The organism is Burkholderia sp. S171, from assembly GCF_009766085.1.
In the GTDB taxonomy this organism is placed as follows: Bacteria; Pseudomonadota; Gammaproteobacteria; order Burkholderiales; family Burkholderiaceae; genus Caballeronia.
Window position 1 is genome coordinate 128,915 of record NZ_LMUF01000043.1, and the last position, 48,848, is coordinate 177,762.

A 48,848-nucleotide genomic window follows, 5' to 3' on the forward strand; every position below is an offset into this window, starting at 1 on the left:
GGTTATGCAAGCGCCGCCGATCTCGACACCGTGATGCGCGACGGCCTCGGGCTGCGGTGGTCGTTCATGGGGCCGTTTGAAACCATCGACTTGAATGCGCCCGGCGGCGTTGCAGATTACGCGGCGCGTTATGGCGCGATGTACCGCTCCTTTGCCAAGGACAGCGTGCCGTTCGACTGGTCGCCTGACAGCATTGCGAGACTCGATGCCGAGCGTCGCGAAGTGTTGCCTCGCGATCAGATCGAAAGCCGTAGCCGCTGGCGTGACCGTCGGCTCATGGCCCTGCTTGCCCATCGTCGCGCGACCTCGAAGTCCGATGACGACAAGAGTTGATAACCGGAGACAGCCATGATTGAAACCCGACTGATCGTCGATGCCAACAATCATCTTGGCGAGGGACCGCTGTGGGATGTGAAGGAGCAGCGCCTTTACTGGATCGACAGCACCGCCGCCGAGATCAGCAGTTGCCGTGCCGACGGCAGCGACATACGGCGTTACTTCGTGCCGCGCCACATTGGTTCCATGGCGTTGCGCGAGCGCGGCGGCGCGGTGGTCGCGCTGGCCAACGGCCTGCATTTCTACGACTTCGAGACGCAGACGGTCAAGCTGATCGCCGACCCGGAAAGCGACGATCCCGAGACGCGTTTCAACGACGGCAAAGTGGACCGGCGAGGGCGGTTTGTCGCGGGCACGATGGCCTATGATTTTGACCGCTACGACGCCGATCGCGGCCAGCGCTCGAGCCGCAGCGGTGCTTTGTATCGGCTGGATACGAATGGCTCGGTGACGCGTCTGGACGGTGGCATCAGTTGTTCGAACGGGCCCTGCTGGAGCCCGGACAACCGCACGTTCTATTTCACTGACACCTACGATAAGCAAATGTATGCATACGACTACGACATCGAGACCGGGGAGGTGGCGAACAGGCGCGTTTTTGCATCGGCGCGGGACATGGCCGGCACGTTCGATGGCGCGACAGTTGATGCTGAAGGCTATGTCTGGTCGGCACTGGTGTTTGGGGGACGGGTCTTGCGATTTGCGCCCGACGGCAAGCTTGATCGCGTGGTGGAGTTTCCGGTGCGCAACCTGACGAGCGTAATGTTCGGCGGCACAAATCTGGACATCTTGTTTGTCACGACCATGGGGCGGCCGATGTGGGGCATCCCGCAGAAGGAGCGCGACAAGGGTGGGTTGTTCGCGATCACCGGGCTGGGCGTTAAGGGCTTGCCCGAGCCCCGATTCGCAGGGTAGGGCGGCGACATGCGCTCATGCCGACACACCATCAGTACGCGGCCCAATGCCCGCGCTCCCATACCCACTGATTTCCCGCCCACCTGTAATGTCCTTTCACCCAGTGGTAACCCGGGGCCGGTTGTGCCGGCACGACTTCAACAAGCGGCTCCGGCCGCGGTGGACGCGCGGGTTCTACCACGCAAGCCGCGAGCATGATGCTAAGGAGTGCAATGCTAAATACGTGTTTCATTTTAGTTTTTCCCTGGTGAAGTAAATACGTGACTGCTTGTCAATCGTTGCGCGGCTAAGTCCGCAGCAACCTGCTGGACATCGGGCTAGCGGTCTTCTGTGTAAAAAGGGTTGCCCTGACGTGAACCGGATCGAGGCCGAACGTTTCTCCGGCCGCAGCCGCAATCAGGCTGTCGAGCCCGAGCGTGGGCCGCAAATCCCGGCCTTGATACAGGGCTGACGGCGCCAAACCCGGCCAGTCCGCCAGAATCCGGCCGCCTTGCACCGCGCCGCCCAGCAGCATCGCGGCGGACGCCGTGCCGTGATCTGTGCCGCCCGTTCCATTCGCCGTTGCCATGCGCCCGAATTCGGTTGCCACCAGGACGGTCGTGTTCGCCCAATGCTCGCCGAGACCATCGCGCATGGAGGCCATCATGGTGTCGAGCGCCTTCAGTTGCGCCCCCAGCCGCTGGTTCTGCGCGCTATGCGTGTCCCATCCACCGGTTTCGATCATCGCAATGCGCGGGCCGTCACTACGGCCGAGGAAACTCGCGGCGAGCTTGCCGAGACTTGCGGGGTCCTGACGCGCACCGGCGTCAGCGGCGAGGCCGCGCGCGTCCATCGCGGAACTCCAGAGCGCATGCAGTTGAGGGTCGCCGGAATAGAGTTGCGAGACGCGCATCAACAGATCGTCGGGCGCCTGCGGCAGCGCGGAGGGTGCGTACGATGTCACCTCGGCGCGGCCGCGCAGCGCCAGCGGCACGGTGGACGCGAGCGCTATGGCGTTTGCTTTGGAGGCGGGCAGCATCGACACCAGCCGGTTGAGCCAGCCATCCTTCATCTGATAGGGCGTAGTGCCGCCGGTTTCGAGCACGTTCTGGCCGTCAAAGTGCGAGCGATCGCGGTACGGCGATGCAACCGCATGCACGAACAGCGCCTGCTGCGCGGCGTACATCTTCGCCGTCTCGACAAGCGAAGGGTGCAGCGCGAACGTGCCGTCAAGCTTGGTTGCGGTCGACGGGTCAATCGCAAGCGCTCCACGCAGGCTTGCATAAGCGGGATCGGCATAGGGAACCACGATGTTGAGACCATCGGCGGCGCCACGCTGGATCACAAAAACAAATCGCCGGTCCGACTCCACCGAAGCGAACGCCATGCGAGACCCGATCAGCATCGCACCGACGCCCGCACCAGCGCACCACAAGAAATTCCGACGCGTGGTCATCGTGTTATCTCCTTTGAAAATCGGGGGAAACCAGCAGCAGCGCGAGCGCGGTCGGTGCGCTCTCTGCTCGTGATAGTTCGGATGCCGTAGCATCGCTTAACGAACCTGCGAGCAACTGGTTGCCGAGCGTGCGCGCGTCCAGCGTATCGCCGACGCGTGATGCAAAACGCTGCGCCAACTCCACCCGGCGCACGAGCGCGTCGGGTGCGGCCCAGGTTGCGGCGATGTCGTCGTAGCCTGCGGGCGACCCCGGCCGCCACACGGGCTGGCCGAGCTGCGTCAGCAAAGGCGCGATCTGCGTGTTACCGAGCGCGTTGAAGCCCAGCCCCCGCAGCGACGACACCGTCCAGTCCCACGGCGTCTTGAACTTCGCGTCGACCGGCGCCCACGCTTCGGGCGAATCGATCAACACCTGGTACACGCTGGGCAGGTCGCCGTCGGTCGCGCTGAACACGCTGGCAAGGCGGTCGACCAGGGCGGGCGGCGGAGTATCGGCGACAAAATGCCGGGCGAGCTTGCCCGCAATGTGCTGCGCAGTCGCGGGCGAGGCAGCCAGATCGTGCAGCACGGCGAGGGCTTGCTGTTGGCCGCGCTGATCGTATTGCCGGTTCATGATCGTGCGTGTCCCCGGCTCGTGCAGTGGCTGACGAAACACGAATTGTCCGGGCACGGCAGCGTCAGCACGTTGGGCACCCGCACCCATGGCACCGCCCATCGCGCCGATGCTCCAGCCCGTCAGCGCACGGGCGAACTCGGTGACATCGTTTTGGTCGTAGCCGCTGCGCACGCCAAGCGTATGCAACTCCATGATCTCGCGAGCCAGGTTTTCGTTGAGGCCGGGCTTGCGGTCGGGATGGCGCATGGCAGCGCGTTCCGCCGCCGGACTATCGGGGCCGACCGAGCGCGCCTGATCGAGGAAAATCTGCATGGCCGGATGACGTTCGACCGCAACCAGCATGTCCTCGAATCGGCCAAGCACATGCGGGCGGATGGCTTCCGCTTCGAACGAGCCGGCGAGCATGGCCACAGGCGGTTTTTCAACTGACACCGCAAAATGGTTCGACCAGAAAACCACCAGCCGCTCGACAAAAGGCGTGGGCGTTTGCAGCGCGCTCACGAACCGCGCGTTGACCGCTGAGCGATAGATATCGCGGAGTTTCTCGTTATAGGACTTGCGCACCGCTTGTTTGTCGTCGGCGCCGGCGTTGCGGATCGCGTTCTGGCGATCGGCGAATTCGGCGGCGAGCGCGGCGCTTGTAGGTTGGTCTCCTAACGCTTGCGGCATTGCCTGATAGCTTGCTTCCGAGAGCTGGTTCTTGAGCCAGCCCTTTGGATCGGACGGCGCTGCTTCGCCCGCGCGAGCACCGAGTCCGAAGCGATTCAACGCGATCGCGGCGGGGGTCACAGATGCACCTGATGTCACGTCAGCCATGGCTGTTCCCACGAATCGAGTTGCTATGTAGCTTTAACGGTGGACTCGCGTAAATCCGTCGGTGCGGCTCAAGTTATTTTTTGGGCGGCGGTCCGACATGCAGCGGGCCGTGGCGCTCCAGTGCATCGACGAGCTTGAGCCGTTCATCGGGCGTCAGCGTACCGGCGAACTCGGCCACCGTTGCTTCGACTCGCGCCCGCACGGCAACGTCGGCTTCGCGTGTCCGAGCGAGCGCTGCGTCAAGCGTGGCGCGATCGAATTGCGGCGCAGCAAGCGCCTGCACGACATCGAGTCGACCCGAGCGCGCGCCTATTATCAGAGGCAAGCTTTGACGTCGTGTCTGCCTTAGCGCATCACGCAACTGGTCCTGGCGCTCCTCGGGTAGTTCAGCGGCGGCGAAGCGCAAGCCGCGTTGCTGTGCGACCACCTCAGCCTTTTGCTTCGCCACCCATCGATACGTCCCGCCCGCTATCACGCCGAGCACGAAGATGTTGAGCACCAGTGACACGATCAGCAGTGTCTTGAGCCGGGTTGTCGGCATGGTCATTGGTCGCTCCAGTCGGCCGTCGCGCTGCTAAATACGGTGCTTTCACCGGTTTGATCGAAGAGGCTCGGCGGGTTCGCCGAGGTGTTATAGAAAGATCCGGTCAACGAAATAGCCAGCACGCCCGCCGCGATTCCCGCCACGCCCACGCCCACGAGACCCGCGCCCGAGAGCCACCAGTTCGGCCGTTTCCACGCAGGTTCCGGACGTGGCGGCGCCATCGGCGCGGACGCCAGGACGCGCCGGACCAGATCCGATTCAGGCGCGGCAACGCTGTGCCTCGACAGCACGAGGTCGAGCGACCGGGCGTCGGCGAGCGCCGCCAGAACGGCGGGATCACGTTGATCAAGCAGCGCCTTGGCTTCTGCGCGTTCGGCGGCGGGCCAGTGTTCCGGCATGGCGCCATAAGCCTCGGTGAGGCGACGAAAACGTTCGGGGGTCATCGGCGTTCCTTTCCAAAGACATGCTCGCCGCGTTCGCCGGCAAGACGGCTGCGCAATGTGCGGCGTGCGCGCGAGAGCAGGCTTTCCAGCGCCTCGACGCTGATACCCATCAAAGCCGCGGCCTCGATGTTCGGCAACTCCTGGTAGTACTGCAATACCAGTGCCTCGCGCTGGCGTGCCGGCAATTCGGCAAGCGCGGCCGCAATGCGTTCACTGCGCGCGGACTCGTCGAGTTGATCTTCCGGCAGCGGCGCCTGGTCGACCGGTTCGGGCGCGTTGTCGTCGGAGATGACATCCTGACGGCGCCGCAAGCGGTCATAACACAGATTGAGCGCGACGCGGTGCAGCCAGGTGTCAAAGCGCGCCTGGCCGCGCTGCCAGCGCGACGCTTGCTTCCAGATTCGTACGAACGCTTCCTGTGCCACGTCGCTCGCCTCGTCACGGTCTCCCAGCATCCGGGTCGCGAGCGCGAGCAGCCGCGGCAGTTTGCGCGCGACCATCTCGCGAACCGCTCCGGGTTCCCTGCCATCGATACGGGCTAACAACTCCGCGTCCGGGTCTTGTTCGTTCAATGTGGTTGATCTCGCAGCACATGTTCAACAGCCTGCGCCGGGTCGGTCTGCGGCCCGGCGCGCCAGCGTGGAAACGCTTAGTACACGACGACTGCCGGCCGATAGTAAGCCGGCCGCGCGGGATAAACGACACACGCAGAAAGCGCTGCGGCCGCAAATGCAATGGCGACTAGAGTTTTAAGCATGAGTGTCTGCCTTTACCTGAGAGGTGACGGAGCGACGGTGAACGTAGGTGGGCGCTGATCAGCGTGCCCAGTGACCTTCGATCCAGCGCCAGTTTGGTCCGCGTTGCACCCAGTGCCCCGGCACCCAATGTGCGCCGACCCGTACCGGCCGCCAGTGGCCCGGCACCCATTCATAGCCGCGGCCGGCCCAGCGCCAGTGGCCGCCGTCCCACACATAACCGGGACGCCCTGCGGGAACGATTTCCGTGCGCATCGGCGGCGGTGCCGACGGGGCGATGATCACCGCTTGCGCGAATGCCGACACGCTGGACAGTGTGGCGAGGGCGGTAACGACGGCCAAAACGGCCTTGACCGCGAACGTGGCCGAAGCCCGTTTTCTTGGTGTTTTCATAACGGATCCTTGGAGTGGACAAGACGCTCAATGCAGGTGCTGTCGAGTGCTTAAACGCGGGCTCCATGGAAATCCGTCGCACGAAACTGAAATTTTTATGCGGGCTGACACATGGCGAAATACCGCGATGTTAGCGCCCTTATAAAAATGGCTAAGCGCGCCGCTTTCCCTTATCCAGTGTCATTCCCTGCTGATCCGACATTTCTCTGATGTCACAAAATTCTGAAATCATCAGACAAATAACTGAAAACTTTTCTAAAGTATTTAGTAGGCGTACCGTAATCTATAGGTAATTCATCGTAACATTGTGAGACATGCACTGCCGCTCAACCGCACGACGATGCAACGCGCGAATAGGCGAAGAAGAGCGTCGATTTAGCGCTACGAGTCAAAGCCGACTAACCACGACTAACCACGATTAACCACGATTAACCACGACTAACAACGATTAAACGGCTTTTTCCGCGGCTCGCGTCACAAAAGTGCCATCGCATGTGAAGGCTGGATGTTGATCGGCCCAATCCGGAGACAAACCAAGGGAGTTCCAGTTTCTATGTCTGACGCAATCAAGTCCGCGGGACAATCTCTAATCAACGGCTCGACCGGCAAGAATACCGATGTCCCCGCGCTTGTCGCGGCTATCGTCAATGCGAAGGTTGCTGGATTAAACGCGGCTAACGCCGGAAAACAGAAGACCAGCACTTCCCAACTGACCGCGATCGGTTCGTTGAAATCGGTCATGTCGCTGCTGCAAAGCTCGCTGGCGTCGCTGTCGGACGGCACCGCGCTTTCTGCTGTCTCCGCCAAGGCAGACGGCAAGGGCCTCACGGCTACCGCAGGCAAGGGCGCCACGACGGGCAGCTATGCGATCCAGGTCATCAACATAGCGACATCACAAAGTATCACCTCGGGCGCGTTCGGCGCCAAGGACGCGCTCGGTACCGGCACGCTGAAACTCTCGGTGGGCGGCTCGAACGTTTCGATCAACATTGATTCATCGAATAACACGTTAAGCGGCATTGCGGCCGCGATCAATTCCGCTTCCGGCAATCTCGGCGTGAGCGCGACAGTGATCACCGGCACGGACGGCGCGCATCTCGTGCTGCACTCGTCCACCACGGGCATGGCAAACGGTATCTCGGTGGAGGTCACGCCGGCTGTCTCGGGAGACAATTCCGGGTTATCGAAGCTCAACGTCAGCTCGTCCACCTCGACTGTCGACCCCTCGGATCCGACGAAAACCGTGGCGCCGTACACGACCATTGGGACCTCGGCCGACTGGAAGCAAACCGCGGCGGGCAGGGACGCGTTGTTGATGGTGGCCGGTACCGAGGTCAGCAGCCCGAGCAACAGCGTGACGTCGGCTATTGCCGGGTTGTCGATCAACCTGACCTCGGAGTCCGTGGGCACGACCCAGACGCTGAGCATCACATCGGACACGGCGACCCAACAGACCTCGATCAAGGCGTTCGTCACCGCTTATAACAACTTCGTCAACATGGCGGCGTCGCTGACTTCATTCGACAAGTCGCAACCCAAGGGCTCGCAAGGCGGCCCGTTGCTCGGTGACTCGATGATGAACACCGTCAGGAACGCGCTTGCAACCGTCATCAGCAAGGGCGTCCCGACGGCCGCGGGCGGGGTCAAGGGAATGGCGAACCTGGGGACAATCGGGATCACGCTGCAAGAGGGCGGCACGTTAAAGATTGACGAAGCTGCGCTGAGCGCCGCGCTGACCAACAAGCCCGCTACGGTCAATGCGTTGTTCAATTCGAAGTCCGGCCTCGGCGCGGAGATGAACAAAACCCTCACGACCTTTCTCAAGAAAGATGGTCTGCTCGATACCAGGACAACGTCGCTCAACAAGGACCTCGACAACATCAAGGCACAGGGCACGAAACTGGATGCATACGCCACGCAACTGACGAACAGCTACAACGCACAGTTCACTGCGCTCAACACGCTGATGGCGCATATGAGCAGCAATGCGAGCTATCTGACTGCGTTGTTCGGCGGCGCTAATAGTGCGGGCGCACTGGCCGGAAACAAGGGCTGACGAGGAGCGCGCCGCGCAACGAGTGGCGTTAAACGCACCGGGGCATCCTCTCAGGACGCCCCGGTTTTTGTAGACCGAATAAAACGCGTGCGCTCGTTTCCTTGCGCTGCTTATTTGCGCTGCTTACTTGCGCTGCTTACTTCAAATCCCAGCGCATCTGCTCGACGATCCCAATGCCCCGCGACGTCCGCACGCATTCGCTGACATAGTCGATAAACGGCAAGGGCTCGAAGCCAATTTCTTCGCGCAGGCGGCGGTTATCGAATTGGTAGTCGGAGTTCGCGAACCCGGCATAGATGCCTAGCGCGTGTTCAATCAGCCGCGCCGCGCCCGAGTTTTGACGCCCGGCCACATCACGCGCGATCCTGCGAAAATCCCGCGGTGCGCAGATGGAATAGCGTTTCCCCGATATGCCCGTGGCCTCATCCATCGCACCGATAATCTGGCCAATGGTCGGCGCCTCCGATCCAGCCGATACGTGGTAGATGTCGAACGCCAGCTTCGGCTTGACGGCGAGCAAGGCGAGCGCGCGGGCGCAATCGTCGACTGAGACTACATCGAGCCGGGTCATCGCTCGCGCGCTGAAGCGCCGCGCGCCATGCACGACGCGAAATACCCAGAAGATGCTCGGCGACGGCAACGTGCCCAGCACCGTATGTCCGACGACAATCGATGGCCGCACCACGACCACGGGCAATGAAGGGTAGTAGAGCCGCAGGAGCCGCTCGACATCGCGTTTGCTCTGCGTATAGGGCACGAGGTGGTTCGTTTCGCTCCCGCTCCCGCTCTCGCTTTTGCTCCCGTTCTCGCTCTCGCTCTCGTTATATCCGAACGCGGACTCAGGCACGACCGGACTGCATTGCGTACCGCAGGCCATGGCCGTGCTGACATGCAGGAAACGCCGAAGTACTTGGCTGTCGGCAAAGTGCGGATGCAACCCGCCAGCCAGGAACACTCACCCAGACTCGTCGAGATCATGCTGGGGCCATCTCGATACAACCGCGCCGCCTGCGACGAACGGTATTGTCGCAGTCCGAATGATCCCGAACGCTTCGCTGTCAGAGCTTTCAGGTGTTGGCCATTGCGATTTTCTGTCGACTTGTACCCAGCTTGGACTAGCGAAGGCTCCGATCTGCAAAACGCGCGTTCCGCAAGACGATACCCATGCCGTGCGCGGGCGATCAAGGCGGCTGAACTTTTCTTCGATCGCCAGCTAAGGGCGACCCGTTGATCGGGCTTCTTGCGGCCACGCGCTAGTTGGCGTGCAGTGGTGAACGAGATCAGTCATCGTGACCGTTTTGCCTGTCCGCAAAGTAGCGGGCGGGTGGCTTACCCAAGGCCTTCTTGAACATGGTGATGAACGCGGTGACCGACTCGTAGCCGAGATCTTCCGCCACCTGTTGAACCTGCGCACCGGCAGACAGGCGTTGCAACGCAATGACAATATGCAACTGCTGCCGCCAGCGGCCGAACGTCATGCCGGTCTCGTTCTTAACCAGCCTTGCCAGGGTACGTTCGCTCATGGCGACCCTTTGGCCCCACTCGGCAAGGGTGCTCCGATCCGCCGGGTCATTCGTCAGCGCGTCGGCAATCTGCCGGAGTCGCGCATGATTGGATATCGGCAAATGGAGGTTCTCTACGGGCATCTGTGCGAGTTCGTCCAGCAAGACTGTTGCGAGGCGTCCTGTTGGGCCATCGACGGCGTAGAGGGGCGGCAAATTTGCCAGGTGCTCGATCAATTCGCGCACGAGCGGCGTAATGGCCAGCGTGCAACATTGGTCCGGCAGGCTCGCGGCGTCTGTTTCCACAAACAGGAAACAGACGCGCCCATTCGCTGTGACACGATTGCTATGCAGCACGCCACTGGGAATCCATACCGCGCACTGAGGCGGCACCATCCATAGTCCATCAGGCACGACACACGTTACGCCGCCATGCAGTGCAAGCACGAGTTGGCCTTTGCTGTGCCGATGCATGGGCGCTTCCACACCGTTCTCGCGGGCATCGAGACGCATGGCAACAGCGATCCGATGCACCGTATCCGGATCGAACTTCAGTGACTCTTCCAGCGAGCGCGCAGGGGACGACTTGGGTGAAGCCATGAGAGAAATGCCCTTGGAAAAGGCAAAATGACGTTTGACCGGATTTAGCGATATTTTGTCATTATCGCGGAATTCGTGTCGATGACGAATGCGTACTCTTGTGGCTTGTCGTCTATCGTCGAGAAGGGCCTTCATGCAACGTCAATCAACCGTCGCCAGCGGTGCTTCACGACCGGTGTGGCTTGTCGCCGGCATCCTGCTGTTCGCGACCAACCTGCGTGCGCCGATCACGGGCGTCGCACCGCTGCTGGACATGATCCAGAGCAGCTTGAGTCTGGGCACGACCGCCGCCGGGATGCTGATCACATTACCCTTGCTGGCGTTCGCTGTCGTATCGCCTTTTGCTGCGCTTTTAGCGAGGGAATATGGCCTGGAGCGTTCGTTGTTCATCGCGTTGGTGCTGATCGGGGCGGGTATTGTCGTGCGCTCGACGGGACCCGTCTGGAGTCTTTACCTTGGGACCTGGATCATTGGCAGTGGCATCGCGATTGGCAACGTGCTGCTGCCCAGCTTGCTCAAGCGGGATTTTCCAGAGAAGGTCGCCACGCTGACTGCCGTTTATGCGTTGACGATGGGTTGCGTGGCGGCAATCAGTTCGGCTGTGGCAATACCTCTTGCGCGTTTTTCCGGCTTGGGGTGGCGGTTTGGCATTGCGATGTTTATCATCCTGCCGCTTGTCAGTGCCGTCATATGGTTGCCGCAACTCGGCAGTCGTACGGCGCCGGCTCAAGGGACGGCCACCCCGCCGCATGGTGGGCGCGTGTGGCGTTCCGCCCTCGCTTGGCAAGTGACGCTGTTTCTCGGGCTCAACTCTTTTGTCTACTACGTCACGGTGAGCTGGCTTCCGACGATCCTGCACGATGCCGGTTACTCGCCGGAACATGCCGGGTCGCTGCATGGCGCGTTGCAACTTGCCACAGCCGTTCCCGCACTGGTGCTCATGCCCGTGATGCGTCACTTGAAAGACCAGCGTCTGGCCGCTTTTAGTTCTTCGATCATCACCATGATTGGCTTGCTTGGGCTGTTGCTTGCGCCTGAGTGGGCAACGATCTGGACCGTGCTGATAGGCGTTGGAACGGGCGCCGCGATTATCCTGGGACTGGCATTTGTCAGTTTGCGGGCAAGCAGTGCGCATGAAGCGGCTGCGTTGTCGGGAATGGCTCAATGCGTCGGTTATCTGCTGGCTGCCGTGGGCCCTACGCTCGTGGGCTGGTTGCACAGCGATTTGGGTGGCTGGGGTGTTCCCTTAACCCTTTGCGCAGCGCTGTGCTTCGTAATGGCATTGTTCGGTTTGCTCGCGGGGCGGGCGATTCATATCGTGGGAGGGGTGGCGGGGCGCAGGCTTGCTTAGGACGTGGATTAGTCAGGCAACGGGCTAACCGTTGTCGTAATCAGCGGTTTTATCTCTGTGCGGAAACGCTCGCGGCTTGCTTCTTACACCCGCGAGCAACATCCAACCCAGATCGTTAAATGTTGTCAGATCGGGGCTGGCTTTATTTCCTTTCGAAGCGAATGCGGAGACACTAGCCTTACCCTTCTGAGGGTGTGTCCCGCGACGGAGGTGATCCTCGTCGTGCTTAAGTCCCATCCCGCCCGGTTGGGACTTTTTTTTAACGTGCCGATTAGTCCAGACACGCTAGCCATTAGCGCGCAAAAAGCGCGTCCAATCGACTAGCGGCTTATAAGAGACTGGCTACGGCGGAACAGATCACGCGCGATGGAACAGAACAGAGCCGTGGTCTGCCCTTCATCCTGAAGGCGGCGGCTCATGATGATCGGTGACGTGGGACCCGGGTCGGGCAAGTGCCGATAAACCACCCCATGCACCCTTAAGCCATCGACGCTCTCCGGTACAAGCGATACGCCCACTCGCGCAGCGACAAGTCCAAGCGCTGTCTGCAATTCCCGCACTTCGTGTACGGCGGCAGGTTCGAGCGCATGATCACGCAGCGCCGATAGCTGCTGGTCCGCATAACTCGGGCGCGGCGAACTCGGATACACAATCAGCGTCTCGCGAGCCATATCCTTCAGCGTCAACTCGACCGAAGCGTCCGCTAACGGATGATCTTCCGGCAGCGCGGCAATCATCCGTTCCTCCACCAGGACTTCGCGCGTCAGTTGCACGTCGTCGAAACGCAGTCGTCCAAAGCCGACATCGATTCGTCCGCCCTTTAAGGCGCCGAGTTGTTCCAGCGTAAACATCTCGATCAACGACAATTCGATCTGCGGAGCCGCCTCGCGAAATGCACGAATGACCTGCGGCAATGCGCCGTAAAGAGTCGACGGCACGAAGCCGATCACAATGCGTTCCGCCAGTTGCGCGAGCCTGCGTGTGAGCGGCACGAGCTCGTCGCTTTCATCAATCAGGCGCTTCGCCTGCGCGTAGAAAACGCGGCCCGCTTCGGTCAGGCGCAAAGGGCGCGAGCCGTGTTCGAATAGCGGCAACCCGACACTTTCTTCAATCTGCTGGATCTGCCGGCTAAGCGGCGGCTGCGTCATGTGCAAACGACCAGCCGCGCGCGTGATGTTCATTTCTTCGGCTACCGCAATGAAATAGCGGAGTTGTCGCAGCTCCATGCAGGCCTCAAACGGTTAAAGATCCAGCGGGGTTTGCCGATACGTCCGAATTTCTCCGAAGGACGGGCACAGAAGATTGCCATGGAAGATATCCGGCACCCGCATTACACAGGCACCGGCCGTGATTGTGGCACGAGGAATGAACGAACCGGCAAACCGGATGCTCGCCGGCGTGGAGGCGGTTCTTTAGAGAAGTGGATTCGAAGATCAACGCGCCCGGCCATCTGCTAGCCAAGGGTGCTAATCAACGCCGCGATCAGCGGTCCTTGGCGGCTTGCTCGACTGCACCGCTTAACGATGGGTCAGGGGTCTTATCGACGACGGTTGTCCTGAGAATCCAGTTATAAATCGCACCTGCAATCATTAATGCCGAGGTGCCGAAAAAGACTTCCCGCATGCCGAAATGTCCCCCGACGAAACCGCCGGCAAGCGGTCCGACAACCTGCCCTGTATATTGGGCAGACGTCGAATAACCCAGCATATTTCCCGCAACGGACGCCGGTACGTTGTGCCGGATCACGCTGGCCACGCAAGGCAGCAGTCCGCCAAGCGCCAGGCCCATCAGGAATCGCAGAACCACCAATTGCCAGCCTTGCGTGACAAACGCTTGCGGGATCAGCAGGATGCCCGCCACCGCAAGGCAGCCGATGATGACATTCCAATGCCCAACGCGATCGGCAAGCTTACCGAGGTAAGAGGACGAGAGAATACTGCCCAACGCTGCCGCCGACATCACCAGTCCCGCGACAAAGGTGACCTGATGGATATCGACTACTTGCGCCACGTAGACCGTGATGATCGGCTCGATCGACATGTTTGCCAGCATCAGGAGCATGCCGGTCACCAGCATGGCGACAGTCGGCCGCTTGTCAGCGATCTCAGCCCAACTGCCGCGCTGCTTTCCCTTCTTGTTCAAGCCCGGGTGACGCTCGTTCTTGACGAAGAATACGGTTGCCAGGAACGTAATAAAAATAAGGGCGCCCGAGGCGATAAAGGTGGACCGTATTCCGATCAGCGGCGGCAGTGATCCACCCAGAATCGGCCCGACCAGATTACCGGCCATGATGCCGGAGGACAAAACGCCGAGGGCCCAGCCGCATCGGTCTTTGGGTGTCTGGGTGGCGACCAGCACGGTGGAACCCGATGCAAAGCCACCCAGCAAGCCGACGAGAAGCCTGAGGCCAACGAGTTGCCAGACGTTATGCGCCATCCCCATCAAGGACATGATGATGGCCATGCCGAGACTGGCGCGGATCAGCATCGGCTTGCGGCCGTAGAGGTCGGCAAGTTTTCCCCACAGCGGCGCAGTCAGTGCGGCGGTGAAAAACGTCGCACCGTAAGCGACGCCGGACCACTGGACTATCGCGGCGTGATCCTTGACGCCTAATTGTTCCACGTAAAGCGGCAAGAACGGCAACATGAGCGTCATGGCCACAATGGTCGTAAACGAACCAAATACGCAGACGATGAGATTGCGCCGCCAATGGGTGAATTCCTCTGCTTTCGGAGGATCGTCGTAACGTGCGCCTGCCGTTTGTTTGTCCATCATTCTGTCCGGGTCAGCGTGGGCGGTTGAGTGTTGTCGGGCGGCTTCGTGACGGCCGGAGCAACCGCCTGGGCGCAAAGTGAGGAAGCGAGCGGGTTTCAACCTGGATCCTACGGCGTGAGCGGTGGCGCAACCAGTCCGCTGCCTATACCGGTATCGCGACTACCCGGCACGTTTTCATCGTTGCTGTCCTTATGAAACGACTCGACCACTAAAGATCAGCCACTATCCGCCGATAAATAGGGGAAGTTTGCGTTTTTCTTTTTCTGCCAACCGCCGCTTAGCAAGCATGCTAACGGACGGCGGGCATGCTGTACCACTCAGGCAGATGCTTTGACGATTGCTCGAAAGCCCGACTGCCCATCCCCGAATGTGCACCGCAATTCGCACGTGAACGCATTTTCCATTGCAGCGTGAGTCCTCGAAAAGTCGACGATAGGACGACAGAGGCTCGCGCAAGCACGTCTGCACGGCACCCGCTTAAGGAATTTGAAAGACAGCAAGTTGAAAGAATGTCATATAGCCGCATGATCCGCTAAAGCAGATATCGCGTGTTTTAACGTGTTTTAAATTCCCATCTACAAGGTCATTTTGATGAGCCAGTTCAAAGTTGTGACCCGCCTGTCGGCCGCCTTTGGTGCATTACTCGTTCTTCTTGGCGTGGTGTCTATTGTCGGCTTGTTCGGCATGTCAAGAATCGACGAGGCACTGACTAGCATTGTCGACCGCAGCACGGAAGAGATGACGCTTGCCCAGACGATGCGCTCTTCGTTAGACCAACGTTCCATCGCGCTGCGCGACATGATGCTGGTCGATAACGAAAGCGACATCAAATCCATCGTTGAAAAAATAAAGCACGAAGAAGGGATCTATGCGGATGCATCGCGAGCATTGAACGACATCTTCGTGTCGAGCGGGGCAATCACGGATACGGAGCAAACACTTCTTGCAAAGCTGAAAGACGATGAAGCCACCACGCGCCCGCTCATGGCCAATGTCGTTCAGCTCATTGTCTCAAACGATAAAGCCTCGGCTGGCAAGGCTTTGATGCAAGACGTCGTTCCGAAACAAACTCAATGGCGTGGCACGCTTCGATCACTGATCGAGCTTGAGAAAACGACGATGCACGACAAGGCAAACAAGGCTGAGAGCAGCTATGCACAGCTTAGAGTGGCGATGATCGGTGCCGCGTTTGCCGCGCTGATTGTTGGTGTGATCGGCGCATTGCTGATCACGCGCAGCATCCTGAAGCAACTTGGTGCGGAGCCCAGCGAAGCGCAGCGCGTAGCCGGCGAGATCGCCGATGGAAACCTCACCGTGCGAGTTGTGACCGCCAGCGGGGCAAGCGGGAGTTTGATGGCGTCGCTCGAAGCAATGCGCGCACAGCTGAGCAGTATTGTCGGGGGGATTAAAACATCGGCTGATTCGATTGCGGTTGCCGCCAATGAAATGGCGCAGGGTAACGTCGACCTGTCGCAGCGCACGGAGGAACAAGCGGCTTCGCTTGAACAGACCGCGGCGAGCATGGAACAGCTGACGTCCACGGTGAAGCAGAATACAGACAATGCGAAACAGGCCAACATGCTTGCCCAGACGGCGTCAGACGCAGCTACTGCAGGCGGCCATGTGGTTGAGCGGGTGGTGACGAAGATGCGCGATATATCCGCTAGCGCCTCGAAAGTGGGCGAGATCATTACGTTGATCGAGGGTATCGCGTTTCAAACCAATATCCTTGCGCTGAACGCGGCCGTCGAGGCTGCGCGCGCAGGCGAGCAGGGACGCGGTTTCGCTGTTGTGGCAGGAGAAGTGCGTACGCTGGCCCAACGCTGCGCGAGCGCAGCCAAGCAAGTGAAGGATCAGATTGGCGAGTCGCTCGATCACGTTGACACGGGTTCGGGCCTGGTAGCCGAAGCCGGCAAGAGCATGAATGAATTGTTGAGCTCGGTTAAACAGGTGACCGACATCATGGGCGAAATCTCGGCCGCATCGTCAGAGCAAAGCACGGGCATTGAGCAAGTCAGCATCGCGGTGGGCCAGATGGACGAAGTGACGCAACAAAACGCGGCATTGGTCGAACAAGCGACGGCGGCAGCGCAAGCCATGGCCGATCAAGCCAAAAGTTTGCGCGAAGCAGTGGGTGTTTTCAGGGTAGCGGTGGCAAGCAACTGAGGCTGGCCGTAACCCATGGACGCTGACGGGCGTGTGTCTGCGTGCCCCACGGTTGGTATTTTCGGGCACGCGGGAACGTTGACTTCACGGAGTAATCATTGCGCGTATGGCTTAGTCTTTTTACGATCGGCGCCTGCGACCGGGTTGATGCCGGACGCTGTTGAATTGGGAGTAGATGCTGCGCGTGGCAAAGCTTTGGGATCTTGCGACACATCGGTAGCGGGCATCGGCAGCGGCCTGTCGGGATGCGCCCGGTTATACAACGCGGTGCCTAACTGTCCTGCTGCAATTCCCTCATCGTAATCATCAGGGCTCTGGGCGTGCGCGAAAGTGACTAAAGAAAATGCAGCGCAGGTCATAGTCAGTAAACGTTTCATTCCCATCTCCCTTGTCGCTGGATTCCCAAGACGGTCACGAAGCGATCCCGCGTCATCGGCGTTTTGATTGGAGATTCGATACTAGCAACGTGCACCGACCGCTAAATCGTGCTCGTTAGGCTTGTCCGGCGAGACCTGAGAACGGAAACTTAATTTATAGTCGCTCCTCTTTACAAATCCCCCGCACCCCTTAAAACCTGCGTGTCACTTGCCTTCCGCATGTTGCGCCGCTATTTTCGCACAAGGTAATTTCACCTGAGCCGCTTGTACCTAAAAGAGAGCACCATGCCTGCTGCCTGGAATGCGGTCGCGCTATTTGCAACCAGAACAGCTTCCATGAACTAATGAGCCACTGACTCGGTGCGCCACGTGAGCGATACAAGCAACGCGGCCATTCCAGCGACAAGGAGCGCGAGATATGCCCATACATAGGAGCCCGGCGTCAGATCGACCAGCAATCCAACCATGGCCGGCGCAATAGCGGCCGCGACCTGGCCACCAAAGTTAATGATGCCGGCAGCCGATCCGACCGACGCGTCGGGCATGTGCTTGAGCGGAATCGCGAAGACAGTTCCGTAAATGACGGTGTAACCCACTAGACACAGCGTCCACAGAACGAGTAACACAGGCAACGAATTGGCGAACGCCATCAATGCAAAAAAGACCACGACCGCGCATGCACCACACGTCATGAAGAGCCGCTCGCGTCCGTGGCCGACCTTGTCCAGCATCCAGCCGACGATGTTAAGACAGACGAACGCGACCAGGTAGGGTCCGGCGGACGCGAGGCCAGCGTGCAGGATATCAATGTGACGTGTCTTGACCAGGAACGACGGCATCCACGAGATCAACGCTACATAGACGACGTTGCTGAAGAAGAAGATCAACATCGTCTTTCGAAGCATCGGCGAGCGGAACGCCGCGTGGAACGCATGCTTGCCGACACGTTTCCGGCGACGTGGCGCATGTTTGATTGCCAACCAGAGCACGATGGCAACCACGATTCCCACCAGACCAAACACGTGATACGCGTAACGCCAGCCATGGGTATGAACCAAGGCGGCGATTGCGCTCGATCCGACTGCGCTGCCAAGGAACGAAGCGCCGATAACGAGCGATTTCGCACGCGCCCGTTCGCCGCGCGGGAATGCTTCGGCGACCGTGACTGTGCTGGCTGGCACGAACCCGCCTTCTCCGATGCCGAACAAAACGCGGATCACGATGAGCGAGGCGAACGTCGTGGCAAAACCCGTGAGTCCGGTGAAGACCGACCAGCACGCAACAGAAAAAACAAGAACCGCTCTTGATCCGAAGCGGTCGCTAAGCTGGCCCGCGACCAGTTGCATGAGCGAATAGCTCACGTAGAACGCACTCAACAACAAACCCGCAGAGCGGGCATCGAGATTGAAGTCCTTCGAAATAGGGACGATCGAGATGCTCATTGCCATGCGATCGGCATTGGCCAGTATCCACGAAACTAGCAGCATGACGAGCACGAACGCTTTTCTCTTGCTGGAGTAATTCGCAATTTTTGCCGCGTCAGCAGCAGTCGCTGACAAAGGGGGCATCGCGTTTTGTTCTATTGGGTGGTTCATGGGTCTCGTCTCGCGCGGGAGAATAATTGCTCTGATTTAAAAAACCTGATTGATCGTCGATCTACGCTAAGCGTCGCCGGATAACATGCCCGGCATGCATGTTCATCGATATTCCGTTTTCGCAAGCAAGCTGGCCATTGACGAACACAGCGTTGATCCCCGCGCTCACTTGCGTCGGGCGCTCGAAAGACGCGCGGTCTTCAATGCGGCTTTCGTCGAACACGACGAGGTCAGCGTAATGCCCTTTTGCAATCACTCCGCGTCGCTCCAGGCCGAAGCGGCGCGCGCTGAGTCCGGTCATCTTGCAGATCGCCGTCTCAAGGGAAAACAGGCGCCGGGTGCGCACGTAATGACCAAGCACGCGCGGAAACGTGCCCCATAGGCGCGGGTGCGGACTCTGGTCGTGCGCGAGGCCATCGGAACCGACCATCGCCATCGGATGCGAGAGAATGCGCTCGACATCTTCCTCGCTCATCGCGAAGTACACCGCGCCTGCGGGAGACAGAGCGTCTGCTAAAGATTCGGGATCAGTGCCGCGAGCTTTCGCAAGCTTGAACAGTGATTGTCCGGCCGCGGTTGGGTCCGCTTTCGACCACGTTACGAGCACCTCATCGGACTGACGCACGCGCGATGCTAACAACATGGTCGACGATGCGTTGTACGGGTAACAGTCAAAGCAAACGGGCTGATGCTGGGACGCTTCCTCGAGCATGGCAAGCGTTTGGGCCGAGCGGCCGTGGTTGTTACGACCCACGAGCTTGTGATGCGAGAGCACGGTGTCGACGTTCAATGCACGCCCTATATGCAATGCTTCGCGCATGGCGTCGTCGATCGCATCACCTTCGTCACGTAGGTGCATTGTCACGATGCCGCCTGCATGAGTCAGTGGAGTACCCACGGCGATGACCTCGGCGGCCGTTGCGTATCGGGCGGGCGGATAATAGAGACCGGTCGACATGCCGATCGCGCCTGCCATGAGCGCATCCCGCAGATCTTTCGACATGCGGGCGGCTTCGTCGTCTGTTGCTTCGCGATCAAGGCGGCTCATCTGGCGAACCCGCAACGTGGAATGCCCGACCAGACACGCAGCATTGAGCGCTGGCCGAGCGCGTTCCAATTCATCGAGGTAGTCGCTGAAACGTTCAAAACGCCATGCGTCGTCGCCTAAGAGATCCAAGGGCGGCGGCGGTTTTTGAGTGAGGAGCGGGGCGAGACTGATACCGCAATTGCCCGTGATAACCGTCGTAACACCTTGCGACAGCTTCGGATGCGGACCGTCGGCTACATCGAGCAACAAGCGGTCATCGTGGGTGTGCACATCGATAAAACCAGGCGCAACGATGCGTCCAGTCGCGTCGTAACGTCTCTTAGCCGTGAGCCCGCTAAGGTCGCCGAGCTGGACGATCTGACCGGCATGAATGCCGACGTCACATCGCTTCCGGGCGTCTCCGGTCCCATCAATAACGCTACCGCCTTCTATGACGAGGTCAAACATTCAAGTATCCAGAAAGTCGTTTTGGTGAGGCATCTTGCGAGCAATCATCGATTCGCCAATTTTGGTTGGCAAACCACTTTTCCTCCGGTTAGCATGAGAAAACCTCATGCATAGCCCTGAGTGTCACCAACAAGGCGCGAAAAACTCGCACCATTCTTGCGTTTTCTTCATGGATAATCATGTTTCACGCACCCTCAACGCAGTCGCTGCTTTGCTTCGAGGCAAGCGCGCGGCTGCGGTCTTTCACTGCCGCGGCGAAAGAACTCCATCTGACCCAAGGCGCGGTAAGCCGGCAGATCCAGACACTGGAGGAGCGTTTGGGCGTACCCCTGTTTGCAGGACGCCGCGACGCGATGGCGCTCACTGACGCGGGGCGCGAGTACCTCGCTGAGATTGCGCCGCTGCTACAGCGGCTCGAACGAGCCACAGTGAACGTAATGGCGCTCAAGGGACGCGGCGGTTCGTTGTCGCTGTCTGTGGGGTCATCGGTGGGAAATTACTGGCTCATTCCGCGACTGCCTGAATTCACGCGCGAGCATGGCGAAATCACGCTGAATTTGAGGACGCGCGTGGGAGCGGTCGATTTCGCAGTGACGCCTGTGGATGCATCGCTGGAATTCGGCGATGGCCAGCGACAAGGGCTGCATAACGACTTCGTGGTGCCCTTGCAGTTGTCGCCGTACGCGGCACCTTCGTGGATCGCGATGCACGGTGAAAAGGTCGATGCCCGGACGCCCAAGTCAGCACTGATCCAGCATCTGACGCTTCCGCAAGCGTGGGAAGGATGGTTCGAGCGTGAAGGTATAGCGGGCGACCCAGGCGGGGATGGCCCGAGGTATGAAGTCATGTCGATGGCGCTGAACGCCGCAGTCGCCGGGATGGGCGTCGCGCTTCTTCCGTCATACATGGCTAACGACATGGTCTCGGCGGGCAAACTAAGATGCATGTCGGACCAGATGTGGCGCTATCCCAAAGGTTACTACCTCGTGTATCCGGAGGCTTCTGCACAAATGAAGTCGTTGCAGATTTTTCGACGGTGGCTGCTCGGACAGCACGAAAAGGCCTGACCGACGCGGTTCCGCTTGAGTCACAGTCGAGTGATCAACCGAAACAGCGCGCTTAGCCACCGGCGCGGATTCTCGCAGGCATCTTCCCGCTGCGAGCATTGCCTGCTAGTTCGCAATAGACGAGTGCTTAGTAATACTGGCTATCGGAGTTCTATGGACCGCATGAGACACGTCACCAAGGAATGGTCTCGTTTTCCCAACGCGTGAACGTACCCGTTGGACCGTCCGCATCCAGCAGCGCCACTCGCACGACCTCGCGCGAACCATCCTCCAGAGACTCCGTGCCCGCATAGCCGTTGAGATTCGTTTTTGTGAACGCTGGCGAAACCAGGTTCACCTTGATGCCCGTCGATTCCAACTCGATCATCATGGCCAGGGTTATGGCATTGAGAGCCGTCTTGGACGCTGGATAGACCGGGCCGAAGATCGATCGGTACGGAAACGCCGGATCCGCGTTCAGTGCCAGTGAGCCGACACCGCTGGACACATTGACAATGCGTGCGTCCGAAGACTGGCGTAGGAGCGGGAGCATCGCCTGATAGACGGCAATCACACCAAATACGTTGGTGTCCCACACCGCGCGCATTTCGTCCAGAGACACGGTGCTTGGGCGTGTCGTCTTCGCGTATTCTTCGACGGACTGACCCGGCTGTTTTCTTGTATTCGATATTGCTGCGTTCTGAACCAGCAGGTCGAGGCGGCCAAACTCCTTTTGGATATTGTCAGCCGCAGCGTCGATCGAACCCTGATCTGTTACGTCGAGTTGAAGAGGGCGTGCGAGCGATCCTAATTCTTTGGCGGCGGCCTCGCCGCGCTCCAGGTTTCGAGAGCCCAGCAATACCGTCACGCCGCTTGCTACGAGTTCCTTTGCGACTTGAAATCCAACTCCCTGGTTTGCCCCAGTGACTAGCGCAATGCGTTTCTCGTGCATATCAATCTCCTGGCAAAAATGTAATGCAGCGTTTGGAACGATCTTCGAATGATCGTTGCTTACTTAGGATGCCTCAGCTGCCCATGCCTCGGCATCAGCGCCTGCCGGAATGCGCATGGGCGATGACGGGTCCGTCGCCGCACGCCATACAGCTTCCGCGACCTCTTGTGCGTGGGTGATGGGCGTGGACGTATCCTGCAGATGCGCGAGGACCGTCTTGACGAGATCCGCATAGGCCTCGTGATCGAAGCCGTGCATGTGCGCCCGTGCGTTATCGCCGAACCGGGTATCGGGCGCACGGCCTGGCAGCACTAGGCGAACGCGCACGCCGAACGGCTCGACTTCAAGCGCCACGGATTCGGTGTACGCGTTCACGGCAGCCTTGCTTGCGCGATACGCGGCGATCAGCGGCAGCGCCCTCAACGTCACGCTCGACGTGACGTTCACCACGACGCCTGCTTTGCGCTGCCGGAACTGGGGCAATACCGCCTGCGTCAATGCAATCGTGCCAAAGGTGTTGGTTTCAAAAATCTCGCGCACCGTCGAAAGCGGGGTGATCTCGGCCGGTGATGCCGCGCCAAAGCCCGCGTTGTTGACGAGCACATCGATAGGGCCAGCGGCCTCAAGGGCCTGGCTGATGCTGTGTAGATCGGTTACGTCGAGCGCTAACACGCGCAGACGCTCCGAGTGCGGCAGCACGTCGGCACGCGGAGTGCGCATGGTGGCAACGACCTGCCAGTCGCGAGCCAGAAAATAGCGAGCGATCTCGAGGCCGAATCCGGAGGAACAGCCGGTGATCAATACGGTTTTCATGGGAACTCCTGTTTGGGGTGGTTTGCAGATGCCCCAAAGATAGACCGCTTGAACCGTACTAGCTACAATCTAAAATCCGAAATTCATTTGCAGGAGTCCGGCAATGATTGATCCCTTAGCCGAAGTCGTGATGTTGCTGCAGCCTAGCGCCCGGTTTTCCAAACTGGTTTTCGGCGCGGGCTCGTGGCGCGTCAGCCGCTCAGATGCCGGTCAGCCGTTCTATTGCGCCGTCCTCGAGGGCGGATGCCGGCTTGCAATCGACGCACGAGAACCCATCGAGCTCGTCTCAGGTGATTTCGTGCTGATTCCGGCGGCCTACGGCGTCGCGATGTCGAGCCTCGTGCCACCTTCAACAGACGTCGAGACGCAAGCGCCTGTTGCGCTAGGCAACAATGAATTCAGGATCGGAGAACCGGACACTCCGATCGATGCGCGAATGATGGTCGGGCACTGCAGCTTTGGTTCTCCTGATGCGGCGCTGCTGGTGTCATTGCTGCCGCAACTCGTGCACGTTCGCGGCCAACAGCGGCTGGCTACGCTCGTCCAGCTGGTGCGCGACGAATCACGCGAACAGCGGCCTGCCCGCGAGGTCGTGCTGTCACGCTTGCTGGAAGTGCTGCTGATCGAGGCGCTTCGGTCCACCGCCGAAACGGACACGTCGCCGGGTCTGATGCGCGGGCTTGCCGACAGTCGGCTCGCAGCCGCGATCCGCAGGATGCACGAACGTCCGACGCACACATGGACGGTTGCCGAACTCGCGAAAGAGGCCGCGCTGTCGCGCTCGACTTTCTTCGAGCGCTTTAACCGCGCGGTAGGCGTTGCGCCGATGGAGTATTTGCTCAGCTGGCGCATGGCGCTTGCCAAGGACCTGCTGCGTCGCAATGGAGCGCGTATCGCCGAGATTGCCCAGCGTGTCGGCTATAGCTCAGCCAGCACGTTCAGCGTCGCTTTTACACGGCACGTTGGGCGGCCGCCCTCGCAATATGCACGTGAGGAAGAAGTGGCCGCCAGCAACGTTTAGGAGATTCAGGTGCCCCCTCGATAAAACTGAAAGCTATCGCGGAATGCATCGTTAAATTTCGGCATTCAGTTAGGTAAGCTGATGGAAGATTGCGGCGTCATTCGTCATTCGTCACGACTACGATCACGATCACGACGCGGATTCCGGGCAGGGCAGCCCGGCAGTTGAGGCGCGACCGGCGTCACCGCGAGTGCGACTTGAACGCCTCACCGCCGATACCCGCGTGGTCGACCGCGGCGATGCGGTTGCGGCCATTGTCTTTCGCCTGATACAACTGGGCATCGACGAGATTGATGAACGCCGTTGCATCCATTCGTTCGGTTGGCACGATCGTGCCAACCCCAAAGCTTGCTGTCACGCATTGGTTATGCGGTGAGCGGACATGCGCAATGGCTTCTTCCGATATCAGCGTGCGGCAGCGTTCGGCGATTCGGACGGCGTTTTCAGCAGGCGTGTTGGCGAGGACCAGAATGAACTCCTCGCCGCCGAAACGCGCAAGAAAGCTGCCCGGCCCTGCGGCTTCGCCCAGCACGCGGGCGACGCGTTTCAGGCACGTGTCGCCTTGCAGATGGCCATAGTAGTCGTTGTAAGACTTGAAGAAATCTATATCGACCATGATCAACGAAAGTGGCGTGCCCGCAGCTTTCGCTGCGGCCCATTCGCGTGCCATCACGCCGTCGAACATGCGGCGGTTACCGGCGTCGGTGAGGCTATCGTGGAATGACAGTCTTTCTAGTTCCTTTTGCAACTCCGCGAGCCTTTCTTCAGTGCGTTTGCGTTCACTGATATCGAACATGAATCCGACCAGTGAGTCGACTTCGCCGTCGGCGTTGCGCACCACGTGCACGACATCGCGCAGCCACACGTAATTGCCATCGCGTGTGAGCGCGCGATAATCGGCTTCGTGGTCGGTGCCGGCCTTGGACTGCGCGACGCAGAAGTCGACAACCGATGCGCGGTCATCCGGATGCATACGCTCGGCCCAGTCGTTGACATCCTTCCAGCTCGACGGCGGCCAGCCTAGCAGCGCTTCGATCTGCGGGCCGATGTACGCAAATTGCATCGTCGCCCAGTCGATTTTCCAGGGGATCGCTTTGGTGGATTCGAGCAATGTCCGGTAAACGGCACTGTCGTCGTCGCCGAAAATTCGGGCGGGCGCGGCGGGGGTTTCGACGTGTGGCAGGAAGGCGGCCTTCGGGTTGCCTGGGGCGCTGTCCGGATTGTCTTGGCTAGTCATAGGGCGGCGGTTTCTATTTTTTGCTTCACGGTTGCGGGAATTGCCTGACGCTTTCGTCAGCAGCGTACACGTGTTTGTTGACAAGGTAAGCCTGCGTCGTCTCAGCGCGACTTGAAGAATGTACACCCTCTATTATATTGAGCACACGCCTGAGAAAGCGCTTGGCGTCGCATTCTATCGCGCCGTTTTTAACCGGTTTGTCGAGTGCGCCATACCCGTCGCCAGCCCGCCACAATTCACGGTGCACCTGACGGGCGTATTGAACATCGCGTCGAGATGCCTCTAATCACTGCAATAGGTCGAGATGGAATAGACACCGCCCCCGGACGGAGGGCGGTGTCTATTCCAACGCGTACTTACCACTCCTCTCAGGCGCTCGTGTCTCGTCAGAACGAACGCTATGCGCGTGACAGCTAAGGAGTGCGCTTACAGCGGTGCTAGTACGCAAGGCTAACAGTTGCGGATAACTATCTCGGTCACCCAAGCATGAATCAACCCCAGCGCGGTCGGAACCGCGCTGGGGTTGTGGTCATTCAAGCACTGTTGTTACTGGTTGTTGATATTGTTCGGCGCCTTAGGCAATGCTTTGCTCGAAGTCAGCATCACGTTGCCGATCTGCCGGTAGTTCAAGAGGTTAGTGTTGGGCGACTGCACTCCGTAACCCGCAAATGTCATGCTCAGGTGCGTTGCGTCTATCTGCGTCGCAGTCGGAGCATACAGGCGCTGTGCAAACCATGTCTGCGTCGGGATGATTGGCGCATTCGCGGGAACTGTGACCGTCGCCTTCGAACCGCCCTGGTTGGTCGTCGTGATCGAATTTATCGAAGCGATCGGGCTATTGATGTCGTTGTAGACCGTCCACGTCTTCAGGTCGTTCGATTCCGCATAGCCAATGTAATGAAACGCGTCCGAGTCGCCGTCAAGGCAGTTGCCACCCGAGAAGTACAGACCCCAACGGCTGCCGTCGCCGTTGATGTCGATCAGCGTGCCACGAGGGCTAATCCAGCGAGTCCCGTTGTAGTCGACCGTGGTCGGATCGTTCAGGCCAGCAACTACGCCTGCATCCGTGAAGTTGACGCCGTCGGTCGTGGTGGCGAGCCGCACGTTGGATATGTCGTGGTTTGTGTTGCCGCTGAAGGGCGCTCGCGTGCATTGGCTCGCAACCGGCATGGCCGTCGAGCCCGTGTTGTCGCCGTTCAGGATCTTCTGAACATACATCACAGTGGTTGGCTTGGTCGGATCGGTGTTGGGCACCACCGCCATGATGCCGTCCGGGTTCAGCAGGCCCGTGGTCTGTTGAACTTTGAACGGCGTGGCCGTGCCGGGGGTATTGGTAGTCGCGGTGGCAATCGACGCGATGTCCGCGGCGCCGACAGTCGAGGCGTTGGTGTTCCAGATCGGGAACTTGTTGCTGGCGAATGGCAGGGAAATCACGTTCAGCGGCGCCACGTCGACCTTTGCCGGATCGCGGTTGAGCGTGTAAAGCATCTGGCCCGTCGCGGCTGCCGTGCCCGGCAACTGCAGGATCGAAGCGTGTCCCCAGCCGTTATCCGCCGTGGTCGCGCTGTTGGTGCCGGTCACCGCTGAAGGACAGAGCGTAGGGTTTAGCTCAAGCACGTTCTGCATGAAAAACCAGGTCTTGCCGTTGTCGTCCGATTCTGCCGCCACCACGGATTCGTCGAGATCCTTCGGACGCCAGTCGAACAGCCCGATGATCGGCGCTGTGGTGCCGGTGGTGTTCGTGTTCGGTACGGTGGTGAGATTGCTGCTATAGACCAACGGGAAGTAGAACGGCGCCATGTTGACCATTGGATCGGTCGGCGGAATGACGAACTTCGAGCCCGTGGCGTAGCTCTTGTGGACTGCCGGTGCGACCGAGAAATCGCAGAAGCCGGCGGCAGGGTCCGGCACGGTGCCCGTCGTGACGAATGGGTTGGCGACGTTCTGCGTGTTCTTCGGATCGAGCGCGAGATCCGCGAGGGTGAACGGCGTTGCGCCCGCACCCTTGCCAATTGAGGTGCCGACATTGATCTGTGCAGCTGTGGGCTGTACGCCGCTGTCGAGTGACCACTTCACGCTTGCGGCGACAACTGGCGCTGACGCTCCGCCGGGCGCGGATGCGCCGCCTGGAGCGGAAGCGCCCCCGGGCGCCGATGCACCCGCGGGCGCCGATGCGCCGTTCGGGCTTGAATTATTGTTGCTATTGCCGCCGCCGCAGGCTGCGAGCAGCGCGCTCGCGAGCGTAAGCGTGGACAACGTAACTAGTGAAAGTACCTTCATGTTTCCCCCGGTCTCCTGGATTGACAAACGAATTGACCAAATACGAGTCGATACTTGCGAGTCCTCGTGGCGAGGACTCGCGGACATCTGGAACGCTTGGGACCCTGTCGGCGCAGGGATCGGTGAGGCCTCGACCGCGACGAGCAGTGGAGGGCCGTCATGCAGACCCCGATGCTCGGCCGACCCCACAGAAAAGTGACCGGATTGTGCAGAGGGTGCGTGTCATCAAGAAGTGCTGTTTCTTACGTTCATAAATTTTGAGGACCGGAGCTGGCTTAAGCATTCCTTAAGCTAACTTGGCATAGCCTGTTGGGGCCGAGATCTGCCGCGCGAAGGGTCTCCTGTGCCCGTCTGATCCGCTCCTTCGTCACTCGCATGGCTAGGTCGTTGGCGTAACTACAACGAATAATTAATTCGCAATCCAAACTGTATATTTTTCATTTACTTACGTCCTGCCGGCTATCGGTCGTCACCAAGATGCTAGTTGTTCTGCCCCACTCAATGCCAATTCAAATAAACGCCGAGTCGTACAAGCGAAAGCGATCCATCCATCGGGCCTTTTGCCGGGCCGGTGGTGAGATGGGAATTTAGAAATGCCTTTCGACGTCGCCGAGGAACTACGAAGCGTAGGATTGCGGGCGACCGTGCCGAGAATGAAAGTGCTGTCGTTTTTCCGCGATGAACAGCAAAGGCATTTCACTGCCGACGATGTGTGCCGGCATGTCGCCGACGAGAAGCTCCACATCAGCTTCGGGAGCATCTATCGTGTGCTCCAGCAGTTTGTTGATGCAAAGATACTGCGCAGCGGCACGTTGCACTCGACCAAGATCGTGTACGAGTTGAACAACGGCCCGGACCATGACCACGCCATTTGCATGAGCTGCGGGAAGATTGAGGAATTTCACGATTCCGTATTCGACGCGAGGCAAAAGGAAATCGGCGAAAGCGTGGGCTTTTCAATCGTGGGACGGCAATTGGTGCTGCACGGGTATTGCCACAATTGCCGCACGATGGCGCCGAAGTCCACGGATGAATCGGACAAGGGGTAGAGCATTCAACGCCCAGGCTCCCGGCCTTCAAGGCTTCGTGGCAACCGGCGTGTGTTTTCAACCAGATGCGTCTGGTTAATGGCTCGATTGTCCGGTAGTCCGTAGGGAAATTCCGCATGAAATTTCGAAGCAAAACTACTCGTGCGACGGAACGTTATGCATTCGTAATGCAACGCTTAAGTTCGTAAGATGGGCATCACCACCGGTTAATGTGCTGTCTCTAAGATGCGCCTTGTCAACTTCCATTCAGACGGAAATCTAAAACAAGGACGCGTCAAAAATGCAACGGGTACGTTCACGGTTTCGCCAGAAACCACTCGCGCATATCGTTCTCGCATCGCTCTGCGCAACGGCTGCCCAAGTTTCTCATGCGCAGGCTTCAGGCGATCTTGGTGCGGTGCAAAGCACCGCGACGTCCAACTCGTCCGGCGGCGGTTCTGCGCCAGGCAACCCGCAGTCGGCGCCGGCACAGGCGCCCACGCAAGGCTCGCTGACAGCGGACGAACCGCAATCGATCATCAGCCGGCACTATATCCAGAACAGCACCGCACCCACGGCTAACTACAGCGATATCGTCCAGATCGCACCGAGCGTGAACAGCGTCAACCCGAACGGCGCGGGCTTGATGGAATCACAGAGCTTGTCGATTCGCGGTTTCCAGGACGGTCAGTTCAACGTGACATTCGACGGCATTCCGTTCGGCGATTCCAACGACTTCACGCACCATTCCACATCGTTTTTTACGTCGCAGAATATTGGCGGCATCAACGTCGACCGCGGCCCGGGTGACGCATCGCAGATCGGCTTCGCGACCTTCGGCGGCACGATTGCCGTCCAGTCACGCGAGCCGTCCATGACCCCGTTGGTGTCTCTCCTGGGATCATACGGCAGCTTCGACACGTGGCTCACAGGCGCGGAATTCAATACCGGCGACATGCAGCAGTGGGGCGACGCACGCGCCATGGTTGGCTACAGCCATACCAGCAGCGACGGTTATCTCACCAACGCCTCGCAACGCCGCGACAACATCTTTTTCAAGCTGGAGAAGCCGATCGGCGACGACACCCTCGTCACCGTGTACGCGAACTACAACCGCATCCACCAGAACGTACCGCTAGGTGCGACCGCGGCGCAGATTCATCAGTTCGGTCCGAATTTCGGACTGAGCAGCGATCCGACCAGTCAGTCCTATTCGGGCTACAACTTCGACCGGATCAACACGGACATGGAATACATCGATGTCCAGACCCGTATTGCCGAGTGGAAGATCGAGAACAAGCTCTATACCTACGGGTATTACCACGACGGGTTCAACGGAATGGACCCGAATGGCGAGACCCCGAACGGCACCAGCTTCGGCGCGAATGACGTGCCGGGCCAGCAGATGGCCAACAACTACCGCGCGTTCGGCGACATCGCAACAGCGGAGCGCAAGGTCGGTCCGGGTACGCTGCAATTTGGCGGGTGGCTTACGCATCAGTCGAACTTCCGGGACAACATGAACGTGGATGATTCACTGAATTTTGCGCTCCAGACGCTTAATTTCACGATGAACGACACCTTGCTCACGTTCGAACCCTACGTACAGTACGCGTGGGAGTTGCCCCTCGGATTGACGCTGACGCCGGGCCTCAAGTATGTGTCGTTCAATCGAAATATTGACGCGCCCGTGGACCAGGGCAGCGGCGTGCCGGTGAACTACAGCCACACCTGGACGAAGGTGCTTCCATCGGTAACGTTGCACGAGCAGATCAACTCGAACTGGAGCGCTTATGCGCAGTTCGCGCAGGGCTTTCTCGCGCCGAACCTGAACATTTTCTATGTCACGAATCCGTCGGGATCGAGCCAGCCCAGCCCGGAGCAGACCAATAACTATCAGATCGGCACGACTTATAAAAGCAAGCGGCTGACCGTATCCGCCGACCTGTATTACATCGACTTCCTCAATGCCATCACGAGCCAGACGGTGGGCGGTAACACCACGTTCTCGAACGCAGGCGGCGCGGTGTACAAGGGCTTTGAATCGGAAGCGACGTTCTACGCCGGACTTGGCTTCAGCCTGTACGGCAACCTGACGTTCAACTCAGCCAAGCAAAAAAGCACCGGCGACTGGATGCCGAATGCACCGCAAAGCACCGCGGCATTGGGCCTGCTTTACGAGCGCGGGCCGCTGAACGGATCGCTGATTACCAAGTTCGTGGGTCACCAGTTTGGTTCCACAGGCGACCAGCAACCTGTCGGCGGTTTCACGGTGACGAACTTCGCTACCTCCTACACGATCAAGAATCTGGCGCCGTGGCTGCACAACACGCGCATTGGCCTTGAAGTAGACAACATCTTTAACCGTACCAGCATCAACGCGCTTGCCGGGTTCACCGCTGCCGACAATACACCGCTGTACTGGACGATTCCGGGCCGCGCGATTATCGGCACCGTGTCGACTGACTTTTAAAAGGAGTTTGCCTGCATGACTTTCAACACGCTGCTGAACCTGGCCAACCATTCCGGAGGCGTTCTCTATGTCATCGCGGCGATGCTGTTTGTCGCGTTGACGATCATCATCGAACGCTCCTGGTTCCTGCACCGCGTCTCGGGCTGTGGGCACGCCGCGCTCCAGCAAATCGACCGTCTCGAGCAACTCGACACATCGACGCTTACCACGCTCGCCGATAAATATCGGGGCCTGCCGATCGGACGGCTCTTCTCGATGGCCGCACGCCTTCACGGCAAGCGGACGCGAGAAGAACTCGATGCGAGTTTCGAGGAAGTGATCATGCGTGAAGCGCCGCGTATCGACCGCTTACTGTGGGTGCTCGACACCATCGTCACGCTCGCGCCGCTACTTGGCCTGTTCGGCACGATCGTGGGAATGTTCAATGCATTCCAGGTGCTGTCGGACCCCGGCAACGCACCCACGCAAGTAACGGGCGGTGTGGCTGAAGCGTTGATCGCCACTGCGTCGGGGCTGTTTGTCGCGATGATCGGCCTCGTGTTTTTCAACGGACTGCACAACCGTGTGCGTGCAGTCGTGCATCAGCTTGAAACGTTGAAGGCGGCACTCGTCAACCGGCTGACGAGCGGATCGCACGAGCAAGCGAAGGAGCCGAGAGAGGGCGCCGCGCCGCGCGCGGTGATTGGGAAACTTGCCTCGCAAGGGGCCTGACAATGAACTACTTCGAAGCGAAAAAAGCCCGGATCGAGATCATCCCGATGATCGACATCATGTTCTTCCTGCTGGTGTTCTTCATCATGATTACGCTGCACATGATTCCGAACGCCGGCCTGAAGACCCAGTTGCCGTCGAGTGCGAGCGCCCTCGCTTTGCCGCCGCCCAAGGTGATGGTCACGTTGGCCACCGACGGCAGCCTGTCGGTCGACGGCCATGCGCTGAAGCCGGCCCAGTTGACCGCGATGTTGTCGGCGCGGCCGGATGCGTCGCATACGGTAGTGACGATCGCCGGATCGAAGGCGGCACAGATCCAGGACCTCGTCGCCGTGATGGATGCGTGCCGTGCAGCGGGTGTCTCGCAGATCGCGCTTGCTGCGCAACCCGCGGCGAAGTGATATGGCAACTCCTTCTGCCGCCGGCTTCGCGCCGGAACGACGACGTTTCTATCCGGCGGCAGCGCTCGCGTTGCTCGCCGAAGCGCTACTGCTGGGCGGCGGGTATCTGATGCTCGCGCACAAGCCGGCGCCACCGGTCGTGCCGCCTGTGACCATGCTGTCGATCGCGCCTGCGCCAGAACCTGCGTCCGTGCCCGCGCCTGCGCCGTTGCCGGTTCCCAAGCCTCAGCCCGTGGCCCGTCCGGTTACTCAGGTGCATCAAGTGACGCATGTTGCCCGGGCGCGTCCGGTGCCAGCGGCCCCGCCACCCACGCCGACCCCGATACCGGAGTCCGCAACGCCGTCTGCAACGCCCACGGACACGCGGCCAGCACCTGCGCTACCACCGCCTCCTGCGATGCCCGCAGCGGCACCTGCTGCGCCCAACCCGAGCTTCGAGAACGCCATGCGGGCGGCGATCCAGGCCGCGCTTCGCTATCCGGAGTCGGCACGCATGGCCGGCATGGCTGGCCGCACGCGAGTTGGCTTCCGGTATCTCGACGGCAGCGTATCGGACGTAACGCTCATCACATCGAGCGGGAGTGGATTGCTGGATCGCGCGGCCCTCGCGGCCGTGAGGGATGCGGCCTATCCGAAACCCGAACCCGCCCAGACGGGCAAATCCCTGGATGAACAGCTCTGGGTAACCTTCAATCTAAACGCCAACGAATGAAACAAATACTCTCCGTTATTGCAGCTTCGCTGAGCTTGTCCACGGCTGCGGCGACCGCGGCCACGCCCGCGCCGTCGCTGCCGCCTGACGCGCCCGTGCACCACGTCCTGCTGATCAGTGTCGATGGTCTGCACAGTGGTGATCTCGCGCATTTCGTGGATGCCCATCCGGACAGCACGCTTGCGAGTCTTCTGAAGCAGGGCGTCGATTACACCAACGCCCATACCGTTGCTCCCGCCGATTCGTTTCCTGGTTTGATGGCCTTGGTAACCGGCGGCACGCCGGCCGTGACCGGCGTCTATTACGACGATTCGTACGACCGGGCGCTGGCCGCGCCGGGCAGCGATTGCAGCCGGCTCGGCACACGCGTTCGCTACGACGAATCACTCGATCTGGCCGCTGCCGACGGGCATGACATTATCGATCCTGCCAAGCTGCCTCGCGACCCGTTGCACGGTTGCGTGCCGGTTTATCCCCACAGTTACCTGCGCGTCAACACGATCTTCGAAGCGGTGCATGCGGCCGGCGGTTATACCGCCTGGACTGACAAACATCCGACCTACGAACTGGTCCAGGGTCCTTCGGGGCGCGGTGTCGACGACCTGTTCCTCCCGGAGATTGGTGCGAACTACGAAGGCCTCAGCAACGTGGCAGCGAAGGAGATCACCGGTTCGCTTCCGCGGACCGAGGACTACGACGACATGAAGGGGCGGGTGATCGTCAATGAGATCGACGGCCTGACGCACGACGGAAAAAAACGTTCAGCTATACCTAACGTTTTTGGCCTGAACCTGCAGGCGGTCAATGTCGCGCAAAAAATTTATGGGTATAAGAACGCGGATGGCGATCTGACAGCAGGGCTGGATCGCGCGATCGGACATACCGACCAGTTGATCGGGCGCTTCGTGAGCGAGCTTGAACGGCAAGGCTTGCGTGACGATACCTTGATCATCGTGACGGCCAAGCACGGCAATGGCCCCATCGATACCAGCCTGCTCAACAAGATCGACGAGGGCCGGCTCCAAAGCGTGATCGACAAGGCCGCACCGGGTGCGCTCGCCCAGTTGACCCCGGATTACGGCGCGTTGATCTGGCTGAATGACACCTCGGCCACCCCTGCGGTGAGTGCTGCCTTGCGAGCGAATGCGAACGCGCTCGGTATCGCCGATGTCGTGAGCGGTGAGCGTCTGGCGCTGCGGTTTCCCTCGCCATCGCGAGACAACCGTACACCGGATATTGTTGTCGTGTCGCGCGAGGGTGTCATATTTACGCCACCTGGCGATGGCAAACTAGCCGAACATGGGGGATTCCATGACGACGACACGCGTGTTGCCCTGCTGGTGTCTAATCCTCATCTCGCCGCTCAAGGCCAGCAAGTGACCTATCCGGTGTCGACCACGCAGGTCGCGCCGACCATCCTCGCCGCGCTTGGCTTACCGGTGAATGCACTTCAGGCGGTGGCGCAAGAAGGCACGCCGGTGCTGCCGGACGGGCGCTGGAATCCGCTTCGGCAAGTGGCGCAGGCTCAACCTGGAACACAAACGCTTGGCAAGTGAACAGGGCATCGTCCGCTCGATCGGACGCAAGTACCGCATTCTGGTTGTCGAAGATGACCCGAGTGCGGCGCTGGAAGTCAGGGCAGCGCTCGAAGACTATGGTTTTGACGTCGAATGCGTGTCGTCCGGGCATGAAGGCTTGTTGCGCGCGATCGACGGCGAGTTCGACGTGGTCGTGCTCGACCGCATGCTGCCTGACATAGACGGCCTGTCGATTCTTTCGACGCTGCGCAATATCGGCAAGCGGACCCCGGTGCTGATCCTGAGCGCGCTCGCCGCAGTCGACGAGCGCGTGCGGGGCTTGCGTGCCGGAGGCGACGACTACGTCACCAAGCCATTCGACGGTCTCGAACTGACCGCGCGTCTTAACGTCCTGCTGCGCCGTCAATCGTCAGCGGGAGCACCCTCGACGCTGAGTGTCGGCGATCTGATACTCGACACCAGCATGCACCGGGCGCAACGCGCCGGCCAGACGCTCGACCTGAAGCCGCGTGAATACAGTTTGCTTGAATTCATGATGCGGCATGCCGGTCAGGTCGTCACTCGCACCCTCTTGTTCGAGTCGGTCTGGAACTACCACTTCAACGCGCAGACCAACGTGATCGACATGCATATCGGCCATCTGCGCCGGAAGGTCAGCCTCAACGGGCGCATGTCGGCAATGATCCATACGGTACGTAATGTCGGCTATATTCTTCAGGCTGCGGAGTAGGCGTGCCGGGCGCCTGCATCCGGGCAGCATTGGCTGGCTCCTGCTGGTATTCGTCAGTTCGGCAATAGCGCTGTTCGGATTGCTTTACTGGCTCACCAGCGGTTATCTGCTTCACCAGGTCGACGAGCGCCTGAACGGCGAGGTGGCGGAGTTTCAATCGCTCAGCCGCGATGAAGCCATCGCGACGATCAGTGCACTGAGCCGGCGCGACGTGGCGGACAGCCGCCCCTATGGCCTGTTCGACGAGAACGGCAAGCGGCTCGCGGGTAACGTCAATACTCTCCCGACGCAGAAAGACGGTAAGCCATTCGATTACGCGCAGGCGACCCGCGAGGGACTCGGTCGGGTGACAAGCCAGTATCGCGGCATCATCGTGCCGACAAAAAGCGGCCTGAGAATCGTCGTCGGGCATTCGATCGATGAGATTATCGTGTTCGACCGGACGCTGGTGACAACGCTTTGCACGGGCCTCGCGCTGACGATCCTGCTTGCGCTCGGCTGCGGCGCCGCGCTGAACAGGATGTCGAACCGGCGCATCCGCGCCATCAGCGAGACGAGCCGTGAAATCATGGCGGGACAACTGGACCGGCGCTTGCCGACGCGTCATACGAACCACGATCTTGATCGGCTTGCAGGGATCGTCAACACGATGCTCGACGAAATAGAGCGGCTCGTCAGCGAGGTCCGCGGTGTGTGCGCCGGCATCGCGCATGATCTGCGTACACCCATGACCAGTCTGCGCGGCGGCCTGGAACGGGCGCGCCGCCGCTCAACTACGGTCGTTGATTATGCCGACGCTATCGACGCGGCGATCGAGCAGTCGGACGTTGTGCTCAATCGATTTACGGCCCTGCTGAGGATTGCGGAAATCGAAGCCGACGGACGGCGCGCGAGCTTCGCTTCGATTTCACTCGATGTCGTACTGCGGGACGTCGTCGAACTTTATGAGCCGCTCGCCGAGTATCGCGGCTTGTCGATGAAGGTGCATGCGCCGGTACCTGTCGAGGTAACCGGCGACATCGACTTGCTGTTCGGGGCAATCGAGAACTTGCTCGACAACGCCCTGAAGTTCACGCCAAGGGGAGGGCAGATCACGCTCGACGTTTGGAACGACAATGGTTTTGCGGCGCTGCAGGTTAGCGATACTGGGCCGGGCATTGATGTAGGCGAGCGCAAAGCGGTACTTCGTCCGTTTTACCGGAGCGCGGGTGCGCAGGCGCATCTGACGGCAGGGCACGGTCTTGGCCTGAGTCTTGTTGCTGCGATCGCCCGGATGCACGGAGCCGATTTCGAAATTGGCGACAACCAGCCGGGGTGCAAGATGCTGCTGCTTTTTAGAGGACGTGGCCACGTTGGCGAGTTCAGGACGGACTAAAGGCGGTCGGCGTTATTCGGTCAGAACGGGTGGATCGCGAATGACCGTTCGCGCCACGCGAGCGAGTATTAGCGTAAGCCCCTAGCTGCCCGGCGTTGACAATTTAGCGCGTTGTGTCAAAATAAACTGTTGACAATTAACAGTTAGCAAAAAATCATCTCGTTTCCAACGCGGTTAACCGCGCGGAAGCGAACGTCTCGACACCGGACAAAAAAAGCGGTTTAACGCGGGCCGGACGTCGGCCTGTACGTGCGCGAACGTGGCCGTTATCAAAGGTTTATCAAGTGTTGACAGTTTGCAAAGTACAACCTAGTATCGAACCATGACTACCGATTACAGTACCTCGACCATTACCGTCGCCGAACTCCAGTCACACACCCTGACAGGAGTGGTGCAGAACGAGATCGAAAAAATGATCCTGCGGGGCGAGTTGGCTCCGGGGCAGCGCTTAAATGAAAAGCTCATTTCAGACAAGTTATCGGTCAGCCGTGGCCCGGTGCGGGAGGCATGCCGGGCGCTCGCAGAACTGGGGCTGGTCTATCTGATCCCGAACCGCGGCGTCTTCATCAAGCGGCTGACGAAAAGCGATGCGATCGAGGTTTACGATCTGCGCGCCGGGTTGATTGGTCTGTCCGCGTCACTGTTAGCACCTATCCTGACCTCGCAGGCCGCAGCGAAGCTCGATGCATTCGTCGACGAAATGGAAGATGCGGCAGAGAAGGGCGATTTCTCCCGCTTCGATCCGGTCAACCTCGCGTTCCATGACTTTATCGTGCGCTCGACTGAGAACACGCGGCTGATCAAGTTGTATGGGAGCCTCGTGAAGGAGTTTCATCTGTTTCGTGCGCATGGGTTGGTTCAACGCGGTTCCCTGTTGCAATCGAACCGAGAGCATCGCGAGATTGTCGTGGCGCTTAAGTCGAAAGATTCGAAGCTGAGCTATGAGGCAAGTTTCAGTCACGTCAGCCATGGCAAGGAACGCATGCTAACGGCGCTGGATGACCTGGCTAAAAACGTATCTTCGCCTGCGAAGCAGTCAGAGATGAGCGACCCCATCGTATAACTGGGCGGCGGGCAGAAGGAGTGATGGAATGTGGGAGGCCAATTTCGAATTGGTCGGCCCAATTATTATGGTCTACGAAATATATTGGATGTGCATGCCCGGAGATGCTGATTTGGGCGCCGCTATAAGACGCTGTCAACGAGGTTTTGCCAATCATGCTTGAGCTTTCGTTAGCATGCCAAATTACCGATCGGACCCGGGCATTGGTCGACGGTCGGGTGAGCGTCGGAGGATGTCGAATCAACTTTGTTCACGGTCCCGCGGAGGAGCTGTTTCAGCGAGCGTTTCGCCATGAGGAGTTTGACATTTCGGAGCTCTCGCTCGGCACGCATCTGCTCACCACGGCGCGTGGCCAGAGCCGCTATATCGGCGTGCCGGCTTTTGTGTCGCGCTCGTTTCGCCACTCGGCCATCTACGTGCGCGCCGATCACGGAATCGACTCGGCAGAAGCACTGCGCGGACGCAAGGTTGGCGTGCCGGATTTCCAGCAGACGGCAGGGGTGTGGGTGCGCGGGTTTCTCGACGACGAACACGGCGTGCGCACACGCGACGTGCACTGGTTCACGGGCGGTCTCGAGCAGGCGGGACGGCAAGTGCGCATGCCGCTCGACTTGCCGCCGGACATCAGCATCGTGCCGATTGATTCGGACGCGACGCTTTCAAAACTCCTCGATTCCGGTGATATCGACGCGATCATCGCGCCCAGGCCACCGTCCTGCTTTGGCCACAATCCGAATGTCCGGCGGCTGTTCCCGCAGTTCCGCGAAGCGGAGGAGGCCTATTTCACGAAGACGCGTTTGTTTCCGCTCATGCACATCATTGGCATCCGCCGTTCGCTGGTCGACAAGTACCCCTGGTTGCCGGTCAACGTCTTCGCGGCTTTCGTGAAAGCGAAGGAAACCGCCATGACCGAACTGACCATCACGGACACGCTGCGCATTACGCACCCGTGGATCAACGCGGAGGTGGACCGGGTCAAGTCGCTGATGGGCGATGACTACTGGCGCTATGGACTCAACGCCAACGTTCCCGAACTGGCCGCACTGCAGCGCTATGCGAGAACCGACGGGCTCATCGGTCAGGAGGTGCCGCTCGAGCAGCTCTTTGCTGCAACCACGTTCGATGGCTTCAATTTTTGAGCCGCGAGACGTCGATCAAAAAACAATCAGGAGACGATGTAATGGGCAAGACCGGTAGTACCCGTTTTAACCGGCACAGTGCGGCGCTGTTCTCATGCGTCATCTTTCTCGCCATCAACTCGATAGCTGCGCGCGCTGCTGACGCGTGGCAGCCTCATCGTCCCGTTGAGATCGTGGTGCCGAGCGCGCCCGGCGGAGGACTGGATCTCGTAGGACGCACGCTGCAAAGCGTTATCCAGCAGGACAAGCTCTCAAGCAAGCCCGTGACCGTCATCAACCGTCCGGGCGGCGGCGGTACCGTTGGCATTGCGTACATCAACTCGCATCCCGGGGACGGCCATTACGTCAGCGTGCAGGCGTTGCCGCTCATCACAAACCGCATCACCGGTATCAGCACAGTAGGTGTAGACGACGTGACGCCTTTGGCCGTGTTCGTGACCGAGCCGGTTGTCTTTTCTGTCGCTGCGTCAGGGCCGATCAAGACGGGCAAGGATCTTATCGCGATGCTGCAAAAGGATCCGTCGGCGGTCAGCATGGCGGTGTCCAGCTCTCCGGGCGGCCAGAGCCACGACGCTGCCGCCCTGGTGCTGAAGGCGTCAGGGCAGGACCCAAAGAAGCTGAAAATCGTGTTCTTCGATTCGGGCGGCGAGGCGATTACCTCGCTGATGGGCGGCCACGTAACCGCGAGCGCAACACCCGCGGGCGTCGTGCTTGGGCCGAGTCAGGCGGGCCGCATCAGGATGATCGGCATTCCTTCAGCTTCACGGCAGCAAGGTGATCTGGCCAATGTGCCAACCTGGAAAGAGCAGGGCGTGAATGTGGATTTCAGCACATGGCGGGTGCTCGTCGGGCCGAAGAACATGACCCCGGATGAGATCGCCTGGTGGGACAACGTACTGAAGAAAGCCACCTCATCCCCAGAATGGAGCGCAGCGGTCAAGCGCAACCTCTGGACTGCTGACTATAAGAACAGCGCTGACACAAAAGTTTTTTTGACTGGAGAGCAGAAGCGGCTGACTTCGCTTCTCACAGACCTCGGTCTCGCCAAGTAACCGCGCAACGGAATTATTCACCCGTATTCACACCCACTGACTTTTCCACCGTAGTAATCAACGACATGGAGAACCATATGTCACGCATCGTCCATCTCGCCGTCAAGGTCAACGACCTCGAAGAGGCAACGAAGTTTTATACGGAAGTATTCGGATTCACTGAAGTTAAAACGGGCCGCAATCGGGAGCACATCTCGCGGCATATGACTGACGGTCACATCGACTTCACGCTCATGCAATACGACAGCGAAGATTCTCATGAGGCCACGATTGCCGGAGAGGGGCCGCGCCTGCATCACTGGGGTGTGACTGTGGATGACCAGGAATTGGCGGCCGAGAAGATCAAGCAGTATGGCGGCACAATTCTCTCGGTCAAGGGTGAAGGGGCGCTCAAATTCCGGGCCCCGGACGGCACGATTGCCGAAGTCGTGAAGCCCGGACGCTACAACGAGAAATAGAGCGCGGAATAAAGCCGCGCCGGTGCCGGACCGGCGGCGCCCGTGCAATGGGCGCGCCGGAGCATGGAAACATCAGGAGGAGACATGAAAAGCTTAAAGGGTGACGCGCAGCTTGCCATAGGTGTGATCGTGCTCGCCGCCGTTTATCTGTACATGGACATGCGTCTGCCAGAAGTGCGCCTGAGCGACCCGCTCGGCCCCAAGGCATTTCCGGCGCTTGTCGGCGTTGGATTAATAGCGTCCGCATTGTTGCTGCTGTTTGAGCGGCGCCACAAGCTGCGGATCAATCCGCTCGCCGAGACGCCGACGGCGACTGATGAGCCTGGCACCAATCCGGGTAAAAGTATCAAGCACTCGCCGCTGGTTCTTGTTGGCATGGTGGTCTGGACGGCGCTCTACTACGTGTGCTTCGATCGCGTTGGCTATCTGATTGCTACGGTCCTCTTCCTGTTCGGCCTGCTGACGTATTTCAACCGAAACCGCCACAAAACAAATATTGCGGTTGCACTAGGTTTCACGCTTGTTTTCGACTTGCTGTTTTCCCTGGTGCTGGGCGTTCCCATGCCCGCCGGCCTGTTATCGATCTGACGCGGAGCGCCAAGATGGAAAGCCTTTACGGGATCCTGCATGGACTGGCTGTCGCCGTCCAGCCGACCCACCTACTCTACACGCTCATCGGTGTTTTTATAGGCACGATGATCAGCCACTTGCCGGGCATCGGTCCGTCGGCTGGGATTGCGCTGCTGATTCCAGTCACGTTCGGCATGGATCCAATCACCGCTTTGATGATGCTGACCGGCATCTACTACGGCTGTATGTACGGCGGCGCGGTGACGGCTATTCTCCTTAACACCCCCGGCGATGCGGCCGCCGTCATGACCGTACTCGACGGTTATCCGATGGCGCGCAAGGGTCGTGCTGCGGCTGCGCTCGCCATTGCAGGGGTGAGCTCGTTCATTGCAGGCATGATTGGTGTGACGTGCCTCTCGTTCGTCGCCGTCCCGCTTGCCGCGGTGGCGCTGCACTTCGGCCCAACCGAATACTTCGCGCTTATCTTCTTCGCGCTCTCAACTGTCGGCGCGCTCAATGGCAACTCGCTCGCGAAAGGCATGATGGCGGTTTTCATGGGGCTGGGACTCGCGACCATCGGCATCGACCTGCAAAGCGGTGTGCCGCGCTTCACCATGGGCCTTACCCAACTCCAGGACCGGGTGAGTTTTCTCGTGGTCGTCGTCGGGCTGTTCGCGATTGCCGAGGTGAGCCGGATGGTGGAAGGCACGCTCGGTGGGACGCTGCATTCGGTGAAGGTGGAAGGCAAGCTGTGGTTCACGAAAAAGGAATGGAAGCGCGCCCGTCCGGCAATCTTTCGCGGCACGGCGGTGGGCTTCCTCTGTGGCGCTGCACCCGGCTTGGGCGGCACATTGGCGGCGATGCTGTCGTACGTGCTTGAGAAGAAGATCTCCAAGCATCCTGAGGAATTCGGGCACGGCGCGGTGGAGGGTATCGCTGCCCCGGAAGCTGCGACCAATGCTGATACCTGCGGCGCCTTCGTCCATCTGCTTGCGCTTGGCGTGCCGGGTTCCGGGGCGACGGCCGTGATTATGGGCGCGTTCATCATGTATGGAATCCAGCCCGGGCCCATGCTGTTCCATACGCAGCCGGACCTTGTCTGGGGACTGATCGCGAGCATGTACATCGGCAATATCATGCTGCTGGTGTTAAACCTCCCGCTTGTGGGCATTCTCTCCAAGATTCTATATGTGCCTCCCGGTATCTTGCTGTGCCTGATCCTGGGCATTGCGTCGGCGGGTGTCTATTCGTTCAACAACGACGTCTTCGACCTGTACCTCGCGCTGGGCTTCGGCGTGGTCGGTTTCTTGTTTCGCAAGCTTGACGTGCCCAAAGCGCCGCTGCTGTTTGGGCTGATTCTCGGGCATACGCTCGAGCAGTCGTTCAGGCAGGCGCTGACAATCTCCAATGGCGATCCAACGGTCTTCGTCCGCAGCCCGATCGCGGCGGGCCTGCTATTGTGCGCGGCCATCATGATCGGGGCTTCGATCTGGAGCAAGCGTCGGCCGGTCAAGGACCTGCAACTGGCGGAAGCCCGCATTGCGGAGCAACGTCTGGCGGAACAACGACTTGCTGAACAGCGGCACTGATTCTGCCTGATTGAATTTGAGCGAACCATATGGGCACCGATTTCTCGCGCCGGAGCAGGCGCGTGAGAAATTCACCCGACTGATGATGGGAGCGAACGTTTATGGCAATCGACGCGATTAGTGATCCTGATTTTTTATGGATAGAGCCCCCGGCAGAAGCAGCGTCGCCCCAGTGGATCTCCGGACGACGCGACGGGCCACCATAACGTTTGCAAATACGGTGGCGGGTAGTTGTCAGGCGCGATATTGCGTTAGATGGGCCAGGAAAAGGGAGCAGCAGAGAGAACGATTGCAGAAGATCGAACCTGCATAGTAGGTCTACTAATAAAAATCAGATTGTAGAAACTGAAAAATACTGACGGAGATACCATGCGACGCCTCGTGCTTCCCAGTCTTGCCTTGGCCGCATTGAGCGGGGTGTCGACTACTTACGCTCAAAGCAGCTTTACGCTGTACGGCGAAATAGATAACGCATTCGCCTATTACAACAACGTGGGCGGCCATTCACTATTTGCCATGCAGGGCGCGGACCTGACGGCTAACCAATGGGGGATCAAGGGTAAAGAGGATCTGGGAGGGGGATACTCGGCGATCTTCAACCTGGAGAATGGCTTCGATATCAACACAGGCACGTTGCGCCAGGGCGGTCGTGAGTTCGGCAAGAACGCATGGGTCGGGCTTGCGTCGAAGTCTCTTGGGTCGATAACCATGGGTCGCCAACTTGATCCCACGGTCGATCTGGTGCAACCCATCACGGCGGACCCCTACGGTCCTGCGTTCACTACACCCGGCGATGCAGACAACAACGACAACACGTTCCGGATCGACAATTCGATCAAGTACACGAGCCCGATATATGGCGGTTTGCAATACGAATTGATGTATGCGCTGGGTGGTGTAGCGGGCAGCGTTTCATCGCAAGACACGATTTCCGGTGCTGCGGCGTACACGCGCGGACCACTGAGCGTAGCGGCAGGTTATATCTTTGCAAAGAATGACGGAGCAGCCGGGGTGGGAACGGCCGACCTGACCCATAACAACTCGGTCACGCCACTGTTTGGCAGCGTCTCGTTCGTCGGCTCACGCCAGATTGCGCATGTCGCGGCGCAGTATGTAATAGGGCCGTTCACAGCGAATATTCGTTACAGCAACGCGCAATGGAAACCGTATATCAAACTAGCGGCGTTCAACCGGACGGAAACCTTCAATACTGGCGGGACGTCGCTCCAGTACCTGGTTACGCCCGCACTCGCACTCAATGCGGGGTATGTCTATACGAGATCAACCGGTGCGTCTTCGGCCACTTATCACACGGTTGCCGCCAGCACTGAATACTACTTGTCGAAGCGCACGACGCTATACGCCATCAGCGCGTACTCGCATGCGCGAGGCACGACGTTCAACGCCGCCGGCACCGGTATTGTGTCTGCGGCCGGGTCGATAGGTGACCTCGAGTCGAGTTCGAGTACCCCCAGTCAGATCGCTGTCATCCTGGGCATTACGACCAAATTTTGAGTATGGCCAGAGCGTGGACTATCGGTTGGCGCCGTTCGAGGGGTTGGCGATACCCAGGACATGTCCATCTTGGCAGGTTCCAGACCGCAAGCGAACGACTTCGACGGGCGCTGCTTTCGCTCGCGTAAGCCCAGGCGTCCATCGATACCTTTTTCCAGACACGAAACGCCGCAGTGTCTGACTTTCCACAATGAAAGCAAGAAACAGAAGCGCTAATCGGCCGTCAAGCAATGACTTGGTGCAACTGAAAACTGGCACGTACCTTGCCCCACACTTGTGGCTATCCACCAAGGAATACCGATACGGCTGTGTCTGCCAATTTCGCAAATCCTTGTTTTTACAAACTGTCAGGCGTCGGTCCGCTCGCAAGATCCGGCACCGCCGCCGCATCAACGTCGCATCAACGTCGCATTAACGCCGCATCAGGAAGAAAGCTCAAGCAATTAAGATTTCCGAGAAAAACACGGAGCGAGACATGTTTAATCTAATAACTACGCGGATCGTGGTAATGGGGGCAGCGCTTGCTCTGTCGGAATTGGCTTGCGCGGCCGGGCCTTACGCATTGGTCACCGGTCGCCGGGACCCTCGCATAATTGTTGTGGACATCAGCCAGGCGATCGATCCGGCAAACAACGGCACACAGAAAGCCGTCATCAGCCGTGTGCGCATCTCACCGGATGTTCCGGCCATCGAGCCGTCGCGCTATGACGCGAAATATATCGGCGTCACCCGCATACCGGCGCAGGCGCTACCCAACAACGTCATCCTCGGTCCGAACGGTAAGGCGTATGTGTCGGACCATGCGGGCGTCTCGAGGCCCGTGGACGTCGAGTCGGGCATGCCTCACGGATATCCCGGCGCCATGACGGTCCTCGACGTAATGAAGACCATTGATCCCGCCAACAACAACACCACGAACGCCATTGATGCGATCTACTATTCCGGTGGTTTTGGGCCCGCGGGCATTATCGTCACGCCTGACGGCAAGTACGCGATGATCGCAAATTCGGAGGGGGCCGGCAACGAGGACGGCGCTAACGAGATAGGGATCATCAACCTGGGCACGAAGCGTCTCGAACGGGTCGTGTCGCTGGCGAGGGGAACGGGCGGCCATACGCCGCAGACGGAGGGACATTCCTGTGACCAGATCTACCTCAATCCAGCGATCGTGCCGCACATCTCACCGGACCCCAACTGGGGATGCTTTTCGGATCCTAACGGGCTCGCTTACACGCCACGACATGGCGGCTATGTTTTCTCTGCCAATGAAGGGACGCACGATATCTCGGTGATCAATGTCGCGAAGGCGGTTAGTGGTGCTGCCGACTGGGAGACATTCCGCTTCCCGGTCGAGCGCGGTCCCTGGGCTATCGTGACCAGCCCCGATGGCCGCCTTGTTGCGGTGACGGACCGCGACAACGATGAGAACGATGAGCCTGGACAGTTCATCTCGCTGATCGATGTCGACAAGGCCATCTCCAAGTCGCCCAAGGCGGAGATCAGGCGGGTGCTGGTAGGCACCGACGATCCCCAGGGTCAAAGCCATCCGTTCAGCCTGGCCTTCACGCCGGATGGCACCCGGATTGTGGTCGCGAATGATCTCGCGGCCAATCTGTCGGTGGTCGACGTCAAGAAGGCGGTGGCCGGTGACGCGCATCCGGAAATCGCCCGGATCCCGTTGCAGTTGCCCCCGGGCACGGCTTCGGGTTCGAAGCCTCGCACACGTGCGGTCTCGGTGACGCCTGATGGGCGCTACGCCGTCGTCGCCGGTGGCGAGCCTAACGTCCGGGCGGGCGGAACCATGTGGGTCGTCGATCTCGAGCAATTGAAAGTAGCCGGGACCGTGACAGGGATCGGCAACGAGCCTTACCTGCTGGCTATTGTTCCGGCCGACAAGTAGCGGCCTGCATGCCGGTGGGCGCCGCCTGAGTGTAATGTGGAGAAAGGGCGATGAAAGTGTCTCTCGGAAAAATTCCCTCATACATAGTGATGCTAAGTTTTTTGGGTATCGAAGCGATGGTCGTGCCTTCGCTTGCTCGCGCGCAGGCAGCCCTGGGCGCCCCCTTTACGCTGACCGATCCGGCGGGCAAGTCCGTAAGCAGTTCGGACTTCAAGGGCAAGTGGATGCTGATTTACTTCGGGTACTCGCATTGCGCCGACCTGTGCCCGACAGAGTTGGCCGAGATGATCGACGCCTTGAGGCAGATCGGCGCTGAGGCGAAACTCGTGCAGCCTATCTTCATTACGATCGATCCGGAACGGGACAACGGCAAGTATCTGGGCGGTTACGTGGCCCAATTCGACGATCGCTTGATTGGTCTCGGCGGAACGCCACAGCAGGTGGCCGAAGTCGCGGCAAACTATGGCATCCGATTCAAGAAGCTGTTCAACAGCGACGGAAGCTATTCCTTCGTTCACACGTCGAACATATTTGTCATCGATCCACAAGGGCGCTATCAGGTCACCTTTAGTCACATGAGCGACGCCTATATGATCGCCTCCAAGATGCTGGAGTTGATCAGCGAGCGGCATGGGTCCTGATCGATGCTCTTGTTCGTGAACCGGTGCATCGGCCGCGGTTCACGCCCGGCCCTGAGGAGCAGGTCATGCACATGAGATGCACCATCCTGGCGCTGGGTCTTTTCCTGATCGCACCGCTTTCCCGTTCCGAGTCCGTCGCGGCGAACCACGTGGTGGCGGAGCATGCGTGGGCGCGGGCGACGGTGGAAGGCGCGGACGTCGGCGTCGTCTATATGTCCATCGTGAACGAAGGTCCGGCGAGCGACGCGCTGGTTTCCGTGTCGAGTCCGGTATCACGAGTCGCGCAAGTGCATGAGAACAGAGTCGATGCCCAGGGTATGACGGAAATGCGCGCCCTCGACAGGGTGGAGATCCCGGCACACGCGAGGATTGACCTGAAACCGACGGCGCTCCATGTGATGCTCGTCGACCTGAAGAAGCCGCTCATATACAAATCGACTTTCCCGATCACGCTGGTCTTCGAAAGGGCGGGAGTTGTCAGTGTGACGGTCATCGTGGAGAAAGCCGGAGCCATGGTGCCCGGCGACATGGATGGCATGGCGATGTAATCGAAAGGCGACTTGATAACGGACCTGGCTTGCGTTTCCAAAGAATTCCGCCACGCATTCCTGTGCGTTGGATGTCTGTCTGCAAGGGACGCTGCATCCAAACGGCGACCGGCGCAGTCGGACCTCGTGCTTAAACGCTTCACTACATTCCTGAGGATTGCCGGGATCGAAGCCGCAGGATGCTGCGACGGCTCACGGACTGATGGATCCTGGCTACGGTTCCGAACCTCGGCAAGAAAAACGCCGACTCCTCTCAAGCGTCGAACATCCCTCACGGCACCCAGCGCGCTGCCGGCGCACGGGCACGCTTCGGCATTAACCATCCCGCAAAAAGACGATTCACCACGTTTGCTACGGCTAAGCCCTTATTGCAGACGATGCTCAAGCTGTGTACTGTCAACAGTACGCAGTTGTCGGAAATTCTTCTCCGCTGGTCCAGGAGGTTTGAAAGGTAAGACAAGTCAACGCGCAAAGGCGCCGCAGACCGGGTCATCGGGCGATCCAGTCCTGACCAGTCTGTCAGTGCCGCGCGGCTGGTCGAACCCGCCGATAACGCCGCATCCTTTGACAACGTAAATTGATCAGGTGGCCGCATCCTGCGTCAGCGCCGCCGTGAGAGTTGAACATGTCACTCAGTGGCTTCCATCCTGCATCGGACAGACGTGATCGCTCCGTTTTGCGATGGCCGAGCCGTCACTTGCGGACGCTTCAACGGTGCCTCGGATACGCCGGGGTGCTCCTGTTCATCACGATCGGCGTCTGCGAGTCTTATAGTTGTACCGAGCAACTGGGCATAGAAACCATTCGTGGTGCGGCGATCCATCGCGCCGATATCTATGACGCAGCCTTGAAAAGCGAACTGGCACGCTACGCTTACTTGCCGTCCTTGCTGAATCTGAACCCGGATATTGTCCAGTTGCTGCAGCAGCCGCGCAACGCGGCCATCGCGAAGCGGGTTGACCGCTATCTGGCAGCGGTCAACCGGGGCGCACATTCCAATACGCTCTACATCATGAGCGTGGAGGGCCGCACGCTCGCATCGAGCAATTGGGACGAGCCGGATAGCTTCGTCGATTTGAACTTCAGTTACCGGCCTTATTTTCAGAAAGCGCTCGCAAGCGGCAGTGGTTCGTTCTACGGCCTGGGCGCCGCCAGCAAAAAAGCCGGCTACTTTTATGCAGAGCGGATCGTGGCGGACGGCAAGATCATCGGCGTCGCTACCGTCAAGATCACCCTGGACAAGCTCGAAGAGCTCTGGCGGCGTGCCGGCGATACAGCCATGATCAGCGATGGTCACGGCGTCATCTTCCTCTCCACCTGGGAGAGCTGGAAGTTCAAGACCCTGGACACTTTATCCGGCGAGGCGCGCTCGTCGATCATCGCCCTTCATCAATACGACGCACCCGGGGCCCTGCGAGCCATCGGTCTGGTCAGGCAGACTCCAGAAGGCGAACGGGCGCAGATAGCCCGGTTCGCACCCAACGCGGACCTGGGCCCACACGCCCCCGCTTTCCTGAGGTCGAGGTTCTTGATGCTGAGCCGGCCGATGGCGGACACAAGCTGGATGATCAGCTCCCTGTCCGACATCAGGTCGGCGAGAGTCGCAGCGCTCAATGTCGCGCTCGGCGTCGGGCTGGGTATGACCTTGATCGCCGTTTTTATTCTCTACCTGCTGCAGCGGCGGCGGATCGTCGCGCAGGAGCTTGCGGCCAAGGAAAGCCTGCGGCGTCTGAACGAAGACCTTGAGCGCAAGGTCACACGCAGGACCGACGCACTGAGCAAGATCAACAAGACACTGAAGGTTGAAATCGCGGAGCGCTGGCGCGCGGAAGCGGTACTCAAGTCGACGCTCCAGGAGCTGATGCAGGCGGGGAAGATGGCGGCGC

General features: G+C 59.6%; 44 protein-coding genes. 26 read left to right on the forward strand and 18 right to left on the reverse strand.

Annotation, left to right across the window (positions count from 1 at the left end; translation table 11 throughout):
• Nucleotides 1-333: 3-hydroxyacyl-CoA dehydrogenase family protein (locus GSQ93_RS38255; RefSeq protein WP_254074017.1), on the forward strand; the 333-nt coding region annotated here is incomplete at its 5' end.
• A gap of 15 nt (nt 334-348) precedes the next feature.
• Nucleotides 349-1,251 carry an SMP-30/gluconolactonase/LRE family protein gene (locus tag GSQ93_RS23830; RefSeq protein ID WP_158938094.1) on the forward strand — a complete coding sequence of 301 codons (903 nt, stop codon included), beginning with the start codon at nt 349-351 and terminating at the stop codon, nt 1,249-1,251.
• 31 nt (nt 1,252-1,282) lie between these two features.
• On the opposite strand, the gene GSQ93_RS23835 is transcribed toward GSQ93_RS23830, so the two are convergent.
• From GSQ93_RS23835 to GSQ93_RS23865, 7 genes are all read right to left on the reverse strand, one after another.
• On the reverse strand, nt 1,283-1,483 hold the full coding sequence (locus GSQ93_RS23835; protein WP_158938095.1) for a YXWGXW repeat-containing protein: 201 nt from the start codon (nt 1,481-1,483) through the stop codon (nt 1,283-1,285).
• A gap of 54 nt (nt 1,484-1,537) precedes the next feature.
• Nucleotides 1,538-2,686: a DUF1501 domain-containing protein gene (locus GSQ93_RS23840; RefSeq protein WP_158938096.1), complete on the reverse strand. Its 1,149-nt coding sequence runs from the start codon at nt 2,684-2,686 to the stop codon at nt 1,538-1,540.
• Nucleotides 2,687-2,690: 4 nt separating this feature from the next.
• Nucleotides 2,691-4,109, reverse strand: coding sequence for a DUF1800 family protein (locus tag GSQ93_RS23845; protein ID WP_174254675.1), 1,419 nt, complete (start codon nt 4,107-4,109; stop codon nt 2,691-2,693).
• Between the two features lie 82 nt (nt 4,110-4,191).
• The gene (locus GSQ93_RS23850) at nt 4,192-4,665 is read right to left on the reverse strand and encodes a periplasmic heavy metal sensor (protein WP_158938098.1); all 474 of its coding nucleotides are present in this window, start codon (nt 4,663-4,665) and stop codon (nt 4,192-4,194) included.
• Nucleotides 4,662-5,105: a hypothetical protein gene (locus tag GSQ93_RS23855; protein ID WP_158938099.1), complete on the reverse strand. Its 444-nt coding sequence runs from the start codon at nt 5,103-5,105 to the stop codon at nt 4,662-4,664. Before GSQ93_RS23855 ends, GSQ93_RS23850 begins: the two co-directional genes overlap by 4 nt.
• Nucleotides 5,102-5,677, reverse strand: coding sequence for an RNA polymerase sigma factor (locus GSQ93_RS23860; RefSeq protein ID WP_158938100.1), 576 nt, complete (start codon nt 5,675-5,677; stop codon nt 5,102-5,104). Before GSQ93_RS23860 ends, GSQ93_RS23855 begins: the two co-directional genes overlap by 4 nt.
• 243 nt (nt 5,678-5,920) lie before the next feature.
• Complete coding sequence (locus GSQ93_RS23865; RefSeq protein WP_158938101.1) at nt 5,921-6,253, reverse strand: YXWGXW repeat-containing protein; 333 nt, start codon at nt 6,251-6,253, stop codon at nt 5,921-5,923.
• Between the two features lie 553 nt (nt 6,254-6,806).
• Between GSQ93_RS23865 and fliD the strand changes: the two genes are divergently transcribed.
• Entirely contained in the window at nt 6,807-8,309 is a 1,503-nt protein-coding gene (gene fliD, locus GSQ93_RS23870) for a flagellar filament capping protein FliD (protein ID WP_254074018.1), read from the forward strand.
• 136 nt (nt 8,310-8,445) lie between these two features.
• Here fliD and GSQ93_RS23875 read toward each other — a convergent pair whose 3' ends face one another.
• Both GSQ93_RS23875 and GSQ93_RS23880 read right to left on the reverse strand, forming a co-directional pair.
• Complete coding sequence (locus GSQ93_RS23875) at nt 8,446-9,264, reverse strand: SDR family oxidoreductase (RefSeq protein ID WP_254074019.1); 819 nt, start codon at nt 9,262-9,264, stop codon at nt 8,446-8,448.
• Nucleotides 9,265-9,589: 325 nt separating this feature from the next.
• Complete coding sequence (locus GSQ93_RS23880; protein ID WP_158938103.1) at nt 9,590-10,411, reverse strand: helix-turn-helix domain-containing protein; 822 nt, start codon at nt 10,409-10,411, stop codon at nt 9,590-9,592.
• Between the two features lie 133 nt (nt 10,412-10,544).
• Here GSQ93_RS23880 and GSQ93_RS23885 point away from each other — a divergent pair, with 133 nt between their 5' ends.
• Complete coding sequence (locus GSQ93_RS23885; protein WP_158938104.1) at nt 10,545-11,762, forward strand: CynX/NimT family MFS transporter; 1,218 nt, start codon at nt 10,545-10,547, stop codon at nt 11,760-11,762.
• Between the two features lie 320 nt (nt 11,763-12,082).
• On the opposite strand, the gene GSQ93_RS23890 is transcribed toward GSQ93_RS23885, so the two are convergent.
• Nucleotides 12,083-12,988 carry a LysR family transcriptional regulator gene (locus GSQ93_RS23890; RefSeq protein WP_158938105.1) on the reverse strand — a complete coding sequence of 302 codons (906 nt, stop codon included), beginning with the start codon at nt 12,986-12,988 and terminating at the stop codon, nt 12,083-12,085.
• A 256-nt stretch (nt 12,989-13,244) separates the two neighbouring features.
• The gene (locus GSQ93_RS23895) at nt 13,245-14,534 is read right to left on the reverse strand and encodes an MFS transporter (protein WP_158938276.1); all 1,290 of its coding nucleotides are present in this window, start codon (nt 14,532-14,534) and stop codon (nt 13,245-13,247) included.
• Nucleotides 14,535-15,128: 594 nt separating this feature from the next.
• On the opposite strand from GSQ93_RS23895, the gene GSQ93_RS23900 reads away from it, so the two are divergent.
• Nucleotides 15,129-16,703: a methyl-accepting chemotaxis protein gene (locus GSQ93_RS23900; RefSeq protein WP_158938106.1), complete on the forward strand. Its 1,575-nt coding sequence runs from the start codon at nt 15,129-15,131 to the stop codon at nt 16,701-16,703.
• Between the two features lie 95 nt (nt 16,704-16,798).
• On the opposite strand, the gene GSQ93_RS23905 is transcribed toward GSQ93_RS23900, so the two are convergent.
• From GSQ93_RS23905 to GSQ93_RS23915, 3 genes are all read right to left on the reverse strand, one after another.
• Complete coding sequence (locus tag GSQ93_RS23905; protein WP_158938107.1) at nt 16,799-17,080, reverse strand: hypothetical protein; 282 nt, start codon at nt 17,078-17,080, stop codon at nt 16,799-16,801.
• 341 nt (nt 17,081-17,421) lie between these two features.
• A complete protein-coding gene (locus GSQ93_RS23910) occupies nt 17,422-18,675 on the reverse strand; it encodes an MFS transporter (protein WP_158938108.1) in 1,254 nt (417 codons plus the stop codon).
• 61 nt (nt 18,676-18,736) lie between these two features.
• Nucleotides 18,737-20,170, reverse strand: coding sequence for an amidohydrolase family protein (locus GSQ93_RS23915; protein ID WP_158938109.1), 1,434 nt, complete (start codon nt 20,168-20,170; stop codon nt 18,737-18,739).
• 179 nt (nt 20,171-20,349) lie between these two features.
• On the opposite strand from GSQ93_RS23915, the gene GSQ93_RS23920 reads away from it, so the two are divergent.
• Nucleotides 20,350-21,237 carry a LysR substrate-binding domain-containing protein gene (locus GSQ93_RS23920; RefSeq protein ID WP_158938110.1) on the forward strand — a complete coding sequence of 296 codons (888 nt, stop codon included), beginning with the start codon at nt 20,350-20,352 and terminating at the stop codon, nt 21,235-21,237.
• A gap of 172 nt (nt 21,238-21,409) precedes the next feature.
• Here GSQ93_RS23920 and GSQ93_RS23925 read toward each other — a convergent pair whose 3' ends face one another.
• Together GSQ93_RS23925 and GSQ93_RS23930 are read right to left on the reverse strand one after the other, a co-directional pair.
• Complete coding sequence (locus GSQ93_RS23925) at nt 21,410-22,168, reverse strand: SDR family NAD(P)-dependent oxidoreductase (RefSeq protein ID WP_158938111.1); 759 nt, start codon at nt 22,166-22,168, stop codon at nt 21,410-21,412.
• Nucleotides 22,169-22,231: 63 nt separating this feature from the next.
• Entirely contained in the window at nt 22,232-22,981 is a 750-nt protein-coding gene (locus tag GSQ93_RS23930; RefSeq protein ID WP_158938112.1) for an SDR family oxidoreductase, read from the reverse strand.
• 103 nt (nt 22,982-23,084) lie between these two features.
• On the opposite strand from GSQ93_RS23930, the gene GSQ93_RS23935 reads away from it, so the two are divergent.
• Nucleotides 23,085-24,002 (forward strand): AraC family transcriptional regulator, encoded by a 918-nt coding sequence (locus tag GSQ93_RS23935; protein ID WP_158938113.1) that lies wholly within the window; start codon nt 23,085-23,087, stop codon nt 24,000-24,002.
• Nucleotides 24,003-24,183: 181 nt separating this feature from the next.
• Here the strand turns inward: GSQ93_RS23935 and GSQ93_RS23940 are convergent, their stop codons facing one another.
• Both GSQ93_RS23940 and GSQ93_RS37825 read right to left on the reverse strand, forming a co-directional pair.
• Entirely contained in the window at nt 24,184-25,239 is a 1,056-nt protein-coding gene (locus tag GSQ93_RS23940) for a sensor domain-containing diguanylate cyclase (protein ID WP_158938114.1), read from the reverse strand.
• 546 nt (nt 25,240-25,785) lie between these two features.
• Nucleotides 25,786-27,519, reverse strand: a complete 1,734-nt coding sequence (locus tag GSQ93_RS37825; protein WP_216857662.1) for a hypothetical protein — start codon at nt 27,517-27,519, stop codon at nt 25,786-25,788.
• 593 nt (nt 27,520-28,112) lie between these two features.
• On the opposite strand from GSQ93_RS37825, the gene GSQ93_RS23950 reads away from it, so the two are divergent.
• The 19 genes from GSQ93_RS23950 to GSQ93_RS24040 form a co-directional block, all read left to right on the forward strand.
• Nucleotides 28,113-28,568, forward strand: a complete 456-nt coding sequence (locus GSQ93_RS23950; protein WP_158938115.1) for a Fur family transcriptional regulator — start codon at nt 28,113-28,115, stop codon at nt 28,566-28,568.
• A 280-nt stretch (nt 28,569-28,848) separates the two neighbouring features.
• On the forward strand, nt 28,849-31,020 hold the full coding sequence (locus GSQ93_RS23955) for a TonB-dependent receptor (RefSeq protein WP_158938116.1): 2,172 nt from the start codon (nt 28,849-28,851) through the stop codon (nt 31,018-31,020).
• A gap of 15 nt (nt 31,021-31,035) precedes the next feature.
• Nucleotides 31,036-31,731 carry a MotA/TolQ/ExbB proton channel family protein gene (locus GSQ93_RS23960; protein ID WP_158938117.1) on the forward strand — a complete coding sequence of 232 codons (696 nt, stop codon included), beginning with the start codon at nt 31,036-31,038 and terminating at the stop codon, nt 31,729-31,731.
• A gap of 2 nt (nt 31,732-31,733) precedes the next feature.
• Nucleotides 31,734-32,132 (forward strand): biopolymer transporter ExbD, encoded by a 399-nt coding sequence (locus tag GSQ93_RS23965; protein WP_158938118.1) that lies wholly within the window; start codon nt 31,734-31,736, stop codon nt 32,130-32,132.
• Nucleotide 32,133: 1 nt separating this feature from the next.
• Nucleotides 32,134-32,844, forward strand: a complete 711-nt coding sequence (locus GSQ93_RS38550; protein WP_158938119.1) for a TonB family protein — start codon at nt 32,134-32,136, stop codon at nt 32,842-32,844.
• Nucleotides 32,841-34,400 (forward strand): alkaline phosphatase family protein, encoded by a 1,560-nt coding sequence (locus tag GSQ93_RS23975; protein ID WP_158938120.1) that lies wholly within the window; start codon nt 32,841-32,843, stop codon nt 34,398-34,400. Before GSQ93_RS38550 ends, GSQ93_RS23975 begins: the two co-directional genes overlap by 4 nt.
• On the forward strand, nt 34,390-35,112 hold the full coding sequence (locus GSQ93_RS23980; RefSeq protein ID WP_254074020.1) for a response regulator transcription factor: 723 nt from the start codon (nt 34,390-34,392) through the stop codon (nt 35,110-35,112). The genes GSQ93_RS23975 and GSQ93_RS23980 overlap by 11 nt, the downstream gene beginning before the upstream one ends.
• Nucleotides 35,081-36,487 (forward strand): ATP-binding protein, encoded by a 1,407-nt coding sequence (locus GSQ93_RS23985; protein WP_158938122.1) that lies wholly within the window; start codon nt 35,081-35,083, stop codon nt 36,485-36,487. Before GSQ93_RS23980 ends, GSQ93_RS23985 begins: the two co-directional genes overlap by 32 nt.
• Nucleotides 36,488-36,809: 322 nt before the next feature.
• Nucleotides 36,810-37,550 (forward strand): FCD domain-containing protein, encoded by a 741-nt coding sequence (locus GSQ93_RS23990; protein ID WP_158938123.1) that lies wholly within the window; start codon nt 36,810-36,812, stop codon nt 37,548-37,550.
• A 203-nt stretch (nt 37,551-37,753) separates the two neighbouring features.
• The gene (locus GSQ93_RS23995; RefSeq protein ID WP_254074021.1) at nt 37,754-38,689 is read left to right on the forward strand and encodes an ABC transporter substrate-binding protein; all 936 of its coding nucleotides are present in this window, start codon (nt 37,754-37,756) and stop codon (nt 38,687-38,689) included.
• A 41-nt stretch (nt 38,690-38,730) separates the two neighbouring features.
• Nucleotides 38,731-39,741, forward strand: coding sequence for a tripartite tricarboxylate transporter substrate binding protein (locus GSQ93_RS24000; protein ID WP_158938125.1), 1,011 nt, complete (start codon nt 38,731-38,733; stop codon nt 39,739-39,741).
• 77 nt (nt 39,742-39,818) lie between these two features.
• Entirely contained in the window at nt 39,819-40,199 is a 381-nt protein-coding gene (locus GSQ93_RS24005; RefSeq protein ID WP_158938126.1) for a VOC family protein, read from the forward strand.
• An 84-nt stretch (nt 40,200-40,283) separates the two neighbouring features.
• Nucleotides 40,284-40,787, forward strand: coding sequence for a tripartite tricarboxylate transporter TctB family protein (locus tag GSQ93_RS24010; RefSeq protein ID WP_158938127.1), 504 nt, complete (start codon nt 40,284-40,286; stop codon nt 40,785-40,787).
• Nucleotides 40,788-40,801: 14 nt separating this feature from the next.
• Nucleotides 40,802-42,358 carry a tripartite tricarboxylate transporter permease gene (locus GSQ93_RS24015; RefSeq protein ID WP_158938128.1) on the forward strand — a complete coding sequence of 519 codons (1,557 nt, stop codon included), beginning with the start codon at nt 40,802-40,804 and terminating at the stop codon, nt 42,356-42,358.
• A 369-nt stretch (nt 42,359-42,727) separates the two neighbouring features.
• Nucleotides 42,728-43,873: a porin gene (locus GSQ93_RS24020; protein ID WP_158938129.1), complete on the forward strand. Its 1,146-nt coding sequence runs from the start codon at nt 42,728-42,730 to the stop codon at nt 43,871-43,873.
• 475 nt (nt 43,874-44,348) lie between these two features.
• Nucleotides 44,349-45,773 (forward strand): YncE family protein, encoded by a 1,425-nt coding sequence (locus tag GSQ93_RS24025; RefSeq protein WP_158938130.1) that lies wholly within the window; start codon nt 44,349-44,351, stop codon nt 45,771-45,773.
• Nucleotides 45,774-45,823: 50 nt separating this feature from the next.
• Nucleotides 45,824-46,414, forward strand: coding sequence for an SCO family protein (locus tag GSQ93_RS24030; RefSeq protein ID WP_158938131.1), 591 nt, complete (start codon nt 45,824-45,826; stop codon nt 46,412-46,414).
• A gap of 65 nt (nt 46,415-46,479) precedes the next feature.
• A complete protein-coding gene (locus GSQ93_RS24035) occupies nt 46,480-46,962 on the forward strand; it encodes a copper chaperone PCu(A)C (RefSeq protein ID WP_158938132.1) in 483 nt (160 codons plus the stop codon).
• Between the two features lie 733 nt (nt 46,963-47,695).
• Nucleotides 47,696-48,848, forward strand: a 1,153-nt coding sequence (locus GSQ93_RS24040) for a cache domain-containing protein (RefSeq protein ID WP_254074022.1), incomplete at its 3' end; no start/stop codon positions are given.

Bases quoted from the DNA above. Each gene is read 5' to 3' on its own strand.
- GSQ93_RS23900 (WP_158938106.1), top strand. From the start codon at position 15,129: ATGAGCCAGTTCAAAGTTGTGACCCGCCTGTCGGCCGCCTTTGGTGCA.
- GSQ93_RS23965 (WP_158938118.1), top strand. From the start codon at position 31,734: ATGAACTACTTCGAAGCGAAAAAAGCCCGGATCGAGATCATCCCGATG.
- GSQ93_RS24035 (WP_158938132.1), top strand. From the start codon at position 46,480: ATGCACATGAGATGCACCATCCTGGCGCTGGGTCTTTTCCTGATCGCA.
- GSQ93_RS23850 (WP_158938098.1), bottom strand. From the start codon at position 4,665: ATGACCATGCCGACAACCCGGCTCAAGACACTGCTGATCGTGTCACTG.
- GSQ93_RS23935 (WP_158938113.1), top strand. From the start codon at position 23,085: ATGATTGATCCCTTAGCCGAAGTCGTGATGTTGCTGCAGCCTAGCGCC.
- GSQ93_RS24025 (WP_158938130.1), top strand. From the start codon at position 44,349: ATGTTTAATCTAATAACTACGCGGATCGTGGTAATGGGGGCAGCGCTT.
- GSQ93_RS23915 (WP_158938109.1), bottom strand. From the start codon at position 20,170: ATGTTTGACCTCGTCATAGAAGGCGGTAGCGTTATTGATGGGACCGGA.
- GSQ93_RS23990 (WP_158938123.1), top strand. From the start codon at position 36,810: ATGACTACCGATTACAGTACCTCGACCATTACCGTCGCCGAACTCCAG.
- GSQ93_RS23890 (WP_158938105.1), bottom strand. From the start codon at position 12,988: ATGGAGCTGCGACAACTCCGCTATTTCATTGCGGTAGCCGAAGAAATG.
- GSQ93_RS23930 (WP_158938112.1), bottom strand. From the start codon at position 22,981: ATGAAAACCGTATTGATCACCGGCTGTTCCTCCGGATTCGGCCTCGAG.
- GSQ93_RS23910 (WP_158938108.1), bottom strand. From the start codon at position 18,675: ATGAACCACCCAATAGAACAAAACGCGATGCCCCCTTTGTCAGCGACT.
- GSQ93_RS24010 (WP_158938127.1), top strand. From the start codon at position 40,284: ATGAAAAGCTTAAAGGGTGACGCGCAGCTTGCCATAGGTGTGATCGTG.
- GSQ93_RS23925 (WP_158938111.1), bottom strand. From the start codon at position 22,168: ATGCACGAGAAACGCATTGCGCTAGTCACTGGGGCAAACCAGGGAGTT.
- GSQ93_RS23885 (WP_158938104.1), top strand. From the start codon at position 10,545: ATGCAACGTCAATCAACCGTCGCCAGCGGTGCTTCACGACCGGTGTGG.
- GSQ93_RS23960 (WP_158938117.1), top strand. From the start codon at position 31,036: ATGACTTTCAACACGCTGCTGAACCTGGCCAACCATTCCGGAGGCGTT.
- GSQ93_RS23840 (WP_158938096.1), bottom strand. From the start codon at position 2,686: ATGACCACGCGTCGGAATTTCTTGTGGTGCGCTGGTGCGGGCGTCGGT.
- GSQ93_RS23835 (WP_158938095.1), bottom strand. From the start codon at position 1,483: ATGAAACACGTATTTAGCATTGCACTCCTTAGCATCATGCTCGCGGCT.
- GSQ93_RS23975 (WP_158938120.1), top strand. From the start codon at position 32,841: ATGAAACAAATACTCTCCGTTATTGCAGCTTCGCTGAGCTTGTCCACG.
- GSQ93_RS24005 (WP_158938126.1), top strand. From the start codon at position 39,819: ATGTCACGCATCGTCCATCTCGCCGTCAAGGTCAACGACCTCGAAGAG.
- GSQ93_RS23985 (WP_158938122.1), top strand. From the start codon at position 35,081: ATGTCGGCTATATTCTTCAGGCTGCGGAGTAGGCGTGCCGGGCGCCTG.
- GSQ93_RS23955 (WP_158938116.1), top strand. From the start codon at position 28,849: ATGCAACGGGTACGTTCACGGTTTCGCCAGAAACCACTCGCGCATATC.
- GSQ93_RS37825 (WP_216857662.1), bottom strand. From the start codon at position 27,519: ATGAAGGTACTTTCACTAGTTACGTTGTCCACGCTTACGCTCGCGAGC.
- GSQ93_RS23880 (WP_158938103.1), bottom strand. From the start codon at position 10,411: ATGGCTTCACCCAAGTCGTCCCCTGCGCGCTCGCTGGAAGAGTCACTG.
- GSQ93_RS38550 (WP_158938119.1), top strand. From the start codon at position 32,134: ATGGCAACTCCTTCTGCCGCCGGCTTCGCGCCGGAACGACGACGTTTC.
- GSQ93_RS23855 (WP_158938099.1), bottom strand. From the start codon at position 5,105: ATGACCCCCGAACGTTTTCGTCGCCTCACCGAGGCTTATGGCGCCATG.
- GSQ93_RS24020 (WP_158938129.1), top strand. From the start codon at position 42,728: ATGCGACGCCTCGTGCTTCCCAGTCTTGCCTTGGCCGCATTGAGCGGG.
- GSQ93_RS23905 (WP_158938107.1), bottom strand. From the start codon at position 17,080: ATGAAACGTTTACTGACTATGACCTGCGCTGCATTTTCTTTAGTCACT.
- GSQ93_RS23865 (WP_158938101.1), bottom strand. From the start codon at position 6,253: ATGAAAACACCAAGAAAACGGGCTTCGGCCACGTTCGCGGTCAAGGCC.
- GSQ93_RS23895 (WP_158938276.1), bottom strand. From the start codon at position 14,534: ATGGACAAACAAACGGCAGGCGCACGTTACGACGATCCTCCGAAAGCA.
- GSQ93_RS24015 (WP_158938128.1), top strand. From the start codon at position 40,802: ATGGAAAGCCTTTACGGGATCCTGCATGGACTGGCTGTCGCCGTCCAG.
- GSQ93_RS23940 (WP_158938114.1), bottom strand. From the start codon at position 25,239: ATGACTAGCCAAGACAATCCGGACAGCGCCCCAGGCAACCCGAAGGCC.
- GSQ93_RS24030 (WP_158938131.1), top strand. From the start codon at position 45,824: ATGAAAGTGTCTCTCGGAAAAATTCCCTCATACATAGTGATGCTAAGT.
- GSQ93_RS23830 (WP_158938094.1), top strand. From the start codon at position 349: ATGATTGAAACCCGACTGATCGTCGATGCCAACAATCATCTTGGCGAG.
- GSQ93_RS23950 (WP_158938115.1), top strand. From the start codon at position 28,113: ATGCCTTTCGACGTCGCCGAGGAACTACGAAGCGTAGGATTGCGGGCG.
- fliD (WP_254074018.1), top strand. From the start codon at position 6,807: ATGTCTGACGCAATCAAGTCCGCGGGACAATCTCTAATCAACGGCTCG.
- GSQ93_RS24000 (WP_158938125.1), top strand. From the start codon at position 38,731: ATGGGCAAGACCGGTAGTACCCGTTTTAACCGGCACAGTGCGGCGCTG.
- GSQ93_RS23920 (WP_158938110.1), top strand. From the start codon at position 20,350: ATGTTTCACGCACCCTCAACGCAGTCGCTGCTTTGCTTCGAGGCAAGC.